Origin of the sequence: Burkholderia sp. BCC1208 (genome assembly GCF_902833095.1) — a bacterium.
GTDB lineage: Bacteria > Pseudomonadota > Gammaproteobacteria > Burkholderiales > Burkholderiaceae > Burkholderia.
In genome coordinates, this window is record NZ_CADFDY010000013.1 from 166926 (window position 1) to 223933 (window position 57008).

General features: G+C 67.7%; 48 protein-coding genes (2 of these 48 cut by a window edge). 23 read left to right on the forward strand and 25 right to left on the reverse strand.

All coding sequences use genetic code 11. The annotated features are described in order from the left end of the window. From parE to HWX09_RS29725, 3 genes are all read left to right on the forward strand, one after another. Nucleotides 1-1463, forward strand: partial view of a DNA topoisomerase IV subunit B gene (parE, locus tag HWX09_RS29715; RefSeq protein ID WP_027785085.1) — the 3' portion only. 520 nt of this gene lie to the left of the window's left edge; 1463 of the gene's 1983 nt are visible here — the last part of the coding sequence; its start codon lies off the left edge, out of view; its stop codon occupies nt 1461-1463. Between the two features lie 226 nt (nt 1464-1689). Then, nucleotides 1690-4011 (forward strand): DNA topoisomerase IV subunit A, encoded by a 2322-nt coding sequence (gene parC, locus HWX09_RS29720; protein ID WP_027785084.1) that lies wholly within the window; start codon nt 1690-1692, stop codon nt 4009-4011. 244 nt (nt 4012-4255) lie between these two features. After that, the gene (locus HWX09_RS29725) at nt 4256-4714 is read left to right on the forward strand and encodes a CopD family protein (RefSeq protein ID WP_027785083.1); all 459 of its coding nucleotides are present in this window, start codon (nt 4256-4258) and stop codon (nt 4712-4714) included. A 51-nt stretch (nt 4715-4765) separates the two neighbouring features. Here the strand turns inward: HWX09_RS29725 and HWX09_RS29730 are convergent, their stop codons facing one another. After that, nucleotides 4766-5650 (reverse strand): LysR family transcriptional regulator, encoded by an 885-nt coding sequence (locus HWX09_RS29730; protein WP_027785082.1) that lies wholly within the window; start codon nt 5648-5650, stop codon nt 4766-4768. Between the two features lie 112 nt (nt 5651-5762). On the opposite strand from HWX09_RS29730, the gene HWX09_RS29735 reads away from it, so the two are divergent. Beyond that, nucleotides 5763-6209, forward strand: a complete 447-nt coding sequence (locus tag HWX09_RS29735) for a multidrug/biocide efflux PACE transporter (RefSeq protein ID WP_027785081.1) — start codon at nt 5763-5765, stop codon at nt 6207-6209. A 43-nt stretch (nt 6210-6252) separates the two neighbouring features. Here the strand turns inward: HWX09_RS29735 and HWX09_RS29740 are convergent, their stop codons facing one another. The 7 genes from HWX09_RS29740 to HWX09_RS29770 form a co-directional block, all read right to left on the reverse strand. Further along, nucleotides 6253-7461, reverse strand: a complete 1209-nt coding sequence (locus HWX09_RS29740) for a chromate transporter (protein WP_027785080.1) — start codon at nt 7459-7461, stop codon at nt 6253-6255. Nucleotides 7462-7664: 203 nt separating this feature from the next. Continuing rightward, the gene (locus HWX09_RS29745) at nt 7665-10004 is read right to left on the reverse strand and encodes an EAL domain-containing protein (RefSeq protein WP_027785079.1); all 2340 of its coding nucleotides are present in this window, start codon (nt 10002-10004) and stop codon (nt 7665-7667) included. 216 nt (nt 10005-10220) lie between these two features. Beyond that, the gene (locus HWX09_RS29750) at nt 10221-11105 is read right to left on the reverse strand and encodes a PhzF family phenazine biosynthesis protein (protein WP_027785078.1); all 885 of its coding nucleotides are present in this window, start codon (nt 11103-11105) and stop codon (nt 10221-10223) included. Between the two features lie 14 nt (nt 11106-11119). Then, nucleotides 11120-11578, reverse strand: a complete 459-nt coding sequence (locus tag HWX09_RS29755; protein WP_027785077.1) for a RidA family protein — start codon at nt 11576-11578, stop codon at nt 11120-11122. A 43-nt stretch (nt 11579-11621) separates the two neighbouring features. After that, a complete protein-coding gene (locus HWX09_RS29760) occupies nt 11622-12803 on the reverse strand; it encodes a PLP-dependent aminotransferase family protein (protein ID WP_027785076.1) in 1182 nt (393 codons plus the stop codon). Between the two features lie 152 nt (nt 12804-12955). Beyond that, the gene (locus HWX09_RS29765; RefSeq protein ID WP_027785075.1) at nt 12956-13864 is read right to left on the reverse strand and encodes a DMT family transporter; all 909 of its coding nucleotides are present in this window, start codon (nt 13862-13864) and stop codon (nt 12956-12958) included. A gap of 47 nt (nt 13865-13911) precedes the next feature. Further along, the gene (locus HWX09_RS29770) at nt 13912-14604 is read right to left on the reverse strand and encodes a VOC family protein (RefSeq protein ID WP_027785074.1); all 693 of its coding nucleotides are present in this window, start codon (nt 14602-14604) and stop codon (nt 13912-13914) included. Nucleotides 14605-14833: 229 nt separating this feature from the next. Between HWX09_RS29770 and HWX09_RS29775 the strand changes: the two genes are divergently transcribed. From HWX09_RS29775 to HWX09_RS29790, 4 genes are all read left to right on the forward strand, one after another. After that, a complete protein-coding gene (locus tag HWX09_RS29775) occupies nt 14834-16294 on the forward strand; it encodes a PLP-dependent aminotransferase family protein (RefSeq protein ID WP_027785073.1) in 1461 nt (486 codons plus the stop codon). A gap of 154 nt (nt 16295-16448) precedes the next feature. After that, complete coding sequence (htpG, locus tag HWX09_RS29780; protein ID WP_027785072.1) at nt 16449-18347, forward strand: molecular chaperone HtpG; 1899 nt, start codon at nt 16449-16451, stop codon at nt 18345-18347. A gap of 8 nt (nt 18348-18355) precedes the next feature. Continuing rightward, nucleotides 18356-18952: a chorismate lyase gene (locus tag HWX09_RS29785; RefSeq protein ID WP_027785071.1), complete on the forward strand. Its 597-nt coding sequence runs from the start codon at nt 18356-18358 to the stop codon at nt 18950-18952. Further along, a complete protein-coding gene (locus HWX09_RS29790) occupies nt 18952-19440 on the forward strand; it encodes a DNA-deoxyinosine glycosylase (protein WP_027785070.1) in 489 nt (162 codons plus the stop codon). Before HWX09_RS29785 ends, HWX09_RS29790 begins: the two co-directional genes overlap by 1 nt. A 263-nt stretch (nt 19441-19703) precedes the next feature. Here the strand turns inward: HWX09_RS29790 and HWX09_RS29795 are convergent, their stop codons facing one another. The 3 genes from HWX09_RS29795 to HWX09_RS29805 form a co-directional block, all read right to left on the reverse strand. Next, a complete protein-coding gene (locus HWX09_RS29795; protein ID WP_080681356.1) occupies nt 19704-20138 on the reverse strand; it encodes a hypothetical protein in 435 nt (144 codons plus the stop codon). Next, entirely contained in the window at nt 20116-20709 is a 594-nt protein-coding gene (locus HWX09_RS29800) for a nucleotidyltransferase domain-containing protein (RefSeq protein WP_027785069.1), read from the reverse strand. Before HWX09_RS29800 ends, HWX09_RS29795 begins: the two co-directional genes overlap by 23 nt. 102 nt (nt 20710-20811) lie before the next feature. Further along, complete coding sequence (locus HWX09_RS29805) at nt 20812-21066, reverse strand: DUF5336 domain-containing protein (protein WP_027785068.1); 255 nt, start codon at nt 21064-21066, stop codon at nt 20812-20814. Nucleotides 21067-21334: 268 nt separating this feature from the next. On the opposite strand from HWX09_RS29805, the gene HWX09_RS29810 reads away from it, so the two are divergent. From HWX09_RS29810 to HWX09_RS29820, 3 genes are all read left to right on the forward strand, one after another. Then, nucleotides 21335-22252: a spermidine synthase gene (locus HWX09_RS29810; protein ID WP_027785067.1), complete on the forward strand. Its 918-nt coding sequence runs from the start codon at nt 21335-21337 to the stop codon at nt 22250-22252. Between the two features lie 198 nt (nt 22253-22450). Beyond that, the gene (locus tag HWX09_RS29815) at nt 22451-22693 is read left to right on the forward strand and encodes a DUF3311 domain-containing protein (RefSeq protein WP_027785066.1); all 243 of its coding nucleotides are present in this window, start codon (nt 22451-22453) and stop codon (nt 22691-22693) included. Next, the gene (locus HWX09_RS29820; protein ID WP_027785065.1) at nt 22690-24240 is read left to right on the forward strand and encodes a sodium:solute symporter family protein; all 1551 of its coding nucleotides are present in this window, start codon (nt 22690-22692) and stop codon (nt 24238-24240) included. Before HWX09_RS29815 ends, HWX09_RS29820 begins: the two co-directional genes overlap by 4 nt. Before the next feature lie 88 nt (nt 24241-24328). Here HWX09_RS29820 and HWX09_RS29825 read toward each other — a convergent pair whose 3' ends face one another. From HWX09_RS29825 to HWX09_RS29845, 5 genes are all read right to left on the reverse strand, one after another. Next, a complete protein-coding gene (locus HWX09_RS29825) occupies nt 24329-24784 on the reverse strand; it encodes a VOC family protein (protein WP_027785064.1) in 456 nt (151 codons plus the stop codon). A 242-nt stretch (nt 24785-25026) separates the two neighbouring features. Then, the gene (gene tal, locus HWX09_RS29830; protein ID WP_027785063.1) at nt 25027-25980 is read right to left on the reverse strand and encodes a transaldolase; all 954 of its coding nucleotides are present in this window, start codon (nt 25978-25980) and stop codon (nt 25027-25029) included. A 170-nt stretch (nt 25981-26150) separates the two neighbouring features. Further along, a complete protein-coding gene (locus HWX09_RS29835; protein ID WP_027785062.1) occupies nt 26151-27362 on the reverse strand; it encodes a benzoate/H(+) symporter BenE family transporter in 1212 nt (403 codons plus the stop codon). A 54-nt stretch (nt 27363-27416) separates the two neighbouring features. Continuing rightward, nucleotides 27417-28592: a VWA domain-containing protein gene (locus tag HWX09_RS29840; protein ID WP_027785061.1), complete on the reverse strand. Its 1176-nt coding sequence runs from the start codon at nt 28590-28592 to the stop codon at nt 27417-27419. 27 nt (nt 28593-28619) lie between these two features. Next, nucleotides 28620-29462, reverse strand: a complete 843-nt coding sequence (locus HWX09_RS29845) for a MoxR family ATPase (RefSeq protein WP_027785060.1) — start codon at nt 29460-29462, stop codon at nt 28620-28622. Nucleotides 29463-29707: 245 nt separating this feature from the next. On the opposite strand from HWX09_RS29845, the gene HWX09_RS29850 reads away from it, so the two are divergent. Together HWX09_RS29850 and HWX09_RS29855 are read left to right on the forward strand one after the other, a co-directional pair. Then, nucleotides 29708-30067, forward strand: coding sequence for a c-type cytochrome (locus HWX09_RS29850; RefSeq protein ID WP_027785059.1), 360 nt, complete (start codon nt 29708-29710; stop codon nt 30065-30067). A gap of 40 nt (nt 30068-30107) precedes the next feature. Then, nucleotides 30108-30467 (forward strand): cytochrome c, encoded by a 360-nt coding sequence (locus HWX09_RS29855; RefSeq protein WP_006490657.1) that lies wholly within the window; start codon nt 30108-30110, stop codon nt 30465-30467. 101 nt (nt 30468-30568) lie between these two features. Here HWX09_RS29855 and HWX09_RS29860 read toward each other — a convergent pair whose 3' ends face one another. Further along, on the reverse strand, nt 30569-31003 hold the full coding sequence (locus HWX09_RS29860; RefSeq protein ID WP_027785058.1) for a DUF1841 family protein: 435 nt from the start codon (nt 31001-31003) through the stop codon (nt 30569-30571). A gap of 285 nt (nt 31004-31288) precedes the next feature. Here HWX09_RS29860 and HWX09_RS29865 point away from each other — a divergent pair, with 285 nt between their 5' ends. Continuing rightward, nucleotides 31289-32218 (forward strand): DMT family transporter, encoded by a 930-nt coding sequence (locus tag HWX09_RS29865; RefSeq protein WP_027785057.1) that lies wholly within the window; start codon nt 31289-31291, stop codon nt 32216-32218. Nucleotides 32219-32278: 60 nt separating this feature from the next. Here the strand turns inward: HWX09_RS29865 and nth are convergent, their stop codons facing one another. Together nth and rsxB are read right to left on the reverse strand one after the other, a co-directional pair. Continuing rightward, nucleotides 32279-32923, reverse strand: a complete 645-nt coding sequence (gene nth, locus HWX09_RS29870) for an endonuclease III (protein ID WP_006478196.1) — start codon at nt 32921-32923, stop codon at nt 32279-32281. Beyond that, nucleotides 32920-33927 carry an electron transport complex subunit RsxB gene (rsxB, locus tag HWX09_RS29875; protein WP_027785056.1) on the reverse strand — a complete coding sequence of 336 codons (1008 nt, stop codon included), beginning with the start codon at nt 33925-33927 and terminating at the stop codon, nt 32920-32922. Before rsxB ends, nth begins: the two co-directional genes overlap by 4 nt. Nucleotides 33928-34083: 156 nt before the next feature. Here rsxB and HWX09_RS29880 point away from each other — a divergent pair, with 156 nt between their 5' ends. Further along, complete coding sequence (locus HWX09_RS29880; RefSeq protein ID WP_027785055.1) at nt 34084-34716, forward strand: TetR family transcriptional regulator; 633 nt, start codon at nt 34084-34086, stop codon at nt 34714-34716. A 115-nt stretch (nt 34717-34831) separates the two neighbouring features. Here HWX09_RS29880 and phaZ read toward each other — a convergent pair whose 3' ends face one another. Beyond that, entirely contained in the window at nt 34832-36322 is a 1491-nt protein-coding gene (gene phaZ / locus HWX09_RS29885) for a polyhydroxyalkanoate depolymerase (RefSeq protein ID WP_027785054.1), read from the reverse strand. A gap of 212 nt (nt 36323-36534) precedes the next feature. Next, entirely contained in the window at nt 36535-38364 is a 1830-nt protein-coding gene (locus HWX09_RS29890; protein WP_027785053.1) for a glycoside hydrolase family 15 protein, read from the reverse strand. Nucleotides 38365-38529: 165 nt separating this feature from the next. Here HWX09_RS29890 and HWX09_RS29895 point away from each other — a divergent pair, with 165 nt between their 5' ends. After that, entirely contained in the window at nt 38530-39774 is a 1245-nt protein-coding gene (locus HWX09_RS29895) for a lactonase family protein (protein ID WP_027785052.1), read from the forward strand. Nucleotides 39775-39871: 97 nt separating this feature from the next. Here the strand turns inward: HWX09_RS29895 and HWX09_RS29900 are convergent, their stop codons facing one another. Together HWX09_RS29900 and HWX09_RS29905 are read right to left on the reverse strand one after the other, a co-directional pair. Continuing rightward, nucleotides 39872-44383, reverse strand: coding sequence for a DNA translocase FtsK (locus HWX09_RS29900; RefSeq protein WP_027785051.1), 4512 nt, complete (start codon nt 44381-44383; stop codon nt 39872-39874). A gap of 177 nt (nt 44384-44560) precedes the next feature. Continuing rightward, nucleotides 44561-45106 carry an META domain-containing protein gene (locus tag HWX09_RS29905; protein WP_027785050.1) on the reverse strand — a complete coding sequence of 182 codons (546 nt, stop codon included), beginning with the start codon at nt 45104-45106 and terminating at the stop codon, nt 44561-44563. Between the two features lie 216 nt (nt 45107-45322). On the opposite strand from HWX09_RS29905, the gene purT reads away from it, so the two are divergent. From purT to HWX09_RS29925, 4 genes are all read left to right on the forward strand, one after another. Next, a complete protein-coding gene (gene purT, locus HWX09_RS29910; protein WP_027785049.1) occupies nt 45323-46537 on the forward strand; it encodes a formate-dependent phosphoribosylglycinamide formyltransferase in 1215 nt (404 codons plus the stop codon). An 18-nt stretch (nt 46538-46555) separates the two neighbouring features. Then, nucleotides 46556-46741 (forward strand): DUF6726 family protein, encoded by a 186-nt coding sequence (locus tag HWX09_RS29915; RefSeq protein ID WP_027785048.1) that lies wholly within the window; start codon nt 46556-46558, stop codon nt 46739-46741. A gap of 92 nt (nt 46742-46833) precedes the next feature. Beyond that, nucleotides 46834-47214: an MliC family protein gene (locus HWX09_RS29920; RefSeq protein WP_027785047.1), complete on the forward strand. Its 381-nt coding sequence runs from the start codon at nt 46834-46836 to the stop codon at nt 47212-47214. 393 nt (nt 47215-47607) lie between these two features. After that, nucleotides 47608-49191 carry a DEAD/DEAH box helicase gene (locus HWX09_RS29925; protein ID WP_034185431.1) on the forward strand — a complete coding sequence of 528 codons (1584 nt, stop codon included), beginning with the start codon at nt 47608-47610 and terminating at the stop codon, nt 49189-49191. Between the two features lie 260 nt (nt 49192-49451). On the opposite strand, the gene gluQRS is transcribed toward HWX09_RS29925, so the two are convergent. Both gluQRS and HWX09_RS29935 read right to left on the reverse strand, forming a co-directional pair. Then, nucleotides 49452-50348, reverse strand: a complete 897-nt coding sequence (gene gluQRS, locus HWX09_RS29930; protein WP_027785045.1) for a tRNA glutamyl-Q(34) synthetase GluQRS — start codon at nt 50346-50348, stop codon at nt 49452-49454. A 25-nt stretch (nt 50349-50373) separates the two neighbouring features. Further along, complete coding sequence (locus HWX09_RS29935; protein WP_027785044.1) at nt 50374-51228, reverse strand: sulfurtransferase; 855 nt, start codon at nt 51226-51228, stop codon at nt 50374-50376. A 216-nt stretch (nt 51229-51444) separates the two neighbouring features. On the opposite strand from HWX09_RS29935, the gene dnaE reads away from it, so the two are divergent. The 3 genes from dnaE to HWX09_RS29950 all read left to right on the forward strand — a co-directional run. Further along, nucleotides 51445-54978, forward strand: a complete 3534-nt coding sequence (gene dnaE / locus HWX09_RS29940) for a DNA polymerase III subunit alpha (protein WP_027785043.1) — start codon at nt 51445-51447, stop codon at nt 54976-54978. A 313-nt stretch (nt 54979-55291) separates the two neighbouring features. Continuing rightward, entirely contained in the window at nt 55292-56380 is a 1089-nt protein-coding gene (locus tag HWX09_RS29945) for a glycosyltransferase family 9 protein (RefSeq protein WP_027785042.1), read from the forward strand. A gap of 127 nt (nt 56381-56507) precedes the next feature. Beyond that, on the forward strand, nt 56508-57008 hold the beginning of the coding sequence (locus HWX09_RS29950) for a glycosyltransferase family 9 protein (protein ID WP_027785041.1). Its footprint extends 678 nt past the window's final position; the window shows 501 of its 1179 coding nt (coding positions 1-501); its start codon is at nt 56508-56510; its stop codon lies off the right edge, out of view.

The following is a 57008-nucleotide window of genomic DNA, read 5'->3' on the forward strand; positions in this document are numbered from 1 at the left end:
TGCAGGTGTGGCCGAATCCGAAGTACTTCGATTCGCCGAACCTGCCGCTCGGCGAGCTGCAGCGCCTGCTGCGCTCGAAGGCCGTGCTGCTGCCGGGCGTCGAGGTCGTGTTCGTCAACGAGAAAACGGGCGAGCGCCAGACGTGGAAGTACGAAGACGGCCTGCGCGGCTACCTGCTCGACGAAATGAACGGCAGCGAGCTGCTGATCCCGCTGTTCGAAGGCGAGCGTTTCGCCGATTCGCGTTCGATCGACGAAACCTTCGCCGAGGGCGAAGGCGCGTCGTGGGTCGTCGCATGGAGCGAGGAAGGCTCGCTCGTGCGCGAGTCGTACGTGAACCTGATCCCCACGCCGGCCGGCGGCACGCACGAGTCGGGCCTGCGCGACGGTCTCTATCAGGCGGTGAAGAGCTTCGTCGAACTGCACAACCTGCAGCCGAAGGGCGTGAAGCTGCTCGCGGAAGACGTGTTCGCGCGCGTGTCGTTCGTGCTGTCCGCGAAGGTGCTCGATCCGCAGTTCCAGGGGCAGATCAAGGAACGGCTGAACAGCCGCGATGCGGTGAAGCTCGTGTCGTCGTTCTCGCGTCCGGCGCTCGAACTGTGGCTGAACCAGCACGTCGAGCACGGCAAGAAGCTCGCGGAACTCGTGATCAAGCAGGCGCAGGCGCGTACGCGCGCGGGCCAGAAGGTCGAGAAGCGCAAGAGCTCGGGCGTCGCGGTGCTGCCCGGCAAGCTGACCGACTGCGAGACGGAAGATATCGCGCGCAACGAACTGTTCCTCGTCGAGGGCGACTCGGCGGGCGGCTCCGCGAAGATGGGCCGCGACAAGGAATACCAGGCGATCCTGCCGCTGCGCGGCAAGGTGCTGAACACGTGGGAAACCGAGCGCGACCGCCTGTTCGCGAACAACGAGGTGCACGACATCTCGGTCGCGATCGGCGTCGATCCGCACAGCCCGGACGACACCGTCGACCTGTCGAATCTGCGCTACGGCAAGATCTGCATCCTGTCGGACGCGGACGTCGACGGCTCGCACATCCAGGTGCTGCTGCTCACGCTGTTCTTCAAGCATTTCCCGCAATTGATCGAGCGCGGCCATGTCTATGTGGCGCGCCCGCCGCTGTTCCGCGTCGACGCGCCCGCGCGCGGCAAGAAGCCCGCGCAGAAGCTCTATGCGCTCGACGACGGCGAACTCGAGGCGACGCTCGACAAGCTGCGCAAGGACGGCGTGCGCGACACGCAGTGGAGCATCAGCCGCTTCAAGGGCCTCGGCGAAATGAGCGCCGAGCAGCTGTGGGACACGACGATGAATCCCGACACGCGCCGCCTGATGCCGGTGAAGCTTGGCGAGCTCGACTACGACGCGACCGTCGCGCGGATGACGATGCTGATGGGCAAGGGCGAGGCAGCCGCGCGGCGCGGCTGGCTCGAGGAAAAGGGCAACGACGTCGAAGCGGACATTTAGTGCAGTGTTCGACGCCAATCGGCACTGATGCGCTGCGCCTTCGCGCCCGTGGCGGCGTCGCAAATCCTCGCGATGCGTCTGGCATCGCTGCGGTTTGCTTCTTGCCACGAACGCGAATCCGCTGGCGCATCAGCACCGCTTGACATCGAACACTGCACCGCCGCTTCCGCGCGGCCGGGCATGACGCCCGGCCCGGCCTCACGCCACTTACGAATACGGAATTCAGATGGACGACAATACTTCCGATCTCTTTGCCAGCCCCGACGCGCCCGAGAGCGACGCGTTGACGCTCGGCAACTACGCGGAACAGGCGTATCTCAGCTACGCGGTCAGCGTCGTGAAAAGCCGCGCGCTGCCCGACGTGTGCGACGGCCAGAAGCCGGTGCAGCGCCGGATCCTGTTCGCGATGAACGAAATGGGCCTCGGGCCCGACGCGAAGCCGGTGAAGTCGGCGCGCGTGGTCGGCGACGTGCTCGGTAAATACCATCCGCACGGCGACCAGTCGGCGTACGACGCGCTCGTGCGTCTCGCACAGAATTTCTCGCTGCGCTATCCGCTGATCGACGGGCAGGGCAACTTCGGCTCGCGCGACGGCGACGGCGCGGCGGCGATGCGTTACACGGAAGCGCGCCTCACGCCGATCGCGAAGCTGCTGCTCGACGAGATCGACCAGGGCACGGTCGACTTCATGCCGAACTACGACGGCTCGTTCGAGGAGCCGAAGACGCTGCCGAGCCGCATGCCGTTCGTGCTGCTGAACGGCGCGTCGGGCATCGCGGTCGGCCTGGCCACCGAAATCCCGTCGCACAACCTGCGCGAGGTCGCGGCCGCGGCGGTCGCGCTGATCCGCAATCCGAAGCTCACGCACGCGGAGCTGATGAACCTGATTCCCGGACCGGATTTCCCCGGCGGCGGCCAGATCATCTCGAGCGACACCGAAATCTCGGCGGCGTACGAAACGGGCCGCGGCAGCCTGAAGGTGCGTGCGAAGTGGAAGATCGAGGATCTCGCGCGCGGCCAGTGGCAGCTCGTCGTGACCGAGCTGCCGCCGAGCACGTCGGGCCAGAAGGTGCTCGAGGAAATCGAGGAACTGACCAACCCGAAGCTCAAGCTCGGCAAGAAGACGCTGACGCCCGAGCAGCTCAACACGAAGAAGGCGATGCTCGACCTGCTCGACGCGGTGCGCGACGAGTCGGGCAAGGAAGCGGCGGTGCGGCTCGTGTTCGAGCCGAAGTCGCGCACGATCGACCAGACGGAATTCGTGAACACGCTGCTCGCGTACACGAGCCTCGAATCGAACGCGACGCTGAACCTCGTGATGATCGGCGCCGACGGCCGGCCGGGCCAGAAGGGCCTGCTGACGATTCTCGACGAATGGGTGAAGTTCCGCCAGCTGACGATGACGCGACGCACGCGCCACCGTCTCGGCAAGGTCGACGACCGCATCCACATCCTCGAAGGGCGGATGATCGTCTTCCTGAACATCGACGAGGTGATCCGCATCATCCGCGAGTCGGACGAGCCGAAGGCCGCACTGATGAGCGCGTTCGGCCTCAGCGAGCGGCAGGCCGAGGACATCCTCGAAATCCGCCTGCGTCAATTGGCGCGGCTCGAGAAGATCAAGATCGAGAAGGAACTCGAGACGCTGCGCGACGAGAAGGCGAAGCTCGAGGAGCTGCTCGCGAACGAAAGCGCGATGAAGCGGCTGATGATCAAGGAGATCGAGGCCGATGCGAAGCAGTACGGCGACGATCGCCGCACGCTGATCCAGCAGGAAAAGCGCGCGACGTTCGAGGCGAAGGTGGTCGACGAGCCGGTGACGGTGGTCGTATCGCAGAAGGGCTGGGTGCGTGCGCTGAAGGGCCACGGGCTCGACCCGGCCGGCTTCACGTTCAAGGCGGGCGACCACCTGTACGCGGCATTCCAGTGCCGCACGCCGGATCGCCTGATCGCGTGGGGCAGCAGCGGCCGCGTGTATTCGGTCGACGTGTCGGTGCTGCCGGGCGGGCGCGGCGACGGCGTGCCGGTCACGTCGCTGATCGAGCTCGAATCGGGCTCGCACCTGATGCACTACTACGCGGCGCCGGCCGACCAGCAACTGCTGCTCGCGTCGAGCAACGGCTTCGGCTTCCTCGCGAAGGTCGGCGACATGGTGAGCCGCGTGAAGGCCGGCAAGTCGTTCATGACCATCGATGCGGGCGCGGTGCCGCTCGCGCCGATGCCGGTGCTGCCGAATGCGACGCAGGTCGCGTGTCTGTCGAGCGGCGGGCGCTTGCTCGTGTTCGGGATGGACGAGATGAAGACGCTGTCCGGCGGCGGACGCGGCGTGATCCTGATGGCGCTCGACGACAAGGAAACGCTCGTGCAGGCGCTGGCGATCGATCCGGCGGGCGTCGTGCTGATCGGCACCGGCCGCGGCGGCAAGGCGCAGGACGACACGCTGTCGTATGCCGGGCTCGCGCCGCACATCGGCAAGCGCGCACGCAAGGGCCGCGCGCCGGAGACGAAGCTCAAGGTCGTCAACGAGCTGCGGCCGCTGCTCGGCTGACGCTGCGCGGTCGCACGGTTCAGCCGCGATCGAAGGCCGCACGTCCGCTTCGGCGGGCGTGCGGCTTTTTCTTTCCGGCGCGGGATTCGGGTAAGCAAGCGTGGCGTTGACACGCGGAACTTGCAAAATAATGTGAAATCGCGCCGAGGGCCTGAACCGCGACGCGGCTGGCGGGTCGAACGTCGCTTGATGCCGCGTGCGACGCGGCCGTTCGCTGCACCCCACTCATCACAGGATCGTCCCCATGTCCCATGCCGTTGCCGTCGCGCTGTTTCTTCACCTGCTGGCCGTCGCCGTGTGGGTGGGCGGGATGGTCTTCGCGAACTTCTGCCTGCGCCCGGCGCTGTCCGACCTGTCGCCGCAGCTCCGGTTGCCGCTGATCGAAGGCGTGTTCGGTCGCTTCTTCAACTGGGTGTCCGGGGCCGTGATCGTGATCCTGCTGTCCGGCGGGTTCCTGCTGATGAGCTTCGGCGGGGCGCACGCGACCTGGTCGCTGCATGCGATGGCCGGGCTCGGCGTCGTGATGATGCTGATCTTCGGGCACATCCGCTTCGCGCTGTTCCCGCGCATTCGCCGTGCGGTGCAAGCGCAGAACTGGCCGGACGGCGCGCGCGCGGTGAACGCGGTGCGCATGCTCGTCGTCGTGAACCTCGTGCTCGGCGTCGTCACGATCGGCGCGGCCGTGCTGTCGCGCGGTTTCTGACGGGCCGGCGCCAGCTCTCGGCCACAGGCCGAAGCGCGGCGGCACGCGCCGCTACGCGGCCAGCATCGCGTCGAGCAGCCATGAACCGGCCGGCCCGAGCGGCCGGTTGCGCGACCAGACCGCATCCACCCGTACGCGGCGCGGCCAGCCGCGCGAGCGCAGCTCGCACAGGCGGTCGCGTGCGAAGTGCTCGACCATCCAGCGCGGCAGTTCCGCCCAGCCGAACCCCAGTACGGCCATCTCCAGCAGCATCAGGTAGCTCGGCGCCAGCCAGTGCTGCGTGCCGACGACGATCCGGTCGTCGGTGCCGCGGCCTTCGGTCTTCACGTACGTATTGAGGCGCAGTTCGCGCACGTCGCGCAGCGCCGCGTGCGGCACCTCGGCGTCACCGTATTCGGCGAGCGCGTGCGTGCGGCCGACGAACAGTCCGATCTCCGATTCCTCCGCCACCGTCGCCGCGCCGATATCGGCCGGGTAGGTCGCGCGCGCGGCCATCAGCCCGAGTTGCGCACGGCCTTGCTGGATCAGGTCGAGCACATCGTCGTGCTCGGCGATCTGGCATTCGAGCTCGAGTGCCGGAAAGCGCCGTTCGAGCGCCATCAACGTCTCTTCGTAGCGCTTCGACTGGTACGTATCGGACACGACGAGCGTGAGCCGCGCTTCCTCGCCGTGCGCGAGCCGGGCGGCCGTGCGGTCGATCGCCGCGCTGGCTTCGAGCGCGCGCTGCACCTGCGGCAGCAGTGCGCGCCCGGCATCGGTGAGCGTCGGCGTGCGCGTCGAGCGATCGAACAACTGCACGCCGAGATCGATTTCGAGGTTCGCGATCGCCTCCGACACGGTCGACTGACGCTTGCCGAGCTTGCGTGCGGCGGCCGTAAACGAGCCGAGCAGCGCCGCTTCGGCGAATGCGAGCAGGGCTTCCGGGGCGTGATGCATGCAATGCTCCTGGCGGCGTCATATCGGTAAAACCGATGATACCAAACTGGATTCACGCGGTCTCACCGATCAGAATGACCGACATGGATCAAGTCATGCATTGGAGAGCATCATGAAACAGACGAATAAAACGGTGACGGAACGCCTGCTGCACGCGCTGACGTTCGAACTGGTGGCGATCGCGTTGTGCGCGCCGATCGGCGCGTGGCTGCTCGACATGCCGGTGTCGCACGTCGGTGTGCTGACGGTGATGGTGTCGCTGATCGCGATGGCGTGGAACATGACCTTCAACACGCTGTTCGACCGCTTCGAGCGGCGGGCCGGGTTGACGCGCACGCTCGGCATGCGGGTCGCGCATGCGGTGACGTTCGAGCTCGGGCTCGTCGCGATGGTGGTGCCGGTTGCCGCGTGGTGGCTGAACGTGAGCCTCGTCGAGGCGCTGCTGCTCGACCTCGGCATCGTGCTGTTCTTCCTGCCTTACACGTTCTGCTTCAACCTCGCATACGACGCGCTGCGCGCCCGCTGGATGGCGCGCCGGCTCGCGGTGCAGGCCGGTTGACGGAGCCGGGTACGCCAGGCCTCGCAGGGAAGGCCGCCGCCCGTCAACGCGCGGCGGCCCACAGCCACACGCTGCATGCAACGGCGACCGCGCCGTACACGGCATAGACGGGCACCTTGAAGCGCGTGAAGCACAGCGTCGCGAAGGCGCCCGTCAGCCAGTAAATCGGGTCGGCCGGCTCGCGATGCAGGATCTTCACGACGGCGACCACGAGAAAGCCCGTCGTCGCCGCGCGCAGCAGGCGCATCCCGTGCTCGAAGCGCGAATGGCGCTTGAGCCGGAACAGGTGGTTCTGCGCGAACACGACGAGGCATCCCGACGGGATGAACAGCGCGGCGGTGGCGAGCAGCGCGCCGACCCAGCCGTCGGTCAGGTAGCCGAGAAACGGCACCACATTCAGCAACGGCCCCGGCGCGACCGGCGACAGCGCGAACGCCAGCGTGAAGTCGTGATCGGAGATGCCGGTTGCCGGCGAGACGAACAGCGTCTTGAGCACCGGCAGCGCGGAGAAGCCGCCGCCGAACAGCGTCATGCCGGCGCCCGCGAGGCGCGGCCACAGTAACTCGTCCTGGTAATCGCCGGGCAGCGGCACCGCGAACAGCAGGACGAGCACGCCGAGCAGCACGAGCAGGCCGCGGTCGCGTTTCGACAGCGTGAAATCGACCGCGTCGCGTTGCGACGGCCCCGTCAGCCAGCCCGCTGCAAATGCGGCGAACAGAATCCCGACGAAAGCGGCCGGACTATGCGCGAAAGCGAGCAGAATCGTCGATAGCGCGGCGATCGACTGTTCGAGCCGCGTGCGCGCGAGCGAGCGCAACTGCTTGACCCACGTGACGCCGATCAACGCGGCGAGCACCATCCCGAAGTGATTGATCAGCATCGGCGCCGCAAGCGAGCGCACGAGCGGCGTCTGATAGAAGATCGCGAACAGCGTCATCAGGATCGAGAACGGCAGCACGCTCGCCATGCCGGCGACCCATGCGCCCGCCCGGCCATGCAGCACCTGGCCGACCTGCACGGCGACATTGCAGCCGACGGGGCCCGGTACGAGCCACGCGAGCGCGACGAGATCGCCGAAGACGTGCGGCTCGATGCGCTGCAGCCGCTCCACGTAATGGCGTTCGAGTTGCGCCATCATCGAAAGCCCGCCCCACGAGACGGCCGAAATACCGGCGACGACCTTGAACAAGGCCCATAGGGATGCCGGTGCCTCTTCGACACGAGCGGTCGCTTCGACTTCGACGGTGGTCATGATCGTGTGGTTGGCGCGGGGCCGGATCTCTCGCGTATGGTCATGCCGGCGGCCCGCCGACACGTAGGCCCTCCCGATTGTCCGCCGCGCGTCATGACACTGCCATGCGCGAAAACGCTAGTTAATGAACTAAGCGATAGGATCGGAAAACGGAACAATTGCGGCAGCGCGCAACGCGCGCCACGGCGGCAGCGGCGCGGCGCTCAGGCGCCCGTGCTGCCGGTCGCGCGATGCGCGACGACGTTCGGATGATCGCCGCGCACGCCGAAGCGTGCGATCAGCGCGGGAATCGCATCGGCCGGCACCGGGCGCGAGAACAGGAAGCCCTGCGCCTCGATTTCGCCGAGTGCGGACAGCCACGTGATCTGCTCCTCGGTCTCCGTGCCTTCGACGACGACGGTCAACCCGAGCGAGCGCGCGAGATGCACGATCGACGACACCATCACGCACACGCTGCGATCGGTCGGAATCGCCTGCACGAACGAGCGGTCGACCTTCAGCGTGTCGACGGAGAAGCGGTGCAGGTAGGACAGCGACGAATAGCCGGTGCCGAAATCGTCGAGCGCGATCCGGATGCCGAGCTTTTTCAGCGCGACGATCTTCTCGGATACGAGTTCCGGATATTCCATCATCGCGGTTTCGGTGATCTCGAGCTCGAGCCGGTTCGCGTCGATGCCGGTGTCCTGCAGCGCCTGAGAAATCGTCTCGATCAGGTCGCCGCGCCAGAACTGCACGGGCGAGATGTTGACCGCGAGCGTCAGCGTGTCGTGGCCTTCGTCGCGCCAGTGCGCGATCTGCTCGCACGCGGTGCGGATCACGAAGTCGCCGATCGGCACGATCAGGCCGGTCGATTCGGCGATCGAAATGAATTCGTTCGCGGAGATGACGCCGTGTTCGGGATGATCCCAGCGCGCGAGCGCCTCGAAGCCGGTGATGGTGCGGTGCGTGAGGTCGATCTTCGGCTGGTACGCGAGGAACAGCTGCCCCTCGGCGAGCGCGACGCGCAATTGCTGTTCCCAGCGCATCAGGTGGTCGGCGCGGTGCGACAGATGCGGCGCATAGAACTGGTAGCAGTTCTTGCCGGCGTCCTTCGCGCTGTACATCGCGAGGTCGGCCTTTTTCAGCAGGTCGATCTCGCTTTCGTTCGCGACGGTGTGCAGCGCGATGCCGATGCTCGCATGCAGCACGAACGAACTGCCGCGTACGTCGAACGGCTCGCTGAACATCCGGATGATCGCTTCCGCGAGCCGCACCGCGCGCCGCTCGACGTCGTCGCCCTTCATCACGACCACGAACTCGTCGCCGCCGATGCGCGCGAGCGAGCCTTCGTCGTCGACCGCATCGGCCAGGCGCGACGCGGTCATCTGCAGCACGATGTCGCCGGCGTTGTGGCCGAGCGTGTCGTTGACGGTCTTGAAGTTGTCGAGATCGATGAACAGCAGGCCGAGCCGCGACAGGCTCGCGGGCATCGACACGTCGTTGCGCAGCCCGCGCAGCGTCGCATAGCGGTTCGCGAGGCCGGTGAGCAGGTCGTATTCGGCGAGCTGCGTCATTTCGCGCTCGCGGCCGAGCAGCTTGCCGATCAGCCCCGTCGCGACGCCGAAGAACGCGAGCATCGCGAGCGTGATGAAGCTCGTCATCAGCAGGTAGACGTTGCGCGTGTGGTAGTAGTCCGCGAACTCCTCCGTCTGCGACAGCCCGACCATCACCGCGAGCGGGTAGCCGTCGAGGTGGCGGTACGACACGATGCGCGTCACGCCGTCGATCGGATCGATGATCGTGCCCGTCACGCGCTCCGCGATCGGGTAGACGCCCGAGGCCGAAAACGCGCCCGGAGCGTTGCTCACCGAACCCGTGCGCCGTGCGAGCACCGCGCCCGTGTCGGATACGACCGAGATCACGCCTTCCTTGCCGATGGCCGCGTTGTTGTAGAAATCGTTCGTGAAGTAGCTCGGGTCTTCCGACACCACGACGATGCCCGCGAAGCTGCCGTCCGGGTTGTTCAGGCGCCGCGTCATCTGCAGCGTCCAGTGGCTCGACACGCGGCCGAGCACGGGCTTGCTGATGAAGAGGCGGTCGTCGTTGTGCGCGAGGTGAACCTTGAAGTGCTCGCGGTCGGAGAGGTTGATCGGCTGCGGATGGAGCTCGGCGGTGTTCGCGAACAGGATGCCCTTCGCGTTGACGAGCGACACCTGGATCAGCGTGTCGCTCGGCACGACGCCTTTCTCGACGGCGCTCGCGAGATTGAAGCGCGCCGGCGATTTCTCGAATTCGAACTTGACGAAGCGGGTGATCTGGTCGACCTGGTGGATCGCCTTGACCGTATGCTGCTCGAGCGCGGACGACAGGATCGCCGCGGAGGCCGCCGCTTCCTTGTAGGCGCTGTCCTTTTCAACGGACAGACGCGCGATGATCACGGCCCACAGCAGCGCGAGCGCCAGCATCCCGAGCAGCGGGATGGCAAACAGCGCACGCCGGCGCGATTTGCGCGGCGCGCGCAGCGGCCGGTTCGGCGGCGTGTGGTTGGACCGGGCGGAGCTCATCGAAGAGGGCGGCGTCCTGCTCGCGTGCGCCATCCGTCTGGATGGCCGGCTATGGTTCGGATTGTCCCGACGTCTGTTCGTTCGCGGGACGCGCAACCATGGACAGACCTCCGAAACAACGGATTAGGCCCGATATTACTGGCTGGAACGTTTTTGCGATAGTTGGGCAAAGCGTAGGGCGCCGGACGAGCCGGCGCCATCGCACATCGCGAAATGTCAGGCGGGCGACCGGAACGTGCCGTCGACGACCGTGACGACGTGGCCGCCGATCCAGGTCGTGCCGTCTTCGTCGTAGCTGACGAAAATGCGGCCGTCGCGGCCGATCGCCGTGCCCTGGCGGGCCGTGTACGACGGGCCGGGGCGGCGATCCTGGCGCGTCAGCAACCCGGCGAGCGCGGCGTTCGCGCTGCCGGTGACGGGATCCTCGCCGGGGGTGCCGAACTTGTCGCCCGTCATCAGGCAGCGAATCTCGAACGTCGCGGGGCCGCCTTCGGCGTGCGGCGCGTAGGCGGCCACGCCGTGCACGCCGTAGCGGTGGGTAAGCGCCGCGAGCGCGGCCGGATCGGGCGACAGGCCGATGCACGCGTCGGCCGACTTCAGCCGCACGACGAGCCACGGCGCGCCGTTGTCCACCGCGCACGGCTCGGCGTCCAGGTCGAGCGCGTCGCTGCGCAGCGCGGCGGCCAGTACCGCGTAGTCCGAACGGTCGAGCGGCGTGACGCGCGCCGGCGGCGCGGCGAACGCCCAGCCGCCGGCCTGCTCGCGCAGCGCGACCCGGCCGACCCCGCACTGCTGGATCAGCCGGCCCGGCGTGCGCGGCCGCGCGCCGCTTTCCAGGAACGCATGCGCGGTGCCGAGCGTCGGGTGGCCGGCGAACGGCAGTTCGCCGCCCGTCGTGAAGATCCGCACGCGATAGTCGGCTTGCGGATCGGTCGGCGTGCAGAGGAACGTCGTTTCCGACAGGTTCGTCCAGCGGGCGATCTCGAGCATGGCGTCGTCGCCGAGCGCATCGGCGTCGAACACCACGGCAAGCGGATTGCCCTTGAACGGCACCGACGTGAACACGTCGACCTGCTTGAAACGAACGAGACGGCCAGGCATCGCGATGTGCCCCGTTACGCGACTTCGGCGATCAGTTCGATCTCGACGCACGCGCCGAGCGGGATCTGCGCGACGCCGAACGCCGAGCGCGCATGCTTGCCCGCGTCGCCGAACACTTCGGCGATCAGCTCCGATGCGCCGTTCGTCACGACGTGCTGTTCGGTGAAGTCGAGCGTCGAGTTGACGAGGCTCATCAGCTTGACGATGCGCGTGACCTTGTTCAGGTCGCCGGTGTGCGCGTGCAGCGTCGCGAGCAGGTCGATCGCGATCGAGCGGGCGGCCGCCTTGCCGTCTTCCGTTTGCAGATCCGCACCGAGCTTGCCGACCCAGACCTTGCCGTCCTTCTTCGCGATGTGGCCCGACAGGTAGACCGTGTTGCCGCTTTGCGCGCTCATCACGTAGGCGGCAGCCGGTGCGCCGGCGTTCGGGAGCTCGATGCCGAGCGACTTCAGTTTGTCGTAGACGTTAGCCATGCGTTCGATTCCTCGTAGAGAGTCGTGACAGGGAAAAAGGGGATCAGAGGCGCTCGCGCAGCAGCTTGCCGAGACGCGCGACGCCTTCCTCGATCTTCTCGGGCGGCACCGTCACGAACGACAGGCGCAGCGTGTTCTGCTGCGCGTTCTCCGCGAAGAACGGCGCGCCCGGCACGAAGGCGACGTGGTTGTCGACGGCCGCGGCGAGCAGCTTCATGCTGTCGATCTGCGCGGGCAGGTTTACCCAGATGAACATCCCGCCTTCCGGGCGGTTCCAGGTGACGCCTTCCGGCATGTGGCGCGTGAGCGCGCCGAGCATCGCGTCGCACTGCGCGCTGTACAGCTCGCGGATCGTCGGGATGTGCTCGTCGAGGAAGCCGTCCTTGATCACTTCGTGCGCGATGCGCTGCGTGATCGTCGGCGTGTGCAGGTCGGTGGCCTGCTTGGCCTGCACGAGCTTGAAGTGGAGTTCCTCGGGCGCGATGATGTAGCCGATCCGCAGGCCCGGCGCGAGCACCTTCGAGAACGTGCCGAGGTGCACGACGTGGTCGGGCGCCATCGACAGCATCGTCGGCAGCGGCTCGCCCTGGTAGTTCAGCGCGCCGTACGGATCGTCTTCCAGCACCGGGAACGGGCTCGACTGCGCGAACGCGGCGAGCGCGCGGCGGCGCTCGACGGGCAGGCGGCGGCCGGTCGGGTTCTGGAAGTTCGGCTGCGCGTACAGCAGGCGCGCGCCTTGCGTGAGTTCGGGCGTGAGACCTTCCGGCAGCAGGCCCTGCTCGTCGGTGGGCACCTGCACGTAGCGCGGCTCGTACAGCGAGAACGATTGCAGCGCGCCGAGGTAGGTCGGCGTTTCGACGAGGATCGGGCTGTTCGGGTCGATCAGCGCCTTGCCGAGCAGGTCGAGTGCCTGCTGCGAGCCGGTCGTGATCAGCACCTGCGACACGCGCACGCCGTAGCGTTCGGCGATCCACTCGCGCAGCGGCAGGTAGCCTTCGGTCGCGCTGTACTGGAGCGCGGCGGCCGGCGCATCGCGCAGCACGCGGTCGGCGGCGGCGCGCATGCGTTCCGCCGGGAACGTCGCGGGGGCGGGCAGGCCGCCGGCGAACGAGATGACCTCGGGGCGCTCCGTGACCTTCAGGATCTCGCGGATCGCAGAGCTCGTCAGCTTGCGGGCGCGTTCGGAAAGCTGCCAGTGCGGCGGGTGCAGGTCGCTCGGATTCATAGTCTCCTCGTTCGGATATCGTGGTCAGTCAAGAAAGGTCGTTCGGGCGGATCGCTTCGACGCTGCCGGGTGGGCGAACGCGAGTGCGATCGAGCCTTCGCGGCTGGGTGGGCAAAACCGATCAGGCAAAACGGTCATTATGGCGCACCTGTTCAGCCGGCGCGAGCCGGTTGCGCGGTCGTGGCGACCGCCGAGCGGCGCCCGAGTACCACGGTCGCGATCACGGCGGCCGCGAACAGCCACGTCGACGACGTGACCGTTTCGCCGAACAGCAGCGCGGAAAAGGCGATCGTGAAGAAAATCTGCAGCAGTTGCACCTGGCCGACGCGCGCGGTGCCGCCCATCGCGAGTCCCGCATACCACGCGAAAAAGCCGATGAATTGCGAAAAGAGGGTCACGTAGCCGAACGCGAGCCACGTGCGCAGCGCGAGCGGGCCCGGATGCGCGGCGTGCTGCATCCACGCGAGCCAGCCGACCGGCAGCACGAGGAACGGCGCCGACACGACGAGCGCCCAGCAGATCACCTGCCAGCCGCCGATCTGGCGCGCGAGGCGCGCGCCTTCCGCATAGCCGAGCGCGCCGATGCCGACCGCGACGAGCATCAGCGCGTCGCCGGCCTGCACGGTGCCGCCGCCGTCGCGCAGCGCGAACGCGATCACGAGCGCGCTGCCGGCCACCGCGCTGACCCAGAACGCCTTCGACGGCCGTTCGTGCGACAGCCATGCCGCATACAGCGCGACGAACAACGGCTGCAACCCGTTGACCACCGCGCCGTGCGACGCCGGCACCGATTTCATCGCCCAGGCCGAGAACACCGGATACGCGATGATCACGCCGGCCGACGTGATCGCGAGGCTTTTCAGTTGCGCGCGCGTCGGCAGCGCCTCGCGGCGCCACCACAGCAGCAGGGCTGCCGGCACGGCGGCGGCGAGCGCGCGGCCGAGCCCGTTGAGCAGCGGGTTGAGTTCGGATACGACGATCCGCGTCATCGGCAGCGTCAGGCTGAAAATCATCACGCCGATGAGGCCGAGCAGCATGCCCCGGGTTTCGCGCGAATTCATGTCGTGGGTGTCTCCGTCTTGCAGGGTGGTCGTGATCGGGCGGGCGTTCAGCGCAGCGTGCGCGGGCCCTGCGGCGTGTCGAATTCGGCGACGAGCGCCGGCGGACCGTCGGTCGGTTCGACGTCGAGCAGGTGAGCGGCGCCGAGCCAGTCGAGCTGCTCGCGGATCGTATCCGCGCGCGGGTGGGTGCCCTTGAGCGCTTTCAGCGCGATGCCGTCGCCGGGCAGCGATTCGGCCGGATGGCGTGGGCTGTCCCACTGGATCAGCGACGGCACGAGGCCGTCGCCTGCGTCTTGCCAGGCGGGGAAGCTGCCGTCGTCGGGCACCGTGAGGCCCCAGCTCAGGTCGCCGCGTTGCATCGCGACGACGGGCGCGATACGAGCCGGATACTGGCGCTGCCACAGCGCAAGCTGGCGCGGGCGGTCGACGCGCGCGACCCAGTGCGCGAGAAACGGGCCCTGCGCGAGCCGCGCGTGGATCGCCGGATCGTCGAGGCCGAACAGCCGCGCGCGCGGCGGCTTCGCCCCGTCGTCCGGCGCGGCCGCATCGGGATCGATCGCGATCACTTCGAGGTAGAGCCCGCCCCACGCGCCGAACAGCGCATTGTGGGTCCGCATCAGCGGGTGGCGGCCGCCGCCGGCCGGTTCGATGCCAAGTGCGTCGGCGACATGGCGCACGCCTTCGTCGAGGGTGCGCGCGGCAATCACGAGATGGTCGAGTGTCAGGGAGCGAGCAGGCATGAACGTGGGTCGGGAAACGAAAGTGTCATGGTAGGCGGGCGACGAGCCGGGCGGCGGCCGGACCGGCCGCGGTACGAGCCGTAATACGGGCCGGCGCCCCAGCGCCTGGTGCGGCGGGGCGCGAACGGCGGCCGCACGATCGCCATTCCGGTCAACTGTAATCGTCGCTACCGGCACAGTAACGGTACAATCGGCGCGATAGCCTTCGGTACAGTTGGAGCTGCCGCCCATGTCCACCGTCCCACTCGCCCAGATTCCCGCGCCGCACGACACGGCCACGCTCACGCTCGTCGACCAGCTGGTCCAGTGGGCGCGGCGGCGCATCGACGAACGCGTGTTCCGTCCCGGCATGCGCATGCCGTCGATCCGCAAGCTCGCGCTCGACAAGAGCGTGTCGCGCTTCACCGTCGTCGAGGCCTACGAGCGCCTCGTTGCGCAGGGCTACCTCGACTCGCGGCGCGGCTCCGGCTTCTACGTGCGCGAGCGCACGGGCGCCGGGCCGCAGCCGGCCGACAGCGTCGCGCGCGTGGCCGAGGCCGCGCCCGTGCACAACACGATCGACGTCGTCTGGCTGCTGCGCAACATGCTGCACACCGTCAGCCCGGAGAAGGGGCCGGGCCTTGGCTACCTGCCGGGCCGCTGGCTCGACGGCGAGCTGATCACCGGGGCGCTGCGCGCGCTCGGGCGCCAGTCGGGCGCGCAGATGCTCGGCTTCGGCACCGCGCAGGGCTTCCTGCCGCTGCGCCAGCAACTGCAGACGCGCCTCGCCGAAGTCGAGATCGGCGCGAAGCCCGAACAGATCGTGCTGGTTTCCGGCATCACGCAGGCCATCGACCTGATTTCGCGGATCTACATGCGGCCGGGCGATGCGGTGATCGTCGGCGATCCCGCGTGGTTCCAGATGTTCGGCCGTTTCGCGGCGCAGGGCGCACAACTCGTCGGGATGCCGTATACGCCCGACGGCCCCGATCTCGACGCGCTCGAAACCCTGGTGCAGATGTGGCGGCCGAAGATGCTCGTGATCAACTCGGTGCTGCAGAACCCGACCGGCACGTCGCTGTCGGCCGCGCAGGCGTTCCGGATCCTGAAGCTCGCGGAGGCCTACGATTTCCTCGTGGTCGAGGACGACGTGTACGGCGATCTGTGTCCGCCCAGCTATCCGGCCACGCGCCTCGCGAGCCTCGACCAGTTGAAGCGCGTGATCTATCTCGGCAGCTATTCGAAGACGCTCGCGGCGAACTTGCGGGTCGGGTACGTGGCCTGCGCGCCGGAGATCGCGAAGGCGGTCACCGACCAGAAGATGCTGGTCGGGATGACGACGCCCGAGCTCAACGAACGCGTGCTGTACAAGATCCTGACCGAAGGGCATTACCGGCGCCACGTCGAGCGGCTGCGCGCGCGGCTCGACGGCGTGCGCGACAAGACCGCTCGGATGCTCGAGCGCACGGGGCTCGGGCTCTTCACGATGCCGGCGGCGGGGATGTTCCTGTGGGCCGACACGGGCGTCGATTCGGACGCGCTCGCGGCGGTCGCGCACGAAGCCGGCTTCCTGCTGACGCCGGGCAGCCTGTTCTCGCCGCAGCAGTCGCCGTCCACGTGGATGCGCTTCAACGTCGCGAACTGCGGCGATCCGGCGCTGCCGGGGCTGCTGGCGCGCTATATCGACTCGGCGGCGCGGCGCGCGTCCTGACGCGGCGCGGCGGGCTCTTGAAATGCCGCGTGCCGTCCCCAGATAGGCGCGCAAACCGCCGGCGCCAGGCGGTCGTCCTTCGTGGGGCCGCCGGCATCGCGCGCCGGGCGCCGGCGTTACCCCTTTTCAGTTCAAGTAAGAGGAAACAATATCCATGGCACATGAAACGATGAGCTTTCAGGCAGAGGTCAAGCAACTCCTCCACCTGATGATCCATTCGCTCTACAGCAACAAGGAAATCTTCCTGCGCGAACTGGTGTCGAATGCGTCCGACGCAGCCGACAAGCTGCGTTTCGAAGGGCTCGCGGACAACGCGCTGTACGAGAACGATCCGAACCTGCGCATCCGCATCGGCTACGACAAGGCCGCGCGCACGATCACGATCGACGACAACGGCATCGGCATGAGCCGCGACGAGGCGATCGCGAACCTCGGCACGATCGCGCGTTCGGGCACCAAGGAATTCTTCACGAAGCTGTCCGGCGACCAGCAGAAGGACGCGGCGCTGATCGGCCAGTTCGGCGTGGGCTTCTACTCGGGCTTCATCGTCGCGGACAGGATCACCGTCGAAACGCGCCGCGCGGGCCTGCCGGCGAGCGAAGCCGTGCGTTGGGAAAGCGCCGGCGAGGGCGATTTCACGATCGACGCGATCGAGCGCGCGCAGCGCGGCACGACGATCACGCTGCACCTGCGCGAAGGCGAGGACGACCTGCTGTCGTCGCACCGCCTGAAGTCGATCGTCCAGAAGTACTCCGACCACATCGCGCTGCCGATCCTGATGCAGAAGGAAGAGTGGGATCAGGAAAAGGGCGAGATGGTCCTGAAGGACGAGGACGAGACCGTCAACCAGGCGAGCGCGCTGTGGACGCGTTCGAAGAGCGACGTCACCGACGAGCAGTACACGCAGTTCTACCAGCACATCGCGCACGATCATCAGGATCCGCTCACGTGGACCCACAACCGCGTCGAGGGCCGCAGCGAATACACGCAGCTGCTGTTCGTGCCGGCGCACGCGCCGTTCGACCTGTGGAACCGCGACTATCGCGGCGGCTTGAAGCTGTACGTGAAGCGCGTGTTCATCATGGACGACGCCGAGCAGTTGCTGCCGCAATACCTGCGCTTCGTGAAGGGCGTGGTCGATTCGGCCGACCTGCCGCTGAACGTGTCGCGCGAGATCCTGCAGGAAAGCCGTGACGTGAAGGCGATCCGCGAAGGCGTGACCAAGCGCGCGCTGTCCATGCTCGAGGAACTCGCGAACGCGGAAGAGGATGCCGGCAAGGAGAAGTACAAGACGTTCTGGGGCGCGTTCGGCCAGGTGCTGAAGGAAGGCCTCGGCGAGGACCACGCGAACCGCGAACGCATCGCGAAGCTGCTGCGCTTCGCGTCGACGCACGGCGACACCGACGCGCAGGACGTGTCGCTCGCCGACTACGTGTCGCGCATGAAGCCCGAGCAGAGCAAGATCTACTACGTGACCGCCGATACGTGGCAGGCCGCGAAGAACAGCCCGCATCTGGAAGTGTTCCGCAAGAAGGGCGTCGAGGTGCTGCTGCTGACCGACCGCGTCGACGAATGGATGCTGTCGTTCCTGCACGAATTCGACGGCAAGCCGCTCGCGAGCGTGGCCCGCGGCGATCTCGATCTCGGCGAGCTGAACGACGAGGAGAAGAAGGCGCAGGAGCAGGCCGGCGAGGCGATCAAGCCGGTCGTCGAGAAGATGAAGGAAGCGCTCGGCGACAAGGTGAAGGAAGTGCGCGTCACGTTCCGTCTGACCGATTCGCCGTCGTGCCTCGTCGCGGACGACAACGACATGAGCGGCTACCTGCAGCGGATGCTGAAGGCCGCCGGCCAGAACGCGCCTGCGATGCAGCCGATCCTCGAGATCAATCCGGAGCATGCGCTCGTGAAGCAGCTGAATGCCGACAGCGCCGATTTCGGCGACTGGTGCCATCTGCTGTTCGATCAGGCGCTCTTGGCCGAAGGCGGCATGCTCGACGATCCGGCGAGCTTCGTGAAGCGGACCAACGCGCTGCTGCTGTCGCGCGCCGCGTGAACGTGCGCATGCGATTCGACGGCGCTCGGGCCGGCTGGCGCGAGACGCCGCGGCCTGGCTGCACGCTCGACCAGCGCGACTGGCTGACGCGCGGCGGATCGCTGACCGCGCATCTCGCGCGGCTCGGCCGCGTGAACGTGCGCGTGACGCGCGAGGCCGTCGACCGTGCGTGGTTCGACGAGCCGGATGCACTCGCCAGTTCGCCGCGCGCGCCGATGTGGGTGCGCGAGGTGATCCTGTCGGTCGACGGCACGCCGTACGTCGCCGCGCACAGCATTGCGCCGCTCGCGGCCAGCAAGGGCGTGTGGCAGGCGATGCGGCGGCTGCGTACGCGGCCGCTCGCGGAGCTGCTGTACAGCGATCCGCAGGTCGAGCGCTCGGCGCTCGTGAGCCGGCGCGTGATCGCCGGTCATCCGCTGTATGCGCTCGCGAGCCATGCATTGCAGGGCGCGCGTGCGCCGCATGCGTTTGCCGCGCGGCGCTCCGTGTTCCAGCGTCACGGCAAGCCGCTGATGGTCACCGAGTGCATGCTGCCGGCGCTGTGGCGCCATCTCGATGCGTACGGCGATGGGCCGCGATCGGTCGGGCCGCACGGAAGCGCGTGATGTTGCAAGGCTTTCCGCCGGTCGTCGCGCCGAATACGCACACGATGATTCTCGGCAGCTTTCCGGGCGAGGCGTCGCTCGACGCCGCGCAGTACTACGCGCATCCGCGCAACCAGTTCTGGCGACTGCTCGGCGCGGTGCTCGGCGAGCCGACGCTGCATGAACTGCCGTACGACGCGCGGCTCGAGCGCGTGCTGTCGCACGGCATCGGCATCTGGGACGTCCTCGATGCGTGCCACCGGCAGGGCAGTCTCGATTCGGCGATCCGGAACGCAAAGCCGAACGACTTCGATTCGCTGCGCGAGCATGCGCCGTTGCTGAAGCGCGTGTGCTTCAACGGCAAGACGGCAGGGCGATTCGCCGACGTGATCGGCCAGGCCGGGTACGAAACGCTCGTGCTGCCTTCGTCGAGCCCGGCGAATGCGATGCTGTCGTTCGAGCAGAAGCTGGCGTGTTGGCGCGAGATTCTTTCCAGCCGGCTTCCATAGCAATCGCTTTCCTGCTGATCGCGCACCGCAAGGCTCGTCACCGTCCGATGGTCGTCGGTCTCGAACAGCGCGACATATTCCGACGCACCGAACGGAATGATCGATTCCCGCAGAAACGGCACGGGGAAACCGCAGGTCGACGTGGACCATTGCCGCTCGTCAAGTCCAGCAAATTCGATGCTTTCGTTTGAACAGAAGCAGGTGATATGGCGCGGACTGCGCTTCCGAGACTCGCCGGATTTCGAGTATTCGGTGAAGCAGTATCAGGTGGGCGGTAGCAGATGTTTGAGTCGAGATACGGTTTCAACGAGCTCGGTCGTAAGCCCGACCAACTCGGCCGTCAAACTCGCTGGGAGATCTATGTTGCCCTCGTATCCGGCCGCGTTACGCCGCCGATGGCAGGTATCGAGCACGCGCCACTTTTCGGTTGGCCATCCGATCGTGTGTTCGAGGCACTGAAAAACCAGGTATCTGTCGTCACTCCGATATCCATGAGCCCGCAACGCGGCGCGTGATGCGGCGTGAGCAGCGTCGTAGGCGAGAATGAACTGGCTTTCCGTTGCCATTGCGCTACTGCTTGTGACGGTGTCGAGCAAGGTTCGAGCGAGGCCAAGCAGATGCTCGAATTCGCTGCGGTTCGCCGGGAAAGGTTTTAGTTTTCCAATGCGTACGAGGTTATCCAATCTGTTCGATGTCATCCTCGATTCCTATAACCATAAGCTTCGGCTGGCGCAGCACTTCCGCAAGAAATGGATGATTGTTGCGCTTCCGTTCGAGAAACTCGCCGGGAATGTACTGGGTAATCTGGATCGCCCGGCCGAGCTGCCGTTCAGCCGGCTCGAGTGCGGCCATGATTTGTCCATAGCTGAGGGTCTCACTGACCAACATAATGTCGACATCACTGCCTGCGTGGTCGCTGCCTTGGGCAACCGAGCCGTACACAAAGGCGAGTTTTATCTCTGAAGCCAGCGATGACAGCGCTTCGCGGAGTACCTCGACGACCCCGAAAGTTTTGAGCACGATGAGCCGCAGCTCGCTGAAAATGGGGCTGCCTGCGAAGGCCCGTACCTGTTTGAGATTGGCGATGCGTCGGGTTTCGATGAGCCCGCCTTTTTCGAGGCGATTCAATTCGCGCTGGACGCTGGCGCTGCCCAGATTCGTCAGCCGAATCAACTCCTTGACGTGAAACCACTGTTCGGGCCGCCCAAACAGGCAGGCCAGAATGGGTTGCTGTGCGTTGGAGAAAAGGGCGTCGCCGAGCTTGGTCATAGGTTGCGATGTTAGCACGATCGAGCCAAAAATTAGCACGATCGAGCCGGATTTTGGCTCGGGCGATTCGTGCTTGATGCCGATGTCGGCCGTCCGCGGCGCTCAATCGTCCTTGCCCCATCGCCACCGCGGTTTCTCGCCCTTGATCCAGCACACCGCGGTCAGTAGTGCGACCAGCACCACGATGCACGCGCCGAACGCAACCGGCGAGCGTTGCGGCGGCAGCAGCGACGCGCTCGCGACAATTCCGATCGCGAACAGCAGCAGTACGACCCAGCCCTGCCATGCCACTGGCAAACCCCATCCCCATCCGTAGCGTTTCGCCGGAAACCAGATATTCCTGTCGTTCGACCTCATGGTGTCCCCTCATCGTCTGCCGGTTGTGGCGAGGATGGTCCCGTGAGCCGGCGTGGCGCTGACGATAGCGCATCGCTTCGCAAAAGCGGCCAGCTCCGTCAGCGAGCTTCCTTCCGTGTGGTTGCCTTGCATTATCGTGCACGCCGCTCACGGCGTGCGAATGGATCGCGGGCGCACAACGGCCGGGCGGGCTCCGACCGTTCGTCCTCCCACCAATGCTATCCTCTCGTCCGCTCATCCAGCGTCACCCCAGCGAGATTCAATCATCATGACCCGACTGATCAAGCGCGCGTCCGCCGAGGCGCGCGCGTTCAAGCAACGCAAGGCGTCCGCCTACAACGGCTCCGAAAAGCTCCAGCCGCCGCGCGTGAAGCGCCGCCCGGACATCGACGAACACGACGACGTGCCGGTGCTCGAAGCGCCGCGCAAGCCGCGCTTCGCGCCCGTCACGTTCTCCGAAGAGGGCGGCGTGCGTTTCCTGCATTTCGGCACCGAATGGGTGCAGGGCGCGATGCGGATCTCGAAGCCGCTGCATATCGAGCTCGAATACGCGCAGCAGATGATGGCGTGGCTGCTGTTCCTCGAAACGCCCGAGCGGATCGTCCAGCTCGGCCTCGGCACCGGCGCGCTGACCAAGTTCTCGCATCGATTCCTGCCGCACGCGAAGGTCGAGGCCGTCGAGCTGAACCCGGCCGTGATCGTCGCCGCGCGCACGATGTTCGCGCTGCCGCCGGACGACGCGCGCCTCGCCGTGCACGAAGCCGACGCGTGGGATTTCGTCAACGATCCGGCCAACCGCGGCACGACCGGCGCGATTCAGATCGACCTGTACGACGCGACCGCGCGCGGCCCCGTGCTCGACAGTGTCGCGTTCTACCGCGCGGTGCGCGGCTGCCTCGCCGATGCCGGCATCGCGACGATCAACCTGTTCGGCGATCATCCGAGCTTCGTGCGCAACATGAAGCACCTGAACGCGGCGTTCGATCACCGCGTGATCGCGCTGCCCGAAGTGCACGACGGCAACCGGATCGCGATCGCGTTTTCGGGCCCCGCGCTCGACGTGCCGTTCGCGCAGCTCGACGCCCGCGCGAAGCTGATCGAGGACACGCTGAAGCTGCCCGCGCGCAAGTGGGTGAAAGCTTTGAAAGCAACGACCGGCGCGCGCGACGCGGCGTTCGCGATCTGACGCCGGATGCATCGGCGACAGGCCGGTGCAACCCGCGACAAGGGGCGGATCACCTCGGGTTCGCCCCTGCTTGACCGCGTGCTCGCGGCTCCTATACTGGCGCGAAGCCAGGGGCGCCGCAGCCTACCCGTTTTGCTGCTCCTCTCGCTGCCGTACCCGCTCAACAAGATCGATAACCGGGATAGAAGAGGAGACGTCATGGCTCACGATGCCGACGCCAACCGGACCGCCAAGCGCTGGCTCTGGCTGCTGGTACTGCCGCTGATCGCGATGGTCTGGGTGCCGTCGTACAGCAAGATCGAACCGCAATGGTTCGGTTTTCCGTTTTTCTACTGGTACCAGTTGCTTTGGGTCTTCATCAGCGCGGTGATTACCGCGTTCGTGTATTTCAAGACCAAGAACGCGTGGAAGGCGAGCGGCACGCAAGGAGGTGCGCAATGAATCTCGGCGCGACCTTCGTCTTCGTCCTGCTGTTCATCGGCGTCACGATCATCGGTTTCCTGGCCGCGAACTGGCGGCGCGGCGATCTTGCCCATCTCGACGAATGGGGCCTCGGCGGACGCCGCTTCGGCACGGTCGTCACGTGGTTCCTGCTCGGCGGCGATCTCTACACGGCCTACACGTTCGTCGCGGTGCCCGCGCTCGTGTTCGGCGCCGGCGCGATGGGCTTCTTCGCGCTGCCGTACACGATCCTGATCTATCCGTTCGCGTTCGTCGTGTTCCCGAAGCTGTGGAGCATCGCGAAGCGGCACGGCTACGTCACGGCCGCCGATTTCGTCAACGCGCGCTACGGCAGCCGGATGCTCGCACTCGCGATCGCGGTGACGGGCATCCTCGCGACGATGCCGTACATCGCGCTGCAGCTCGTCGGCATCGAGGTGGTGATCGGCGCGCTCGGTTTCGACACGACCGGCTTCGTCGGCGACCTCCCGCTGATCATCGCGTTCGCGATCCTCGCCGCCTACACGTACACGTCGGGGCTGCGCGCCCCCGCGATGATCGCGATCGTGAAGGACGTGCTGATCTACATCACGATCGCCGCCGCGGTCATCGTGATCCCCGCGAAGCTCGGCGGCTTCGGGCACATCTTCGCCGCGGTGCCGCCCGCGAAGCTGCTGCTGAAGGCACCCGACGCGGCGAGCCTGAACGGCTACAGCGCGTATGCGACGCTCGCGATCGGCTCGGCGCTCGCGCTGTTCCTGTATCCGCACTCGGTCACGGCGATCCTGTCGTCGTCGTCGGGCAACTCGATCCGCCGCAACATGGCGATGCTGCCCGCGTACTCGTTCGTGCTCGGCCTGCTGGCGCTGCTCGGCTACATGGCGCTCGCCTCCGGCGTGAAGGACATGCCGCAGTACGCGCCGTACTTCAAGGCGTTCGGCCCGAACTTCGCGGTGCCCGCGCTGTTCCTCGAGTACTTCCCGTCGTGGTTCGTCGGCGTCGCGTTCGCGGCGATCGGCATCGGCGCGCTGGTGCCGGCGGCGATCATGTCGATCGCGGCCGCGAACCTGTACACGCGCAATATCCACCGCGAATTCGTGAACCGCAACATGTCGCACGACCAGGAGACGCACGTCGCGAAGCTCGTGTCGCTGATCGTGAAGGTCGGCGCGGTGGCGTTCATCCTCGGGTTGCCGCTGACCTACGCGATCCAGTTGCAACTGCTCGGCGGGATCTGGATCATCCAGACGCTGCCGGCGATCGTGCTCGGCCTGTACACGCGCGTGCTCGACCATCGCGGCTTGCTGGCCGGCTGGGCGGCCGGCATCGTCTGCGGTACGTGGATGGCGATCTCGCTGAAGCTGGCCACTTCGATCTTCACGATCCACCTGTTCGGCCTCGCGATCCCCGGCTATGCGGCCGTGTGGTCGCTGGTCGTGAACCTGGTGGTGTCGGTGGCGGTGAGCGTGCTGGTGCGCGTGATGGGCATGGCGCATGCGGAGGATCGCACGCGGCCGGAGGATTATCTCGACGTCGTCGAGGGTTGAGACGGGCCGTGCGCGGCGGCGTGCCGCGCACGCGCCGGGCAGCAACGAAAACGCCCGCCACCGCAAGGTGGCGGGCGTTTCATTTGCGTCAGCCCTGCGCGCGTTTCGCGAGATCCTCGCGCTGCGACAGATCCTCGACGTTGACCATCCAGTGCACGCCGAAACGGTCCTTCGCCATCCCGAAGCCGAGCGCCCAGAACGTCTTGCCGAACGGCATCGTCACTTCGCCGCCGTCGGCGAGCGCATTGAACAGCTTCTGGCCTTCGTCGACCGTCGCCGGGTTCAGCGACAGCGAATAGCCGGCGTGCGCGGCGCCGGCAGGCTGGCTGCAATCGCCGTCCGAGCACATGATCATCGAGTCGCCGATCGTGAAGCTCGCGTGCATCACCTTGTCGCTCATTTCCGGCGACATCGGGTAATCGGGATTCGGCGGTGCGTCCTTGAAGTGCATCTTGAACATCGTTTTCGCGCCGAGTGCCTTTTCGTAGAACTGAAGGGCTTCGTCGGCACGACCGTAGAACGTCAGGTACGGTTGAACTTGCATCGTTGTCTCCTGGGATGAGCCGTGCCGGCGCGTCGGCGCTGGCTTGGCGTCGTGCAAGACTGACTGGGAAAGGGGCACATCGGGAGGCGGCCGCCGCACCCGTGACGTGGATTGTAGTGCGCGCGCTTGACGATGGAATGAAAAATAAAAACGGCCGCGAACATCACGTTCGCGGCCGTTTGCAGCGCGCGTGCCGACGGCTACCGCCAGTCGTGCTGACAGCAACTGACGCGCGACGCGGCTCAGCGCAGCGCGTCGATCAGCTTCTCGAGCTTCATTGCGTCGGCGGCGAATACGCGGATGCCTTCGGCGAGCTTTTCGGTCGCCATCGCTTCGTCGTTCAGCTGGAAGCGGAACGACGCCTCGTCGATCGCGACGCGCTCGGCCGGCTTGTCCTGCAGCGTTTCCGGCGACAGCTTGCGTGCGACCGTCTCGTTGCTCTCCTGCAGCTTCTGCAGCAAATCGGGACTGATCGTCAGCAGGTCGCAGCCGGCAAGCTCGGTGATCTGGCTCGTCGTGCGGAAGCTCGCGCCCATCACTTCGGTCTTGTAGCCGAACGTCTTGTAGTACGTATAGATGCGGCGCACCGATTGCACGCCCGGATCGTTCGCGCCGCCATCCCGCGCTTCATTCCATTCCGCGCCGGCCTGCTTCTTGTACCAGTCGTAGATGCGGCCGACGAACGGCGAAATCAGTTGCGCGCCGGCTTCCGCGCACGCGGCGGCCTGCACGAGCGAGAAAAGCAGGGTCATGTTGCACTTGATCCCTTCCTTCTGCAGCACCTCGGCCGCGCGGATGCCTTCCCACGTCGACGCGAGCTTGATCAGGATGCGCTCGCGGCCGACGCCGGCGGCTTCGTACAGCTTGATGAGCTCGCGGCCCTTGTCGATCGAGCGCTGCGTGTCGAACGACAGGCGTGCGTCGACCTCGGTCGACACGCGGCCGGGGATCAGTTTCAGGATTTCGGTGCCGAATGCGATCAGCAGGCGGTCGATGATGAAATCGGTGCTTTCGTTGCGATGATCGCGGACGGTTTTCTCGAGGATCGGCTTGTACGCATCCTTCTGGACGGCCTTCAGGATCAGCGACGGGTTCGTGGTCGCGTCCTGCGGCTTGTATTGCGCAAGCTGCTGGAAGTCGCCCGTGTCGGCGACGACGGTCGTGTACTGCTTCAGCTGGTCGAGTGCGGTAGTCATGGCGATTCGGAAGAAGAGCGCGGGGCGCCGGGTTCTCACGGGCCGCGCGCGAGCGCGGCGGCGAAGCGAAGCGGCGCCGGGCGCCGCTTCCGATCCATCATTTTAGGCCCGATTCGTGTCGGGCACGTTTTGGCGTGTCGGGCGCGCGCCGCGGCGGGCGGCGAGCCGCGTCACGCGGGGCGCCGCGCGTTCAGGATCACCTGCGTGACGACGCCCGCGACGAGCCCCCAGAACGCCGAGCCGATCGACAGCAGCGTGAGGCCCGACGCGGTGACCATGAACGTGACGAGCGCCGCTTCGCGCTGCTTCACGTCCTGCATCGCGTTCGCGAGCCCGCTCATGATCGAGCCGAACAGCGCGAGCGCCGCGACCGACACCACGAGCGCCTTCGGCAGCGCCGCGAACAGCGCGGCGATCGTGGCGCCGAAGATGCCGGCGACCAGGTAGAACGTGCCGCACCACACGGCGGCCGTGTAGCGCTTCGCATGATCCTCGTGCGCTTCGGGGCCGGTGCAGATCGCGGCCGTGATCGCCGCGAGATTCACGCCGTGCGAGCCGAACGGCGCGAGCAGCAGTGACGCGAGGCCGGTCGTCGCGATCAGCGGCGACGACGGCGTCGGATAGCCGTCCGCGCGCAACACCGCGATGCCCGGCACGTTCTGCGACGCCATCGCGACGACGAACAGCGGAATGCCGATGCTGACGATCGACGCGATCGAGAACGCGGGCATCGTGAAGACGGGCTGCGCGAGCGCGATGCGGAAATGGCTGAAGTCGAGCAGGCCGAGGCCGCCGGCCGCCGCCGTGCCGACGATCAGCGTCGTGACGATCGCATAGCGCGGCGCGAGCCGCTTCACGATCAGATAGGTGAAGAACATCGCGAGCACGAGCGCGGTCTGGAATTGCGCGGCGCGGAAGATCTCGATGCCGATCTCGAACAGGATGCCCGCGAGCAGCGCGGCCGCGATGCCGGCCGGAATGCGCTTCATCAGCGTGTCGAACAGCCCGCTGACGCCGACGGCCGTCAGCAGCAGCGCGCATACGACGAACGCGCCGATCGCCTCGGGGTAGGGCACGCCCGGCAGCGACGCGATCAAGAGCGCGGCGCCGGGCGTCGACCATGCGACGACGACGGGTGCGCGAAAGCGCAGCGACAGGCCGATGGTCGTCAGCGCCATGCCGATCGACAGCGCCCAGATCCAGGACGAGATCTGCGCATCGGTGAGGTGGGCGGCGCGGCCGGCCTGGAACATCAGCACGAGCGAGCTCGTGTAGCCGGTCATCATCGCGACGAAGCCGGCGACGAGCGCGGAGACGGACGTATCGGCGAAAAAGCGGCGGCCGCGGGCGCGGCCGGCGCTCGCGGTGGGCGAAGGGTTCATGCTATCTCCGGGGCGGCCGCTCGGACGCGGCCGGTGTATCTGCGGGTGGGGTCGTTACTTGCTGAGTGCGCGCATCGCGGTTTCGAGGCCGGCGAGCGTGAGCGGATACATGCGCTGGCCGAGCAGGTCGCGGATGACCGCGACCGACTGGCGGTACTCCCATAGCCGCTCGGGCTCGGGGTTCAGCCATGCATGATGGGGGAACTGGTCGGCGAGGCGGCGCAGCCACACGGCGCCGGCTTCCGGATTGTTGTATTCGACCGAGCCGCCGGGCTGCAGCACTTCGTACGGGCTCATCGTCGCGTCGCCGACGAAGATCAGCTTGTAGTCGGGCGTGAACTTGTGCAGCACGTCCCACGTCGCGGTGCGTTCCGAGTGGCGACGGCGGTTGTTCTTCCACAGGTGGTCGTACACGCAGTTGTGGAAGTAGAAGAATTCGAGGTGCTTGAATTCGGCCTTCGTGGCCGAGAACAGCTCTTCGGTGCGCTTGATGTGGTCGTCCATCGAGCCGCCGACGTCGAGCAGCATCAGCACCTTCACGTTGTTGTGGCGCTCGGGCACCATCCGCAGATCGAGCCAGCCGGCGTTCGCGGCCGTGCTGCGGATCGTGCCGGGCAGGTCGAGCTCCTCGGCCGCGCCTTCGCGCGCGAAACGGCGCAGCCGGCGCAGCGCGACCTTGATGTTGCGCGTGCCGATCTCGACCGAATCGTCGTAGTCGCGGTACGCGCGCGCTTCCCACACCTTCACCGCGGTGCGGTTGCCGTTCGACGGGCCGCCGATGCGCACGCCTTCCGGGTTGTAGCCGCCGTGCCCGAACGGCGACGTGCCGCCCGTGCCGATCCATTTGTTGCCGCCTTCGTGGCGTTCCTTCTGCTCGTCGAGCAGCGCCTTCAAGCGCTCCATCAGCTTGTCGAGCCCGCCCATCGCGTCGATCTGCGCCTTCTCCTCCGGCGACAGCTCGCGCTCGAGGCGCTTCTCGAGCCAGTCGAGCGGGATGTCGAACGCCTCGGACGGCAGCGTGGACACGCCGTGGAAATACGCGCCGAACGCCTGGTCGAACTTGTCGAAGTACTGCTCGTCCTTGACGAGCGTCATCCGCGCGAGGAAGTAGAACGCATCGATCGACGGCGAGATCAGCCCGGCCTTCAGCGATTCGAGCAGCGTCAGGTATTCCTTCACCGAGACGGGCAGCTTGGCTGCGCGCAGCGCGTAGAAGAAATTGAGCAGCATGGCCGGGCCTTCGCGGGTGAGGGAGGATTACCGGTTGTGCCGGTTCATGTAGACGAGCCGTTCGAGCAGGCTCAGATCCTGCTCGTTCTTCAGCAGCGCGCCCGCGAGCGGCGGCACGATCTGCTTCGCGTCCGCGCCGCGCAGCGCGTCGGCCGGGATGTTCTCGGCGAGCAGCAGCTTCAGCCAGTCGAGCAGTTCGGATGTGGACGGCTTCTTCTTCAGGCCCGACACGCCGCGCAACTCGAAGAAACTCTCGAGCGCCGCGCGCAGCAACTCCTCGCGGATGTCGGGGAAGTGCACCGCGACGATCTTCTGCATCGTCGCCGGGTCCGGGAACTGGATGTAGTGGAAGAAGCAGCGGCGCAGGAACGCGTCGGGCAGCTCCTTTTCATTGTTCGACGTGATGATGACGAGCGGGCGGTGCTTCGCGCGGACCGTCTCGCGCGTCTCGTACACGTGGAACTCCATCCGGTCGAGCTCGCGCAGCAGGTCGTTCGGGAATTCGATGTCGGCCTTGTCGATCTCGTCGATCAGCAGCACGCTCGGGTGCTCGGCGTCGAACGCCTGCCACAGCACGCCCTTGACGATGTAGTTCGCGATGTCCTTCACGCGCTCGTCGCCGAGCTGCGAGTCGCGCAGCCGCGACACGGCGTCGTATTCGTACAGGCCCTGCTGCGCTTTCGTGGTCGACTTGATGTGCCACTGCAGCAGCGGCATGTCGAGCGCGGCGGCCACTTCCTCGGCGAGCATGGTCTTGCCGGTGCCGGGCTCGCCCTTGATCAGCAGCGGGCGTTGCAGCGTCAGCGCGGCATTGACCGCGAGCTTCAGATCGTCGGTGGCGACGTAGTGCGAGGACCCTTCGAAACGCATGGCGGCGCTCATCTTTCTCGGGAAAAAAACCCAGTATAAGTCAGAAGGGCTGTGCGGTTGGGCCGCGCCCGCGTATCGTAGCGGGGCTGTGGCGAGGCGGACCGGGGCGCCTGGTGGACGCATTCCCCGCCGGCGCGGTACAATCTGGCCGTTTTTTTTGGCCTGCGTGGCGATCCGATAAGCAAAACGGCGCGGGCCGTTGCCGCTTAGGCGCCAGTTTCCCCTCAAGCTAGGTTACAAGAGCTATGAACAAATTCGTCGGCAAACACGTCGTTGTCGCAGCGCTCGTGGCGCTCGCGGGCAGCGCGCAGGCGGCCGGTGTGGTCGGCAACCCGAAGGACGGGGCGAGCAAGGCCGCCATGTGCATCGGTTGTCACGGCATCCAGGACTACCGCGCGGCGTACCCGGAGGTCTACCGGGTGCCTGTCCTCGGCGGCCAGAACCAGCAATACCTCGAGAACGCGCTGAAGGCCTACCGCAAGAAGGATCGTCACTTCCCGTCGATGAACGCGGTCGCCGGTTCGCTGACCGATCAGGACATCGCGGATCTGTCGGCGTACTACGCCGCCCAGAAGGCCGACACGAAGGACAACCCCTACAAGTAAAGCGCGCGCCGCCGATCTCTCCGGCGGGACAGGAGCATTCATGAACAACGCATTCAAGACGGCGGCGGTGGCACTGGCGGCCGGCCTCGCGATCGGTACCGCGCACGCCGCGGACATCTCGAAGGGCAAGGAACTGGTCGAATCGCACAACTGCGCGGCCTGCCACGGCGCGCAGCTGAACAAGCCGATCAACGCGGAGTACCCGCGCCTCGCCGGCCAGCACGCCGACTACCTCGTGTGGGCGATGCGCCAGTACCAGATGGGGCTGACGAACCCGCTGCTCGGTCGCAACAACGCGATCATGCAGGCGCAGGTACAGAACCTGTCGGTCAGCGACATGAAGGACATCGCGTCCTACATCGAGTCGCTGAAGGAAACCGACCTCGTGTTCAAGAAGTAAGCGCGACGGCCCTTGCGGGCTCGCGCAGCAAGGATGCCCCGCCTCGGCGGGGTATTTTTTTGTCCGCGGGCCGGCGCGGGTCGATGTGCCGGCCCGCACGCTCAGTCGCGCGACGCGCGGCGCAGGATGCGCTGCAGGTACGCGTCGGTATCGGGCGGCGTGTTCGTGCGCTGCGCTTCCCAGATCGTCTCGCCGAGGCATTCCATGATCGCGTGCTGCGCGTCGTGGGTCGAGTCGAGCTTCGCGGCCAGCTTGTCGTGCGCGGCGCGGATGCCGGGCGGCTGGTCGATCGACAACTGCTCGCTGATCGCGAGGTGCATCGACAGGTGCAGGAACGGGTTCGTGCGGCCTTCCTCGGGCGTGTAGTCGCGCGCGGCCGCGCCGTCGGCGTCGGCCAGTTCGTCGTGGTATTCGGGATGCTCGACGATCCAGTCGGCTGCGATCGCTTCCAGCGGCGTCAGGATTTCGCCCGCGCGCTGCTTGCGCCAGGTCTCGGTGAAAAAGCGACGCACTTCGTCGCGGCTTGGATTGAACATGGTGGGGAAACGTCGTGATTCGGGCGGCGTCATGCCGCATCGCGCATTGTACGCCGGAGCGGCGTGCGGCGCTGAAGACGGCCTGGCGGTGAGGCGGCACGCGGTAGGGGCGAACTGCGTGGCGGTGCGGGTGCGCGGCGATGGCCGGTTGAATCCGCAGCCAGTTGCGGCCGCTCCGTACCGGATCGGAGAAACGGGTAAGCGTGAACGGACCCTAGGCTTGCCGCCGTCGCGCCGCTAAACTCCGACGATTCCCTTCACCGCGCCGTTCTCATCCGTTCCGTCATGGCCGCCACCGCCCGCTCCTCGTCTGCCGCCCTGCAGGGCGCGCTCTATGTCGCGTTGTCCGCCGCCGCGTTCGGCGCGATGGCGATTTTCGGCCGCTACGCGTATGCGGCCGGCGTCGACGTGCTCGGATTGCTGATCGTGCGCTTCGCGATCGGCGGCGCGGTGCTCGCCGCGATCGCGCGGCACCGCCGCGTCGCATGGCCACGGGGGCGAACGCTCGCGCCGCTGGTGGCGATGGGCGCGTTCGGCTACGTCGGGCAGTCGTTCTGCTATTTCAGCGCGCTGCAGCACGCGCAGGCGAGCCTCGTCGCGCTGCTGCTGTACCTGTATCCGGCGTTCGTCACGCTGCTGGCCGCGTGGTGGCTCGGCGAGCGCCTGACGCGGGCGAAGGCCGTCGCGCTGGTGTTGTGCGTCGCGGGTTCGGCGCTGATGGTCGGCGGCGGGCACGGCGAGCCGCTCGGGATCGCGCTCGCGCTAGCGGCCGCGGTGATCTACTCGCTGTACATCGTCGGCGGCACCAAGGCGACGCGCGGCGTCGATCCGCTCGCGACCACCGCGATCATCTGCCTGTCGGCCACCGCGACGCTCGTCGCGATCGCCGTCGTGCGCACGGCGGCGTTCGGCGCGCCGCCGCGCTGGCCTGCGACGGCCGGCGGCTGGGCGTCGATGCTCGCGATCGCGCTCGTATCGACGGTCGCGGCCATGCTCGCGTTCTTCTCGGGGCTCGAGCGGCTCGGGGCCGCGCGCACGTCGATGCTGTCGACGCTCGAACCGGTCGTGACGGTCGCGCTCGCGGCACTGCTGTTCGGGGAGGCGTTGTCGCCGCTGCAGTGGGCGGGCGGCGTCGCGATTCTGGCGGCCGTGCTGGCGCTCGTGCGCGCGGGCGGCGCGGCCGCCGACGACGCGACGGCGACGTCCAACGCCTAGCCGGGAAAGGGCGCGGGCGTCGCGATGGCGTGTACGGAGCCCCGCCTGCGCGGCGTGCGCTTATTCGTTGGGCGGCGGCGTCTTCGGCCGGAATTCGCACAGCGGTTCGATCGCGCAGTGCCAGCATTCGGGCCGCCGCGCCTTGCACACGTAGCGCCCGTGCAGGATCAGCCAGTGATGCGCATCCTGCAGGAATTCCTTCGGCGTGAACTTTTCGAGGGCGGCCTCGACGGCCCGCACGTCCTTGCCCGGCGCGAGCCCGGTGCGATTCGCGACGCGGAAGATATGCGTGTCGACCGCGATCGTCGGCTGGCCGAACGCGGTGTTCAGCACGACGTTCGCGGTCTTGCGGCCGACGCCCGGCAGGCCTTCGAGCGCTTCGCGATCGGCCGGCACCTCGCCGTCGTAGCGCTCGAGCAGGATCCGGCACGTCGCGACCACGTTCTTTGCCTTGGTGCGATAGAGGCCGATCGTCTTGATGTACTCGGTGACGCCTTCCTCGCCAAGTGCGACGATTTGTCGCGGCGTGTTCGCGACCGGAAACATTTTCCGCATCGCCTTGTTGACCGACACGTCGGTCGCCTGCGCGGACAGCATCACGGCGATCAGCAGTTCGAACGGCGTCGAGTATTCGAGCTCGGTGGTCGGATGCGGATTGAGGCTCTGCAGCGTTTCGTAGATCGCGCGTCGTTTGCTGGCGTTCATGGAGCGTTCTGGTCGGGCGGCGCGGACGGGCTGTCCGGATCGTCGTTACCTGCGTCGTTGTCGTCGTCGTTGCCGCGGCTGCCCGATGCCGCCTCTGCGTCGCGCTGCGCTTGCTGCTCGGCGAGCCGCTTGCGACGGGCCTCGGCCGCGTCGATCTGCGCCTGGACGGCCGCGCTCACGCCTTCGGTGTTCTTCGGCCCGGCGCCTTGCCCGGACAGTTCTTCCTTCTTCTTGCGCGCGCGTTCGAGCGCGGCGGCGATGATCGCGCGTTTCTTCGCTTCGGCGTCGTCGGCGGCCGGCGCGGCGGCCGGCGCATCCGGCCGCGCGGCGGCGGGTTCCGCGGCCGGCTTTGCGGCGCTGGCCGCGCGGCGGGCAGCGGCGCGCGCTTCGGCGGCCTCGCGCTCGCGGCGCTGGCGCGCGAGCCGCAGGTCGTGGCGTTCGCGCGCGGCGTCCGCCTGTTCCTGCGACCACGCATCCCAGCCCGTGCGATCGCCGGTCACCGGCAGCATCGCGATGCAGTCGACCGGGCACGGCGGCACGCACAGGTCGCAGCCCGTGCACAGCGACGCGACGATCGTGTGCATCTGCTTCGGCGCGCCGACGATCGCATCGACCGGGCACGCCTGCATGCACAGCGTGCAGCCGATGCACAGGTTTTCGTCGATGAACGCGACCGCGCGCGGATGCTCGCTGCCGTTGACGGGGTTCAGCGGAATCACCGGCTTGCCGAGCAGGCTCGCGAGACGCGCGATGCCTTCGGCGCCGCCGGGCGGGCACTGGTTGTAGTTCGCGTCGCCGGCGGCGATCGCCTCGGCGTACGGACGGCAGCCGTCATAGCCGCACTTCGTGCATTGCGTCTGGGGAAGCAGATCTTCGATGCGATCCGCGAGTGTTTTGGAGTCGGTCACGGTAACGGCGGGCGCGGCAGCGCCGAATGGCTCTCGGCCGCGTCGGGTGCGGCCGGAAAGGTTTGCCAAAGCTCGATTATCGCCGATTTCCCGCATTGCGCTGGACGCCGTCTATGCGCATAATCGAACCGCTTTTTTGCAGGGGCTCAGCAGGAGGGCGGCCGTCCGCGGCGCGCCCGTTCCAGGGCGGCCGGCGCCGAGGCGGTGGGGGTGCCGGTCCGGATCAAGCGGCTCACATAGCAAAACGCCACCATGAATCAGCCGAAAATCAAAAGAGATCCTGAAGGTACGCGCCGCCGCATCCTGATGGCGGCAGCCGAAGAGTTCGCGAATGGAGGGCTGTTCGGCGCGCGCGTCGATCAGATCGCGCGCCGGGCCGAAACGAACGAGCGCATGCTCTATTACTACTTCGGCAGCAAGGAGCAGCTCTTCACGGCGGTGCTCGAACACGCGTTCTCCGCGCTGACCGAGGCCGAGCGCGTGCTGGATCTCGACGGCGTCGCGCCGGTCGAAGCCGTCACGCGGCTCGCGCATTTCGTTTGGGACTACTACCGCGACCATCCGGAGCTGCTCAGGCTCATCAACAACGAGAACCTGCACGAAGCGCGCTATCTGCACAAGTCGACGCGGATCCGCGAGATGATGTCGCCGATCGTCGCGAAGCTCGGCAACGTGCTGATGCGCGGCCAGAAGGCCGGGCTGTTCCGCGGCGACGTCGATCCGCTGCGCTTCTACGTGACGCTGTCGGGGCTCGGCTACTACATCGTGTCGAACCGCTTCACGCTCGCCGCGACGCTCGGCCAGGACTTCACCGACACCGACGAGCGCGCCGAGATGGTCCGGATGAACACCGAGGTGCTGCTCGCGTATCTGCTGCGGCGCTGACGCGACCAACGGACGAGCCGACGAGCCGCCCGCTCGCGGCCGCGGCCGGATAAAAAAACGCCGCCGGGCGCAGGCCACGGCGGCGTTTTTGCGTCGGAGCGCGGCGCGTCAGGCGTCAGGCGGCCTTGCGGGCCCGCACGGTTTTTGCGCGCGGGGTGCCAGCCGTGCGTTTCGCGGCGGGCGCGGCCTTCGCGGCGGGCGTCCTGGCGGGCGCGACCGTCACGGCCGGCGCCTTCGCGCGTGCGCGTTTCGCGGCGGTGACCCGCGCCGTCGTTTCCGGCTGGGGCTTGGCGGCCGGCACGACGCCGATCGTGGTCGCATCCTGGGCATCGACGGGCAGCTTCGTCGCGCCGTTCTTCGGTTCCGGCGCATGCTCGCGGATGAAGTCGCGCAGTTGCGGATAAATGATCGTGCGCCAGCGGCGGCCCGAGAAGATCCCGTAGTGGCCGCACTTCTCGGCGGTCAGGCTGCGGCGATCGTCTTGCGGGATGCCGGTGCACAGCTCGTGCGCGACGTGCGTCTGGCCGCTGCCCGAGATGTCGTCGAGTTCGCCCTCGATCGTCATCAGCGCGGTGTGCTTGATGTCCTGCGGACGCACGCGCTCGCCTTCGACGTCCCACGTGCCTTCCGCGAGCCGGAATTCCTGGAACACGACGCGGATCGTCTCGAGGTAATACTCGGCGGCCATGTCGAGCACCGCGTTGTACTCGTCGTAGAAGCGGCGGTGCGCTTCGGCATCGTCCTCGTCGCCGCGCAGCAGGCTCTGGTAGAAATCCCAGTGCGATTGCGCGTGCCGCTCCGGGTTCATCGCGACGAAGCCCGTGTGCTGCAGGAAGCCCGGATACACCTGGCGGCCCTCGCCCGGATAGTTCGCGGGCACCGTGTGGATCACGTTGTTTTCGAACCACGCGGTCGAGTGCTGCGTCGCGAGCGAGTTCACGGAAGTCGGGCTGCGGCGCGCGTCGATCGGGCCGCCCATCATCGTCATCGTGAGCGGCGTGTCCTCGCCGCGGCTCGCCATCAGCGAAATCGCCGCGAGCACCGGCACCGTCGGCTGGCATACCGAGATCACGTGCAGGTTGCGCGCGCCGATGTGACGGATGAATTCCTGGATGTACGCGATGTAGTCGTGCAGATGGAACGGGCCCGTCTCGATCGGCACCATCCGCGCGTCGATCCAGTCGGTGATGTAGACCTTGTGATCCTGCAGCAGCGTGCGCACCGTGTCGCGCAGCAGCGTCGAGTGGTGGCCCGACAGCGGCGCGCAGACCAGCACGACCGGCTCGTCCTTCAGTTGCGTGACGGCGTCGGCATCGTCCGAATAGCGCTTGAAGCGCAGCAGCCGGCAGAACGGCTTCTCGACGATCGTCTGCTCGACGATCGGAATGTTGTGGCCGTCCTTGACGATCTGATGGATGTTGAATTCCGGCTTTTCGTAATCCTTGCCGAGCCGATACATCAACTCATAGGCGGCCGCCATTCGCGGTGCGCCGGGAATCAGCGAGAACGGGCTGGACGGATTCGCGAACGACTTCGAGGCGGCCTGGGCCCAGGCCGTGAGCGGGCTGAGCATCGCCCGCTGGAATTCGTGCAGTTGGTAAAGCATGCAGGCTACTCCCGCGTGGGGGGACGGTGCGCAAGGGCGGCGTGGGGCGTCGCGGCGTGCCGTGTGGGTCGGCGGCCGGCCACGTTGCATTGCAGCCGGACAATCTCGTCGATCATATCGGACAACGATCGGTTGTGCAATGCAACATTTCCCGGTTTTTTCATCAAAATTTTGCGATTTGACGATCTATGAACAACGGCGCGCGGCGCCGCTCAGCGCCCGGTCGCCACGGCCGGCGCGGGCTGGCCGGCCGCGCGCGCCATCGCGTCTTCGTGGTGCATCAGGTTCATCGCGGTATGCACGAGCGCCACGTGCGAGAACGCCTGCGGGAAATTGCCGACGAGCCGCCCGGCCACCGGGTCGTATTCCTCCGCGAGCAGCCCCAGGTCGTTCGACAGCGCGAGCAGGCGGCTGAAGAGCCGATGCGCGTCGTCGATCCGGCCGAGCAGCGCGTAGCTGTCGACCAGCCAGAAGCTGCACGCGAGAAACGTGCCCTCGCCCGGCGGCAGGCCGTCGTCGTATTCGGTCGTGCGGTAGCGCATCACGAGCCCGTCGTGCAGCAATTCCCGTTCGATCGCGTCGACCGTGCCGACGATGCGCGGGTCTTCGGGCGGCAGGAAGCCGAGCTGCGGCAGCAGCAGCACGCTCGCGTCGAGCTCGTCGCTGCCGTAGCTCTGCGCGAACGCCTGCTTGCCTTCGTGCCACGCGTTGGCGCAGACGTCCGCATGGATCCGCTCGCGCAGCGCGCGCCAGCGGTCGAGCGAGCCGGGCAGCCGGAACATTTCCGCCGACTTGATCGCTCGGTCGAACGCGACCCACGCCATCACCTTCGAGAACGTGAAATGACGGCGGCCGCCGCGCGTTTCCCAGATGCCTTCGTCGGGCTCCTCCCAGATCTTCTCGAGGTGGTCGAGCAGCGCGCACTGCACGGACCAGACCGTATCGTCGGCCTGCAGGCCGCCCACGCGCGCGAGGTGCAGCGCGGCCATCACCTCGCCGAACACGTCGAGCTGGAGCTGGTTCGCGGCGCCGTTGCCGACGCGCACCGGCTTCGAATCCTGGTAGCCGGGCAGCCAGTCGAGCTCCATTTCCGGCAGCCGGCGCTCGCCGGCGATCCCGTACATGATCTGGATCTGCTCGGGCGAGCCGGCCATCACGCGGCCGAGCCACGTGCGCCACGCGCGCGCCTCGTCGTAGTAGCCGCCGCGCATCAGCGCGAGCAGCGTGATCGTCGCGTCGCGCAGCCAGCAATAGCGGTAGTCCCAGTTGCGGCTGCCGCCGATCTTTTCCGGCAGCGACGTGGTCGGCGCGGCGACGATGCCGCCGGTCGGTTCGTACGCGAGCGCCTTCAGCGTGATCAGCGAGCGGCGCACGGCGGCCGCGTAGCGGCCCTGCACCTGGCAGCGTCCCGACCATTCGAGCCAGTAGTTCTCGGTGCGCGCGAGCATCGACAGCGGGTCGCGCGCCGGCGGCAGCCGCATGTGCGATGCCGCGTAGCCGAGCGAGAACGGCACGCGCTCGTCGGCGCTCACCGTGAATTCCGCGAGCGTATGGAGGTTCTTGCCGGTGAGCGGCACCGGCGTGCGCAGCACGACGGTATCGGGGCCGGCGATGGCCTTCATGCCGTCCTCGCGGGTCAGTTGCGTGACCCACGGAATCGAGAAACCGTAGTCGAAGCGCAACACGAGCTCCATGCGCATCTTCATCGTGCCGTGGCGGCCGACGACGATCCGCACCAGTTCGGACCAGCCGTTGCCGGGCGGCATGAAGTCGATCACGGTGACGGCGCCGTCGGCGCTTTCGTAATCGGTTTCGAGAATCAGCGTGTCGCCGCGATAGCGGCGGGTCGTGTGCGTGATCGCGGCGTCGGCGGCCGGAGCAAGCAGCCAGCGGCCGTGCTCGGGCGTGCCGAGCAGCGCCGCGAAGCAGGCGCCCGAATCGAAGCGGGGCCAGCACAGCCAGTCGACGGAGCCGTCTTTTGCGATCAGCGCGGCCGTGTGGCCGTCGCCGACGAGGGCGTAGTCTTCGATCAGGGCAGGCATGGGCAGGCGTTCCTTGGGTATTCGAGTTCACAATGCGGACGTCGGCGGCCCGGACTTCACGCCCGGGCGCCGCGCCCCGTATACTCGGCCGGGCGGCGGAGCGCATGACGGCCGGCGTTTCGTCCTATCTCAACACTTGAAGCGACTCGACGCAAGGAGGATTCAATGCCCAACCGTTTACGCGAGCGTGACGCACGCGCTTCGACACGAGGGTTCCCGCTTAGGCTCGCTCACTGGATGAAAGGTTTCGCGATCGTGCTTTCCCTGTCCGCGACCCACGCATTCGCGCAGCAATCGTCCGCCCCGGCCGACGGCGTCTACAACCTGCTCGTCGGCACCTATACGGGCGGCGGCAGCGACGGGATCTACGTTTACCGCTTCGATACCAAGACCGGCAGCGTCGCGCCGGTGTCGTCGGCGAAGACCGTGAATCCGTCGTATCTGTTGCCGAGCCGCGACGGTCGCACCGTCTACGCCGTCAACGAACTGCCCGGCGACGACGGGCCGGCGACGCAGCGCGGCGGCGTCAGCGCATTTCGCTTCGACGCGAAGACGGGCGCGCTGAGCTTCATCGACCGCGTATCGTCGGAAGGGAACGATCCTTGCTATCTCGCGCTGTCGCCGGACGGCAAGTATCTCGTGACGGCCAACTACTCGGTCGCGGCCGATCCGGGCGGCAGCTTCGCGGTGTTCCCGCTGCGCGACGACGGCGCGGTCGGGCAGGCCGTGCTGACCGTCCACCACGAAGGTACCGGGCCGGTGAAGGGCCGCCAGGACGGCGCGCACGTGCATTCGACGGTGTTTTCGCCGGATGGCCGCTACCTGTTCGTGCAGGATCTCGGCGCGGACAAGATCTACGGTTACCGCTACACGGTGGACGGCAGTCGCGGGCTGATCAGCCCGACCGACACGCGCTACACGCCGGTGAAGGCCGGCTCGGGCCCGCGTCACATGGTGTTCGGCGCCGACGGCCGGTTCGCGTACGTGACGAGCGAACTCAACGCGTCGGTCGAGGTGTTCGGCTATCACGACGGCAAGCTGACGCCGATCGAGACGGTGCCGATGACGGCGCCGGGCTTCAAGGGCAAGGTCGGCGGCGGCGCGATCCACCTGTCGCCGGACGGGCGCTTCCTGTACGTGAGCAACCGCGGCGACGCGAACGACCTCGTGATCTACGCGGTGAACAAGGCGGACGGCCGGCTCAAGCACGTCGGCCGCCAGTCGAGCCTCGGCAAGACGCCGCGCGAGTTCCTGATCGATCCGACCGGCAAGTGGCTGATCGTCGGCAACCAGGACAGCGACACGTTCTACGTGTTCAGTCGCGATGTCGAAACGGGGCAGCTCGGCGCGAATCCGCAGAAGGTCGCGGTCGGCAAGCCGGTCGATTTCAAGCTGGTGCCGGTGCAGTAAATGAAAAAGGCGCTGCCGAGGCAGCGCCTATGTTGCGGGCGGCCGGTTGCGCGGCGCGCCCGTATCGATGAATCGCGCGGCCGGCGGGCCGCTAGCGTCAGTCGGCCGCGGCCGGCACGAGCACCTCGCGGCTGCCGTTGATGCCCATCGCCGACACGAGGCCGGCCGCTTCCATCTGCTCGACGAGGCGTGCCGCGCGGTTGTAGCCGATGCGCAACTGCCGCTGCACCGACGAGATCGACGCGCGCCGCGTGCGCACGACGAACGCGACGGCTTCGTCGTACAGCGGATCGGCTTCCGCATCCGGCGCATCGCCGAACAGGTCCTGCGTCGCGCCGTCGGCGGCCGGGCCGTCGAGAATCCCTTCCTCGTACTGCGGCTCGCCGAACTGCTTCAGGTACTCGACGATCCGGTGCACTTCCTCGTCGGCGACGAACGCGCCGTGCACGCGCTGCGGATAACCGGTGCCCGGCGGCAGGAACAGCATGTCGCCCATCCCGAGCAGCGACTCCGCGCCCATCTGGTCGAGGATCGTGCGCGAATCGATCTTCGACGACACCTGGAACGCGACGCGCGTCGGAATGTTCGCCTTGATGAGGCCGGTGATCACGTCGACGGACGGCCGCTGGGTCGCGAGGATCAGGTGGATGCCGGCCGCGCGCGCCTTCTGCGCGAGGCGGGCGATCAGCTCCTCGATCTTCTTGCCGGCCACCATCATCAGGTCGGCCAGCTCGTCGATCACGACGACGATCAGCGGCAGCTTCGACAGCGGCTCCGGGTCCTGGGGCGTCAGCGAGAACGGGTTGCCGATCTTCTTTTCCTTCGCTTGCGCGTCGCGGATCTTCTGGTTGAAGCCCGCGAGGTTGCGCACGCCGACGGCCGACATCAGCCGGTAGCGCTTCTCCATTTCGCCGACGCACCAGTTCAGCGCGTTCGCCGCGAGCTTCATGTCGGTGACGACCGGCGCGAGCAGGTGCGGGATGCCTTCGTAGACCGACAGCTCCAGCATCTTCGGGTCGATCATGATGAGCCGCACGTCTTCCGGCGTCGCCTTGTACAGCAGCGACAGGATCATCGCGTTGATCGCGACCGACTTGCCCGAACCCGTCGTGCCGGCCACGAGCATGTGCGGCGCCTTCGCGAGATCGGTGACGACCGGGTGGCCGGTGATGTCCTTGCCCATCGCGATCGTCAGTTGCGACGGCGAATGCTGGTACTGGCGCGATTCGAGGATCTCCGACAGGCGGATCATCTGGCGCTTCGCGTTCGGCAGTTCGAGGCCCATGCAGGTCTTGCCGGGGATCGTCTCGACGACGCGGATCGACGTGAGGCCGAGGCCGCGCGACAGGTCCTTCATCAGCCCGACGATCTGGCTGCCGCGCACGCCGAGCGCGGGTTCGATCTCGAAGCGCGTGATCACGGGGCCGGCCGATGCGCCGACCACCGTCACCGGCACCTTGAATTCCTGCAGCCGCTGTTCGATCACCTGCGCGGTTTGCGCGAGGTGTTCCTCGGTGATCGTTTCGACGTCGTCGGATGCGGGCTCGAGCAGGTCGAGCGTCGGCAGTTCGACGTTGAACGACGCGGGTGCGTGGAATTCGAACGCGTTCGGGTGCGGCGGGCGGGCGGGGGCGACCGGGGCCGGTTCGGCTGCCTCGATGGCTTCGGTGGCCGGTGCGCCAGTCGACGGGGTAGCGGGCGATGTCGGCGCGGAAACCGCGGCTGCCGGCATGGGCGAGAGGTTCGCGCCGGGGATGGGTGTCGCGTGCGGTGTCGCGGCCGGCGTTGCGCTCACGTCATGCAACATCGACCAGCTTGCCGACGACGCGGCAGGGGCGGGCGGTGTCGTGAACGTCTGGGCTGCGACTGCCAGGGGGACGGACGCGATCGCCGGAGCCTGCGTCGCAGCGGTTGCACCGATCGACATCGGCGATCCGGCCGCACCGGCAGGCGAGCCTGCGATCGGGTGAGCCGGAGCGGCGGCGGCCGTGGTCGTCGGCGAGATCACGCTGAAGGACGGTGACGCCGGGGCGGACGCGGTTGGCGACACGGGCAGGCTGACGGCCGGCTGCGGCGCGACCGTGCCCGATGAGCCGGATGTAGCGAAGATCGTCGTGCCGGTCGACGGGGTTGCCGTGTCGACCGGAAAGGCCGATCCCGACGCGGACGACGGTGCAGTGACGGGCGCTGACGTGAAAGTCGCGGGTGTCGCGGTGGCGGGCGCCTGCTCGGTCGAACCGAACGTCGAACCCGATGCGCCGGTCGCCGATGGCGTCACGGCGGGCGCATCGGTCGATGCGGGCGTCGAAGCGCGGGAGAGCGAACCGTAAGTCATGCCCGCGACACCGGCCGGCGCCGCCGACGCGGCGGAAGTAACGGGCGGTGCCGATGCGGCCGGTTGCGACGGCGAAGCGGACGCCGTGCCGGTTACGCCGACCGGTGCAACGGCGGCGACGACGGGCGCGATGCTCGATGCGGAAGCCGGTGCGGACGCTTGTGCGGTCGAACCATGAGCCGTGCCGGCCAGCGGCGATGCAGCGACGGCCGACGCTGTCGATGCCGCGGCAAACGGCTGAACCGCCGGTGATGTCGGCAATTCGGCGGAGACGGTCGTCTGTGTCGGGGTGGGCTGCGCCGACGAAGGTGTCCAATACGTGGGGGCGGGCGTCGCGCGTTGAGCGATGGCCGACAGCGGTGCAGCAGGCTCCGGCTCGACCGGCTTGCCGGCTTCCGGTGCGGGATTCGATACGGCCGGTGCGGACGTTGCCGCAATCGACGAAGAGGGCAGGGCAGCGAACGGAACGATGCCGTCGGCCGGCGGCTTCACGTCGGCGTGCGCATCGGCAGCCGGTTGACGCAGGTAGGCCGGTGCAACGCGATCGATTGCAGGCGCCGATCGTGCGTCGTCCTTGTCGTCAATATCGACCGACCCGGTCGGCTTGCCGGTGCCGAGGTCGCGAACCGCTGCATTGCCTGCTTGTGCGAACGCCGAATGAGCGGATATCGATTCCGCGGTATGTGCCGGCGACTCGGCAGTCGGGTTGTCGGTCGACACGTCGAGCGCGGAAACCGGCCGGCTGACGACATCTTCCCAAGGCGCGACGTCGATGGGGGCGTCGAACGACGGCGCGGCTGCGAACCCGAATGCCGGCGCGGCGGCCGCATCGTCGACGCGACGGATTTCGTCGTCGGCGTGATGCGCAAATGCGCGATCGTCGATGCTGGTATCCGGTCGCGCGGGCTGTGTTGCGTCGTCGGACGCCGGGGTGGACGAATCGACACCCGAAGCCTGCGCGATGCCGGATTCCGCCGGCATGAAGGCGTCGAGCACGATCGGCGCGCCGTCGTCGTAAGCGGGCGCGGCATCGTGTTCGGCCGGGCCATTGGCGTCCCGGGCTGCGATGTCGTGCGCCGCGGGGACGAACGCGTTCGACGCGGCCGCCGATGCCGGCGCGGCCGTGCTGCCAGCTGCCGCGGCTACGCCGGCCACGGCAACGGCTGCCGCCGCCGCGTGCGTGGCATCGGCCGGCGCGCCGCCGAGCGACGCCCATTGCGCGGTGCTGGCCTCGATCGAGCGCAGCGTGTCGTGAACGCTCGGCGCCGGCGTGATCGGCGCGGCCGGCTTCTCGGTCCACGCATAGAGCGGCGCGCGCGCCGGCGCCGGCGGCGCCTGGCGGCGTCGTGCCGCGTCCGGCGTCAGACCGGCTGCCGCCGATCCCGCGACCGGGCGCACCGGCGCACGCTGCGGCTGCGTACCGGCCGGTCGCGGCGTGACCGTGGCGCGCGGCGCCGTCTGCGTCAGCGTGGCGGTGGCCGGCCGCGCGGCGGTCGGACGCGGCCGGACGGGTTCGAATCCGACCGGAAGCGGAGCGGGCGCGGGGCGCGGCACTTGCGCGTTCGCCGCGGCGCGCGCGAGGCTGGCGGTGCTGCCGGTAGTCGGCGGCGGCATCGCGCTGGCCGGGATCGGCGCGGGCGTCGCCGGCGTGCGCTGCGGTGCGGTCGGCTTCAGCCAGCCCGACGGCGCGACGGGCTCGGCAAGGGGGCGGGGCGGCGTCTTGCTGCGCGGCTTCGGTCGCGCCTGCGGATCGGGTTTCCACACCGTCGGGCGCGAATACCGGCCGTTCTGGCGCGGCGCCATCGAGTTGACGGTGTGCGCGGTGGTCGGCTGCACGACGTCGTCGTCGCGATGCAGCGCGCTACGCGGCAGGTCGGCGATCCCGCGCGCGTCGTCGTCGCCGCCGTCGCGCGACAGCTTGACGCCGAACGACGTGTCGACCCACGCGGCGAACTGCCGCCAGCCGATGCCGGTCAGCCACGGCAAGCCGGCGAAGAACAGCACGACCATCGCGACCGGCGTGCCGATCGGGCCGAGCAGGTGAGCGAAGCCGGCCGAGCATGCATGGCCGAGCGCGTTCGTGTCGGGCCCGGACAGCGGGCTCGTCAGCGTGCAGCTTGCGACGAATACTGCGGTGAAGCCGAGCCACAGACGGATCGAGCCGCGGCCGGCGAGCCCGCCGCCGCCGGGCAGCATCGACTGCACGAGACGCCAGAAGAGAAGGAGGAACCAGACGGCGGAGATGCCGAACCAGCCGAAGACAACCGTGTGCATGCTTTGAAACTGGAGAGGGGCGGGGCGCGCGGGGCGCGACCCGCCGAGTTTAACCGGCCGGCGAACAAGACTCTAACGCGGCGTGATTTCGATTCACGCCGCGCGACGCACGTGGGTTGCACGTGCGCGTGGCGCGCCACGCGAAGGCGGTCGGTCGGCCTTCGCGCGCGCCTTACATCAAGGGCTCCGGTGCGTGAACGTCAGCGTTGCGCCGGCTTGGGTCACGATCTGCAATTGCTGGGGGGCGCGCATCTGCACGCCGGTCTTCTCGACGTGAGCGAGCGCGTCGAGGTACGCGGATTCGAGCTGGCCGCCGAGCGTGTTCGGGCAGGCCATTCGCGTACCGGCGAGCGGGCCGAAGCTCAGCAGGCCGTTCTTGATCGCGTAGGTGCCCATGTAGCGGTTGCAGCCCGAGAACCCGCTTGCGCGCCGGATGCCCGAGTCGGTCGACAGCGCGAGCTTGATCGGCTCGCCGTTGTCGCCGTGCGGGATCGTGCGTTGCGTGCCGTCGGCGTTCACCCAACTGGTGAGCTCCCAGTTCGTGTCGTCGAGCAGCTGGACGGCGGCCGGGTTGTACGGGTCGGGCGCGGGGGCGGCGGAATCGGGATGGGTCGGCATCGCACAGGCGGCGAGAAGCGTGGCAAGCGTCAACGCGCAAAGCGGCGCGCGCAACGGGCGAAGCAGGCCGGTGCGTGCGCGTGCGGCCGCGGACAGGTGGGACATGAGCCTCGTTCCTCTTCGGATTCTGATCAAGGCGTAAGAGTAACGCACCCGCCCCGCGGCAGGCGAGCCGACACTTCGCGCATGAAAACGTTCGCGGCCCGCCCGCGGGCCTCGCGCGACCCGGCGCGGGCGGGGCCAAACCGCCCAAACCGGCCCGGATGCCCGTGTTAACATCGAAGCCGTTTTCGTCCTCCAACAGAACCAGCGGGAAATCACATGCAGATCGGTCAGCGGCTCGGTACGCCGCTTTCGCCCTCGGCCACGCGCGTCATGCTGCTCGGCGCCGGCGAACTCGGCAAGGAAGTCATCATCGCGTTGCAGCGTCTCGGCGTCGAAGTCGTCGCGGTCGACCGCTATCAGGACGCGCCGGGCCATCAGGTCGCGCATCGCGCGCACGTGATCGACATGACGGACCCGGCCGCGCTGCGGGCCGTCGTCGAAGCCGAACGCCCGCACCTGATCGTCCCCGAGATCGAGGCGATCGCCACCGACGCACTCGCGGCGATCGAGGCGGCCGGCCTCGCCGAGGTGATCCCGACCGCGCGCGCGACGCAGCTCACGATGAATCGCGAAGGGATCCGCCGGCTCGCGGCCGAGGAGCTCGGCCTGCCGACTTCCCCGTATGCGTTCGCGGATTCGTTCGAGGCCTTCAGCGCGGCCGTCGCGAAGATCGGCATGCCGTGCGTCGTGAAGCCCGTGATGTCGTCGTCGGGCAAGGGGCAGTCGGTCGTGAAGACCGACGCCGACGTGAAACCCGCGTGGGACTACGCGATGGCGGGCGGGCGCGTGAACCACGGCCGCGTGATCGTCGAGGGCTTCGTCGATTTCGACTACGAGATCACGCAACTGACCGTGCGCGCGATCGATCCGGCGACGCTCGACACGCGCACCTATTTCTGCGAACCGGTCGGCCACGTGCAGGTGGCGGGCGACTATGTCGAATCGTGGCAGCCGCAGCCGATGAGCGCGGCGGCGCTCGAGAAGTCGCGCGAGATCGCACACAAGGTGACCGAGGCGCTCGGCGGGCGCGGGATATTCGGCGTCGAGCTGTTCGTGCGCGGCGACGACGTATGGTTCTCCGAGGTGAGCCCGCGGCCGCACGATACGGGCCTCGTCACGCTCGCATCGCAGCGCCAGTCGGAATTCGAGCTGCACGCGCGTGCGATTCTCGGGCTGCCGGTCGATCCGGCGCTCGGCACGCCGGCCGCGTCGGCGGTGATCTACGGCGGCCTCGACGAGCGCGGGATCGCGTTCGAAGGCGTGCGCGACGCGCTTGCGGTGCCGGGCGCGGACCTGCGCCTGTTCGGCAAGCCGGAAAGTTTTGCGAAGCGGCGCATGGGCGTCGCGCTGGCGACCGGTGCGACCGTCGACGAAGCCCGCGAACGCGCGAAGCGCGCTGCCGCGGCCGTCCGACCCGTGTCGGCGCGCTGACGGAACGAGGAGAGGACGATGACGTCGCGATGGTTGCGTATCGGAAAGCTGGGCGCCGCGCTGGCGCTCGTCGCGAGTCTCGCGGGCTGCGGCGTCGCGGCCGCGCCGTGCCGGGTGGCGTCGGCCGGGCTCAAGATCGTGCCGCTCGTCGGCCATATCGCCGCGGCGCCGACCGACGCGTGCGCGGACGTGATCGATCCCTGATCCCGGCAGCCGGCGCGATTTCCCGCCAATCCAGTCAACAATAACCGCGCCCCGCGAGGGCGCGTTTCCACCCGTCTCGTGAGAGGACCTGCATGATTCGCCAAACCGTCGCCGCGCTTGCGTTCGCCGGCACCGCCGTTTCCGTCGCGCATGCCGCGCAACTGACCGTCGAGGAGATCGACGCCGACGCGCGCCAGCAAACCGTCTACCAGTGCGCGAACCACAAGCCGCCCGTGCGCGTGTCGTACTGGCTCGCGGGCAACGGCCAGAGCTTCGCGCTCGTGCCGGTGGACGGCAAGCAGATGCTGTTCGTCGATACGGTGTCGGCGTCGGGCGCGCGCTACCAGGCCGGCCGCTATACGTGGTGGACGAAGGGCAAGGAAGCGACACTGCGCGACGAGATCGCCGACCCGCAGTCGCCGCCGCTGCTGGGCGACTGCGTGCAGATCGAGAAGAAAAAGAAGAAGGGCTGAGCGGCGGGCGCGCTCGCGGAGCGTATTCGGACCGGTTGTCCGGTTGTCCGGCTGCCGGGCTGAAGGCCCGATACGGGGCGGGCGACGGGCATGTCGGTACGGGATGTCTGGATCGAGCCCCTAATATTGTTCGCCGGCCGGTACGGATAGCCCGATCGGCCAGTTACCCGGCCGCACGGGCCCGAGGGGCACGCCGCGCGTGCGGCGGTCGTGGTCGTTCGCGGCGTTGTCACGGACAGATGCCCGCACGGTGCTACAATACGGCCCTTTCCGCCGGCATTCGCGCCGAACGGAGTCCGCACGGCTTGGCGTCCAGCGTTCGCATTGAACCGGTCCCAAACGCCAGAGCGGCGCCGCGCGGCGCGCCGCGGTTCCGTCTATTTCCGAATTGTGATGAGCGCAGGCCCGGCCGGCCTGACGCACGATGTCCCCGCCGCGCCTTTTGAGCGAAACGCCACCATGTCCGATTCTGTCGCCAAGCCCGTCGACGCAACCTTCGACCAATTCGGCCTTGCCGCCGATATCCTGAAAGCCATCGTGGAGCAGGGCTATACGACGCCGACGCCGATTCAGGCCCAGGCCATTCCGGTCGTGCTCGCCGGCCGCGACGTCATGGGCGCCGCGCAAACGGGCACCGGCAAGACCGCGAGCTTCTCGCTGCCGATCATCCAGCGCCTGCTGCCGCAGGCCAGCACGAGCGCGTCACCGGCGCGCCACCCCGTGCGGGCGCTGATCCTCACGCCGACCCGCGAACTCGCCGACCAGGTCGCCGCGAACGTGCACGCGTATGCGAAGCACACGCCGCTGCGCAGCGCGGTGGTGTTCGGCGGCGTCGACATGAACCCGCAATCGGCCGAACTGCGCCGCGGCGTCGAGATCCTGATCGCGACGCCGGGCCGCCTGCTCGACCACGTGCAGCAAAAGACGGCGAACCTCGGCCAGGTGCAGATCCTCGTGCTCGACGAAGCCGACCGGATGCTCGACATGGGCTTCCTGCCCGATCTGCAGCGCATCCTGAACCTGCTGCCGAAGGAGCGTCAGACGCTGCTGTTCTCGGCCACGTTCTCGGGCGAAATCAAGAAGCTCGCGTCGACCTACCTGCGCAACCCGCAGACGATCGAGGTCGCGCGCAGCAACTCGACGAACGCGAACGTCACGCAGATCGTCTACGACGTCGCCGAAGGCGACAAGCAGGCGGCCGTCGTGCAGTTGCTGCGCGATCGCGGCCTCAAGCAGGTGATCGTGTTCTGCAACAGCAAGATCGGCGCGAGTCGCCTCGCGCGCAACCTCGAGCGCGACGGCGTGGTCGCGTCGGCGATTCACGGCGACAAGACGCAGCTCGAGCGGATGCAGGCGCTCGACGCGTTCAAGCGCGGCGAAATCGAGGCGCTGGTCGCGACCGACGTGGCCGCGCGCGGTCTCGACATTGCCGAGCTGCCGGCCGTGATCAACTTCGACCTGCCGTTCAGCGCGGAAGACTACGTGCACCGGATCGGCCGTACCGGTCGTGCGGGGGCGACGGGTGACGCGCTGTCGCTGTGCAGCCCGAACGAGCGCAAGCAGCTCGCCGATATCGAGAAGCTGATCAAGCGTCCGCTCGAAGTGCAGACGCTCAGGCTCGACAAGCCGGCGCGCCAGCGTCACGACGAGCGCGGCGGTGAGCGCGGAGGCGAGCGTGCCGGTGAGCGCAGCAGCGAGCGTGGTGGCGAACGCGGTGGCGAGCGGGGCGGTCGGCGCGAGCGCGACGAGCATCGCGGTGCATCGGGTCGCCGGTCGGGCAGTTCCGAGCGTGGTGGCCATCATCGCCGCCACGAAGCGCCGGTCGACGATTTCTTCCTGAAACCGTACGAGCCGTCGGCGTCGGCGAAGCAGCCGGACGACACGTCGGCCGAGCAGCAGCCCGAGAAGAAAGGGCCGAAGCGTCAGGTCGCCGCGCTGCTCGGCGGGTTCGGAATGCCGCGCAAGCCGTCGGCGTAAGCGGGACGAAGCGGCAGGGCGGCACGTGAGTGCTGCCGGACAGGCGGGTGCATGCGACAAGCATGTGCCCGTTTTTCATTGGGCCGGACGATCGGGGCGGAGCGTGCGTGCGGGGGCGATTGCTTGTCGCGGGCTGGATATTTCGATGCGGTGTCGTGGCGGATGTGGCGCTCAAGTTTCCATCACGCGTTCATGCGATCGGATTCGACGCTGACCGATGCGGGAACGTAGTCGGCATGGGCCGGTGCCGTGCCCGCGATTCAACCGGCGCGCGGCCCGAAGCGACGCGCCCACGCATCGGTCGCGGCCGCGTGGAACGCGTCGATCGTATCGCCCGGTAGATCGCCATCGTTCGACAGTCCGAGATGTGCGGCCGCGGCCCGCAGCGCCGGCAGCGGATCGTTGCGTTCGAGCGCCGTCGCGCCGGTCTGCTTGCTGAGCTTTTCGCCGTTGGCATCGACGACGACCGGCACGTGCAGGTACTCGGGAGTCGGCACGCCGACGCAGCGCTGCAGATAGATCTGGCGCGCGGTCGAATCGAGCAGGTCGGCGCCGCGCACGACGTGCGTGATGCCGGCGTCGGCATCGTCGACGACGACCGCGAGCTGATACGCCCATTGGCCGTCCGCGCGTTTGAGCACGAAATCGCCGACTTCGGTCGCGAGGTTCTGCGATTGCGTGTGCTGCCAGCGATCGTCGAACGCGATGAGCGCGTCGTCGCCGTCCGGCACGCGCAGTCGCCATGCGCGCGCGGGCTTGCCGTGCAGACCGGTGCGGCAGGTGCCCGGATACGCGAGCGTCGTGTGGCGTTCATGGGCGGAGCGCAGCGAATCGGCGATTTCCTTGCGTGTACAGCCGCACGGATACACGAGCCCCGCCGCGACGAGCCGCTCGAGCGCGGCCGTGTAGGCCGCGTCGCGCGTACTCTGCCAGACGGGCGGCTCGTCGGGTGTCATGCCGAAATGGGCGAGCGTCGCGAGGATGTCGTCAGCCGCGCCGGGCGCCGTGCGGGGGCCGTCGAGATCCTCGATGCGCACGAGCCAGGTGCCGCCGTGCGCGCGTGCGTCGAGCCAGCTCGCGAGCGCGCCGACCAGCGAGCCGAAGTGCAGCGGGCCGGTGGGCGATGGCGCGAAGCGGCCGCGATAGCCGTGGTTCATCGGCGGGGCGCGGTGCGACGCGCCGTTACGCGGCGCTGGCTGCCGGTGCGCAGGCCGGGCACGACTTGCCGGACACGTAGCTCGGCGATTGTTGCGCTTCCGGCGTGACGACCGCGCGGCACGCGAAGCACGTGACGTTCTCGGTGGGCTGGAGCTGCGGGTTCAGCGCGGTGCGGTAGTCGAACACGAAGCAGTCGCCGTGATAGTGCGCGCCGCCGACTTCCTCGAAGTACTTCAGGATCCCGCCTTCGAGCTGGTACACGTTGTCGATGCCGATTTCCTTCATGTGGATCGCGGCCTTCTCGCAGCGGATGCCGCCGGTGCAGAACGACACGACCGTCTTGCCTTCGAGGTCGGCGCGGTTCGCGTCGATCACTTCCGGGAATTCGCTGAACTTGTCGATCCGGTAGTCGAGCGCGTTGTCGAACGTGCCGACGTCGACTTCGAACGCATTGCGCGTGTCGAGCATCACGACCGGGCGGCCGGTATCGTCGTGACCACGGTCGAGCCACGCCTTCAGCGTGCGCGCGTCGACGAACGGCGCACGGCCGAGTTCCGGCTTGATCGCGGGCTTCTTCATCGTGATGATCTCGCGCTTCAGGCGCACGAGCATGCGGCGGAACGGCTGCGAGTCGGACAGGCTTTCCTTGAACTGCAGCGTCGCGAACTTGCCTTCGAACAGCGGATCGTGGCGGATGTATGCGATGAACGCGTCGGCGGCTTCGCGCGTGCCGGCGACGAACAGGTTGATGCCTTCCGGCGCGAGCAGGATCGTGCCGCGCAGGCCGAGTTCGTTGCAGCGGGCGGTGACGAGCGGGCGCCATTGCTCGTTCGCGTCGAGCGAGACGAAGTGGTAGGCGGCGAGGTTGACGATGGTCATGATGGTCCGACGGGAAAACGGCCGCACGGCGGCCCGCAAAAAAGGGTGCGAAGCCGGGGCGTTGATTCGAAAAACCGTATTATCCCGCAAACGGCGCGGGCATCGGTACCCGGCCGATCGGCCAACCGCGCGACGCGTCGCCGCGTGCATCGGCCGAACGGCCAAAGCGGGCATTTTTTGGGCAGCCTGCGCGGCGAGGCGGCTACAATAGCGCCCATGTCAGATCCTCGCTTCGTCCATCTTCGCGTTCACTCCGAATTCTCGATCGCCGACGGCATCGTGCGCATTGACGACATCGTCAACGCGGCGGCCGCGGACGGTCAGGGCGCGCTCGCGCTCACCGATCTCGGCAACGCATTCGGTCTCGTCCGTTTCTACCAGGAAGCCCGCGGCAAGGGCATCAAGCCGATCGCCGGCTGCGACGTCTGGATTGCCAATCCCGACGACCGCGACAAGCCGTCGCGATTGCTGCTGCTGGTCAAGGACAAGGTCGGTTACCTGAATCTCTGCGAGCTGCTGTCGAAGGCATGGCTCACGAACCAGTACCGCGGCCGCGCGGAACTCGACGCGAGCTGGCTCGACGGCGAGCTCGCGCAGGGGCTGCTCGCGCTGTCGGGCGCGCAACAGGGCGATATCGGGCTCGCGCTGGCCGCGGGCAACGAAGACGCCGCGCGCCGTCACGCCGAGCGCTGGGCGCGGGTGTTTCCGGGCGGCTTCTACATCGAGCTGCAGCGTTACGGCCAGCCGGGCGCCGAGGCGTACATCCAGCAGGCCGCGACGCTCGCCGCGTCGCTGAAGCTGCCGGTCGTCGCGACGCACCCGACGCAGTTCATGACCGACGACGATTTCACCGCGCACGAGGCGCGCGTGTGCATCTCGGAAGGCGACATCCTCGCGAACCCGCGGCGCCAGAAGCGTTTCACGACCGACCAGTATTTCCGCACGCAGGACGACATGGTCGCGCTGTTCGCCGACCTGCCGTCGGCCATCGCGAACACGGTCGAGATCGCGAAGCGCTGCAACCTGAAGCTCGAACTCGGCAAACCGAAACTGCCGCTGTTTCCGACCCCCGACGGCATGTCGCTCGACGATTATCTGGTCCAGCTGTCGAAGGAAGGGCTCGAGACTCGCCTCGCGCAGTTGTATCCGGTCGAAGCCGAGCGCGACGCGCAGCGCGACACGTACTACAAGCGCCTCGAATTCGAGTGCGGGACCATCACGAAGATGGGCTTCCCCGGCTACTTCCTGATCGTCGCGGACTTCATCAACTGGGCGAAGAACAACGGCGTGCCGGTCGGCCCGGGCCGCGGCTCGGGCGCCGGCTCGCTGGTCGCGTACGCGCTCGGCATTACCGACCTCGATCCGCTGCGCTACAACCTGCTGTTCGAGCGCTTCCTGAACCCGGAACGCGTGTCGATGCCCGACTTCGACATCGACTTCTGCCAGCACGGCCGCGATCGCGTGATCCAGTACGTGAAGGAGAAATACGGCGCGGACGCCGTCTCGCAGATCGCCACGTTCGGCACGATGGCCGCGAAGGCGGCCGTGCGCGACATCGGCCGCGTGCTCGACCTCGGCTACATGTTCACCGACGGCGTCGCGAAGCTGATTCCGTTCAAGCCCGGCAAGCATGTGACGATTGCCGACGCGATGAAGGAAGAGCCGCAGCTGCAGGAGCGCTACGACCACGAGGACGAAGTGCACCAGCTGCTCGATCTCGCGCAGCGCGTCGAGGGCCTCACGCGTAACGTCGGGATGCACGCGGGCGGCGTGCTGATCGCGCCCGGCAAGCTGACCGATTTCTGCCCGCTGTACACGCAGGGCGACGACGGCGGCGTGGTCAGCCAGTACGACAAGGACGACGTCGAAGCCGTCGGCCTCGTGAAGTTCGACTTTCTGGGTCTCACCACGCTGACGATCCTCGACTGGGCCGAGCGCTACATTCGCCGCCTCGATCCGTCGAAGGCCGACTGGTCGCTCGCGCAGGTGCCGCTCGACGATCCGGCCTCGTTCCAGATTCTGAAGAAGGCCAACACGGTCGCGGTGTTCCAGCTGGAAAGTCGCGGGATGCAGGGCATGCTGAAGGATGCGCAGCCCGACCGCTTCGAGGACATCATCGCGCTCGTGTCGTTGTACCGTCCGGGTCCGATGGATCTGATCCCGAGCTTCTGCGCACGCAAGCACGGGCGCGAGAAGGTCGACTATCCGGATCCGCGCGTCGAACCCGTCCTGAAAGAGACCTACGGCATCATGGTCTATCAGGAGCAGGTGATGCAGATGGCGCAGATCATCGGCGGCTACTCGCTCGGCGGCGCGGACTTGCTGCGTCGCGCGATGGGCAAGAAGAAGCCCGAGGAGATGGCCAAGCACCGCGAGATCTTCGCCGAGGGTGCGGCGAAGAACGGCCTCACGCGCGAGAAGTCCGACGAGATCTTCGACTTGATGGAGAAGTTCGCGGGCTACGGCTTCAACAAGTCGCACGCGGCCGCGTATGCGCTGCTCGCGTATTACACCGCGTGGCTGAAGGCGCACCATCCGGCCGAATTCATGGCGGCCAACATGACGCTCGCGATGGACGACACCGACAAGGTGAAGATCCTGTTCGACGACTGCGTCGTGAACAACCTCGTCGTGCTGCCGCCGGACATCAACCAGTCGCATTACCGGTTCGAGCCGGTCGCGGAAGCCGACGGCAAGCGCTCGCGCACGATTCGCTACGGCCTCGGCGCGGTGAAGGGCAGCGGCCAGAACGCGATCGAGGAAATCCTGCGCGCCCGCGAGGAAAAGGCATTCACCGACCTGTTCGACTTCTGCGAACGGATCGATCGGCGCGTCGTCAACCGCCGCACGGTCGAGGCGCTGATCCGCGCCGGCGCGTTCGATTCGCTGAACCCGAACCGTGCGCAGTTGATCGCGTCGGTGCCGCTCGCGATGGAAGCGGCCGATCAGGCCGAAGCGAACGCGATGCAGGCCGGCCTGTTCGACATGGGCGCCGAGTCGCCGCATGCGCACGCGCTCGTCGACGAACCCGCGTGGGACGACAAGCGCCGTCTGCAGGAAGAAAAGGCCGCGCTCGGTTTCTACCTGTCCGGCCACCTGTTCGATGCGTATCGAGACGAAGTGCGCCGCTTCGTGCGACAGAAGGTCGGCGATCTGAAGGAGGGGCGCGACAAGCTCCTCGCCGGCATCATCGCGTCGCTGCGCACGCAGATGACCCAGCGCGGCAAGATGCTGATCGCGCTGCTCGACGACGGCTCGGGCCAGTGCGAGATCACGATCTTCAACGAACAGTTCGAGGCGAACAAGGCGCTGTTCAAGGAGGATGAGCTGCTGATCGTGCAGGGGCAGGCGCGCAACGATGCGTTCACGGGCGGCATTCGCTTCACGGCCGATACCGTGATGGATCTCGAGCGCGCGCGCAGCCGCTATGCGCAGGCCGTGCGGCTGACGATGAACGGCAACGCCGACGCGGTCGCGCTGCGCCGCGTGCTCGAGCCGCACGTGTCGAAGGACGATCCGGCCGCGGCGAAGGTGGTCGAAGCGCCCGCGCCGCGCGGCGGCGGCCGCGATGGCGGTCGGCGTCCGCAGGCGCCGCTGCCGAACGGGCTTGCAGTCCAGATCCACTACAGCAACGCGCGCGCGCAAGGCGAAATGCGTCTGGGCGACGCCTGGCGAGTGAAGCCGAGCGATGTGCTGCTGGCGGAGCTGCGTGCGACGTTCGACGGCAGCGTCGTCGAAATCACGTACTGACCGCACCCCGCTTCGGCGGGTGTCGCGTACAGGCGGCCCGTTGCATCGCCATCGCGCGATGCGGCGGGCCGTTTTCACGTGCGAGGGTAATTGGGTCTTGGGCTGGCCATCCGGACGCTATACAATCCCGCGCTGACCATACGAACGGGGCGCCAGCCACCGGTTCGCACGGCGAGCGCCGCCGCGCCGGTAGCATGCATAAACAGGAGCGGGTCCATGCCGGCGCGTGGCAACGCTCGCCAGCGCCGCCTTCGACCGGGATGCCGTGGAACGGCCCGCCGCGACGATAAAAACTGATTGTCACCACATGACCATGGCCAATGGAAACCCGCCGCAGCGGATCCTCGTGATCCGGATCGATTTTCTGGGCGACATGCTGTGCACGACGGCGTTTCTCCGCGCGCTGAAGGCGCGCTGGCCGGGTGCGGAGCTGCATGTGGTCGCGAACCGCTACAACGCGGCCGCGCTGGCCGGAAACCCGCACGTGCACACGATCCACACCTACGTGTACAGCCGCCAGTGCGAGCGCAACGACCGTCCCGGCCGGATGCGTGCATTTTTCGACCGGCTGCGACTCGTGCGCCGTCTGCGCCGCTTGCGGTTCGACCTCGTGATCGTGCCGAACGGCGGCATGCATCGCAGCAGCATGCAGTTCGCGCGCCAGCTTCGCGCGAAGGATTGCCGCTGGCACGATGCCAGGACCGAATTCGACGATCGCAAGCCCGAGCATGTCGCGCAGCGGCCGATGTGCCACGAAGCGTTGTCGGGTTTCCGCCTGGTGCCCGAACTCGGTTGCGCCGATCTCGACCGTCTTGAGCTGTCGGTTCATCCCGATCGCGCGCTGCAGGAAGCGTGGCATCGTCTGCTCGGTGCGCGCACGAAGCGGCGCGTCGGGCTGTTCGTGTCGAACAAGGCGGTCGAGCGCCGCTGGCCCGCCGACCGCTGGCGCGACCTCGGCGAGCGGCTCGCCCCTGTCGCGGATGTCATCGTGTTTCGCGATCCGGCCATCGGCCAGGCTGCCGAAGACGAGCTATGGCGCGACGTGAATGCACGGCATGTCGCGCCTGCGTCGGTCGCCGAACTGGTGGCGGCCGCGAGCCTGCTCGACGCGATCGTCTCGGCCGACAGCGCGCCCGTCCATCTTGCGTCGGCGCTCGGCGTACCGGTGGCCGCACTGTTCGAGGACCGTCCCGAGAAATACCTGCGCTGGCATCCGCTTGGCGTGCCGCACGTGATCCTGCGCGCGGGCCCGACCGTCGATGCGATCGGCGTCGATGCGGTCGAGCGCGCGGTGCGCCACCTGCTGCCGGAGGGAGGCCATCGCGACGATGCTGCGGCCGACACGGCGCCCGAGCAGCCGGCCGCCGCCACGGCGCCCGCGATCGTGACGATCGCTTCGTAGCGCCGCGCGCACCGCACCGCTGGCAGGGCCGCATCGCGGTAGCCTGCACGGCCGGTGCGCGACGCCGCGCCGCCTGCTGCAAAATCCTGTACATTGCCAGCCTTGTTCAGCCAGCCAGACGATCGCCGTGGCCCTGTTTTCTTCCGTCCGTCCGCCCAGAACCATACTCGTTGCCGCGCCGCGCCGTATCGGCGACGTGCTGCTGACGACGCCGCTCGTAAGATCGCTGAAGGCCCGCTGGCCGGACGCGCAGATCGACATGCTGGTGTTTCGCGGCACCGAGGGCGTGCTCGAGCACAATCCGGACGTGCGGCGCGTGATCGTGGTCGCGCAGCGCGCGGGATTTGGCGAGCGGTTGCGCGACGCGCTGTCGATGTGGCGCCGCTACGATCTCGCGTGCGCGGCGCTGAGTTCCGACCGGCCGCGTTTCTATAGCTGGTTCGCCGGCCGCAAGCGGGTCGGCCTCGTCGACCCGAACCGCGTCACGTGGCTCACGCGGATGATGCTGAACGGGATCGCGATCAATCACCACGAATCCGCGCATACGGTCGTCAGTACGCTCGCACTCGCGCCGGTGATCGGCATCGAGCCGGTGTCCGAGGTCGTCGCGCCCGGCATCGGCGACGAT

Excerpts from the sequence above, each read along its gene's own strand:
- parC (WP_027785084.1), top strand. The coding sequence starts at position 1,690 with ATGGACGACAATACTTCCGATCTCTTTGCCAGCCCCGACGCGCCCGAG.
- HWX09_RS29725 (WP_027785083.1), top strand. The coding sequence starts at position 4,256 with ATGTCCCATGCCGTTGCCGTCGCGCTGTTTCTTCACCTGCTGGCCGTC.
- HWX09_RS29730 (WP_027785082.1), bottom strand. The coding sequence starts at position 5,650 with ATGCATCACGCCCCGGAAGCCCTGCTCGCATTCGCCGAAGCGGCGCTG.
- HWX09_RS29735 (WP_027785081.1), top strand. The coding sequence starts at position 5,763 with ATGAAACAGACGAATAAAACGGTGACGGAACGCCTGCTGCACGCGCTG.
- HWX09_RS29740 (WP_027785080.1), bottom strand. The coding sequence starts at position 7,461 with ATGACCACCGTCGAAGTCGAAGCGACCGCTCGTGTCGAAGAGGCACCG.
- HWX09_RS29745 (WP_027785079.1), bottom strand. The coding sequence starts at position 10,004 with ATGAGCTCCGCCCGGTCCAACCACACGCCGCCGAACCGGCCGCTGCGC.
- HWX09_RS29750 (WP_027785078.1), bottom strand. The coding sequence starts at position 11,105 with ATGCCTGGCCGTCTCGTTCGTTTCAAGCAGGTCGACGTGTTCACGTCG.
- HWX09_RS29755 (WP_027785077.1), bottom strand. The coding sequence starts at position 11,578 with ATGGCTAACGTCTACGACAAACTGAAGTCGCTCGGCATCGAGCTCCCG.
- HWX09_RS29760 (WP_027785076.1), bottom strand. The coding sequence starts at position 12,803 with ATGAATCCGAGCGACCTGCACCCGCCGCACTGGCAGCTTTCCGAACGC.
- HWX09_RS29765 (WP_027785075.1), bottom strand. The coding sequence starts at position 13,864 with ATGAATTCGCGCGAAACCCGGGGCATGCTGCTCGGCCTCATCGGCGTG.
- HWX09_RS29770 (WP_027785074.1), bottom strand. The coding sequence starts at position 14,604 with ATGCCTGCTCGCTCCCTGACACTCGACCATCTCGTGATTGCCGCGCGC.
- HWX09_RS29775 (WP_027785073.1), top strand. The coding sequence starts at position 14,834 with ATGTCCACCGTCCCACTCGCCCAGATTCCCGCGCCGCACGACACGGCC.
- htpG (WP_027785072.1), top strand. The coding sequence starts at position 16,449 with ATGGCACATGAAACGATGAGCTTTCAGGCAGAGGTCAAGCAACTCCTC.
- HWX09_RS29785 (WP_027785071.1), top strand. The coding sequence starts at position 18,356 with ATGCGATTCGACGGCGCTCGGGCCGGCTGGCGCGAGACGCCGCGGCCT.
- HWX09_RS29790 (WP_027785070.1), top strand. The coding sequence starts at position 18,952 with ATGTTGCAAGGCTTTCCGCCGGTCGTCGCGCCGAATACGCACACGATG.
- HWX09_RS29795 (WP_080681356.1), bottom strand. The coding sequence starts at position 20,138 with ATGACATCGAACAGATTGGATAACCTCGTACGCATTGGAAAACTAAAA.
- HWX09_RS29800 (WP_027785069.1), bottom strand. The coding sequence starts at position 20,709 with ATGACCAAGCTCGGCGACGCCCTTTTCTCCAACGCACAGCAACCCATT.
- HWX09_RS29805 (WP_027785068.1), bottom strand. The coding sequence starts at position 21,066 with ATGAGGTCGAACGACAGGAATATCTGGTTTCCGGCGAAACGCTACGGA.
- HWX09_RS29810 (WP_027785067.1), top strand. The coding sequence starts at position 21,335 with ATGACCCGACTGATCAAGCGCGCGTCCGCCGAGGCGCGCGCGTTCAAG.
- HWX09_RS29815 (WP_027785066.1), top strand. The coding sequence starts at position 22,451 with ATGGCTCACGATGCCGACGCCAACCGGACCGCCAAGCGCTGGCTCTGG.
- HWX09_RS29820 (WP_027785065.1), top strand. The coding sequence starts at position 22,690 with ATGAATCTCGGCGCGACCTTCGTCTTCGTCCTGCTGTTCATCGGCGTC.
- HWX09_RS29825 (WP_027785064.1), bottom strand. The coding sequence starts at position 24,784 with ATGCAAGTTCAACCGTACCTGACGTTCTACGGTCGTGCCGACGAAGCC.
- tal (WP_027785063.1), bottom strand. The coding sequence starts at position 25,980 with ATGACTACCGCACTCGACCAGCTGAAGCAGTACACGACCGTCGTCGCC.
- HWX09_RS29835 (WP_027785062.1), bottom strand. The coding sequence starts at position 27,362 with ATGAACCCTTCGCCCACCGCGAGCGCCGGCCGCGCCCGCGGCCGCCGC.
- HWX09_RS29840 (WP_027785061.1), bottom strand. The coding sequence starts at position 28,592 with ATGCTGCTCAATTTCTTCTACGCGCTGCGCGCAGCCAAGCTGCCCGTC.
- HWX09_RS29845 (WP_027785060.1), bottom strand. The coding sequence starts at position 29,462 with ATGCGTTTCGAAGGGTCCTCGCACTACGTCGCCACCGACGATCTGAAG.
- HWX09_RS29850 (WP_027785059.1), top strand. The coding sequence starts at position 29,708 with ATGAACAAATTCGTCGGCAAACACGTCGTTGTCGCAGCGCTCGTGGCG.
- HWX09_RS29855 (WP_006490657.1), top strand. The coding sequence starts at position 30,108 with ATGAACAACGCATTCAAGACGGCGGCGGTGGCACTGGCGGCCGGCCTC.
- HWX09_RS29860 (WP_027785058.1), bottom strand. The coding sequence starts at position 31,003 with ATGTTCAATCCAAGCCGCGACGAAGTGCGTCGCTTTTTCACCGAGACC.
- HWX09_RS29865 (WP_027785057.1), top strand. The coding sequence starts at position 31,289 with ATGGCCGCCACCGCCCGCTCCTCGTCTGCCGCCCTGCAGGGCGCGCTC.
- nth (WP_006478196.1), bottom strand. The coding sequence starts at position 32,923 with ATGAACGCCAGCAAACGACGCGCGATCTACGAAACGCTGCAGAGCCTC.
- rsxB (WP_027785056.1), bottom strand. The coding sequence starts at position 33,927 with ATGCGGGAAATCGGCGATAATCGAGCTTTGGCAAACCTTTCCGGCCGC.
- HWX09_RS29880 (WP_027785055.1), top strand. The coding sequence starts at position 34,084 with ATGAATCAGCCGAAAATCAAAAGAGATCCTGAAGGTACGCGCCGCCGC.
- phaZ (WP_027785054.1), bottom strand. The coding sequence starts at position 36,322 with ATGCTTTACCAACTGCACGAATTCCAGCGGGCGATGCTCAGCCCGCTC.
- HWX09_RS29890 (WP_027785053.1), bottom strand. The coding sequence starts at position 38,364 with ATGCCTGCCCTGATCGAAGACTACGCCCTCGTCGGCGACGGCCACACG.
- HWX09_RS29895 (WP_027785052.1), top strand. The coding sequence starts at position 38,530 with ATGCCCAACCGTTTACGCGAGCGTGACGCACGCGCTTCGACACGAGGG.
- HWX09_RS29900 (WP_027785051.1), bottom strand. The coding sequence starts at position 44,383 with ATGCACACGGTTGTCTTCGGCTGGTTCGGCATCTCCGCCGTCTGGTTC.
- HWX09_RS29905 (WP_027785050.1), bottom strand. The coding sequence starts at position 45,106 with ATGTCCCACCTGTCCGCGGCCGCACGCGCACGCACCGGCCTGCTTCGC.
- purT (WP_027785049.1), top strand. The coding sequence starts at position 45,323 with ATGCAGATCGGTCAGCGGCTCGGTACGCCGCTTTCGCCCTCGGCCACG.
- HWX09_RS29915 (WP_027785048.1), top strand. The coding sequence starts at position 46,556 with ATGACGTCGCGATGGTTGCGTATCGGAAAGCTGGGCGCCGCGCTGGCG.
- HWX09_RS29920 (WP_027785047.1), top strand. The coding sequence starts at position 46,834 with ATGATTCGCCAAACCGTCGCCGCGCTTGCGTTCGCCGGCACCGCCGTT.
- HWX09_RS29925 (WP_034185431.1), top strand. The coding sequence starts at position 47,608 with ATGAGCGCAGGCCCGGCCGGCCTGACGCACGATGTCCCCGCCGCGCCT.
- gluQRS (WP_027785045.1), bottom strand. The coding sequence starts at position 50,348 with ATGAACCACGGCTATCGCGGCCGCTTCGCGCCATCGCCCACCGGCCCG.
- HWX09_RS29935 (WP_027785044.1), bottom strand. The coding sequence starts at position 51,228 with ATGACCATCGTCAACCTCGCCGCCTACCACTTCGTCTCGCTCGACGCG.
- dnaE (WP_027785043.1), top strand. The coding sequence starts at position 51,445 with ATGTCAGATCCTCGCTTCGTCCATCTTCGCGTTCACTCCGAATTCTCG.
- HWX09_RS29945 (WP_027785042.1), top strand. The coding sequence starts at position 55,292 with ATGGCCAATGGAAACCCGCCGCAGCGGATCCTCGTGATCCGGATCGAT.